This is a genomic window from Aeromonas sp. SG16 (genome assembly GCF_024436135.1).
Lineage (GTDB): Bacteria > Pseudomonadota > Gammaproteobacteria > Enterobacterales > Aeromonadaceae > Aeromonas > Aeromonas jandaei.
Map to the genome: position 1 here is coordinate 185,407 of NZ_JANFNW010000006.1, position 53,898 is coordinate 239,304.

Genomic DNA, 53,898 nt, shown 5'->3' on the forward strand with positions numbered 1-53,898 from the left:
TGGTGGCTATGACGGGATTCGAACCTGTGACCCCCGCATTATGAGTGCGATGCTCTAACCAACTGAGCTACATAGCCAACCTTGCTTCCGGTGAGTCGTTACCTCGTCACCGTGCGGGCCGAATTATGCGTATCTGGCTCTGGGGCGTCAACCATTTTTTTGCCAGAAAAACTCAATTTGAGTGCGTTTGGCCAGTTATTGGTCTCTGTTGCGCAAAAGCCCAACAATCTGCATTTTTTTACGTCATCTCCTGCTTTGGTGTAACGGCAAAAGATAAAAAGGGAGGCTCGTGAGGGTTGCCTTGTCATAGGGGAGAGAGGAGAGGGAAGGGGGCTGCCACTGGGAGAGAAGAGTGTTTGGCTCCTTTCTATGTCGTCCAGTTGCTACTTTTTAAATCAATATCTTATTCGATGGTCACTCACGGCAGCGTTGTCTTGTGGGGATTTGCTGCTACAAACGGGTCAACATGGAGATTTTTGACATACCACTGACATTTCAAAGGCGCTTTTTGCGGTTTTGAGTGCTGCCAGCGTAGCCGCGCTCCCCGATTACAATATGGGTTGTTGTCATTTGAGTTCCATATAAGGAGGTTCTGGCCGACAAGCCGGGAGTGAGCGTCATTTTTGCGAGCCGTCTCACCCCTCTTTCCCCTGACGCAACCCGGTCAAGTCGGTAAGCTTGGCAGAGTCACCAAAGGCAAGGACGCCCGATGAACTTCACTTTTCGCCAGATCCGCTATTTCGTGGCCGTTGCCGACAGTCTGTCGGTCAGCCGTGCAGCCCAGGAGCTGCACATCTCCCAGTCCGCCGTCACCGGCGCCATTCGCGAGCTGGAAGAGGGGGTGGGTGCCACTCTGTTCGAGCGTGGCCCGCGCGGGGTGACGCTCACCCCTCAGGGTCACCAGTTTCTGCTCCATGCCCGGCGCATCCTTGGCGCCATGAGCGATGCGGCCCACTCTCTCAAAGGAACCGCACGGGAAGAGGAGGGGAGTCTCACCATTGGTGTCACCAGTCTGGTGGCGGGTTACTACCTCTCCGATGCCCTCGGCCGCTTTCGCCGCCTCTTTCCGGCTGTGCATATAGAAGTGAAAGAGGATGAGCAGGCGTTTCTCGAGCACCAGCTGGTCAATGGCGAGATCGATGTGGGGCTCTTGATGACCAATCGCACCATCCGCCATGAGGCTTTTGATACCGAGCTGCTGACCCGCTCACCGCTGCGGCTCTGGCTGCCGGTCAATCACCCCCTCTGCGCCCAGCCCTCCATCTCGTTGACCGAACTGGCCAACGAGCCGCTCATCGCCCTCACTGCCGACCAGATGGAGCAGGTGATTCAGGCTGGACTGCGTCGTTATGGCCTGCGGCCGCGCATCGTGCTGCGCACCGGTTCGGTGGAGGCGGTGCGCAGTCTGGTGACCAGCCATCTCGGTCTGGCCCTGCTGCCGGATTTTGCCTATCGCCCCTGGTCGCTGGAGCAGGAGCGGGTGGAGGCGCGGGAGATCAAGGAGCCGATCCCCGCCATCGATATCGGGCTGGTGTGGCGACGCGGCTCGCGTCTGCCGTGGGCGGCGCGCGAGTTTATTGAAATAGCCAAGGAGCAGGGGCGGCTGCGCGCCCGGCTTGGGCCGGCCAGATAGGGTTCATACGACATCGGTATCACTTTTACTGATAGCTTGGCCCCTGAAAATTGAAATTCTCATTGCTCTTTCCTTCCCCTACGCTCACTCAAGCGTTAACAGGATGTTAATTTACTACTGGAGAAGGAGATCACCATGAGACTGACCGCACTCTGTCTCGGATTGCTGGCGTCGTCCCTGCCGCTGCACGCAGCGCAGAAAGGGGAGGGACAGGTCGACATCGTCGCCTGGGCCGGCTACGTGGAGCGGGGCGAAACCGACAAGAACTACGACTGGGTTACCGGTTTCGAGCAGGCTACCGGCTGCAAGGTGACGGTCAAGACCGCCGCTACATCGGACGAGATGGTCGCCCTGATGAATGAAGGGGGCTTCGATCTGGTGACCGCCTCGGGAGATGCCAGTCTGCGTCTCATCGCCGGTGGCAAGGTACAACCCCTCGATCTGTCGCGCATCCCCAGCTGGAGCAAGGTTGATCCCCGTCTGCAAAATGCCCCCTGGCACACGGTAAACGGCAAGCACTACGGCGTGCCCTACCAGTGGGGCTCCAACGTCCTGATGTACAACACCAAGGTATTCCCCAAGGCGCCCGACTCCTGGTCCGTGGTGTTCGAAGCTCAGACCCTGCCCGATGGCAAGCCCAACAAGGGGCGCATTCAGGCCTTTGATGGCCCCATCTATATCGCCGATGCCGCTCTCTATCTGATGACTCACAAGCCGGAGCTGGGGATCAAGGATCCCTATGAGCTGAACGAGGATCAGTACAAGGCAGCGCTGGAGCTGCTACGCCAGCAACGGCAGCTGGTCGGTCGCTATTGGCACGATGCCTTCGTGCAGATCGACGACTTCAAGAATGAAGGGGTGGTGGCGTCGAGTTCCTGGCCGTTCCAGGCCAATACCCTGGCCGCGGACAAGCAGCCGGTCGCCACCGTGGTGCCCAAAGAGGGGGTCACCGGCTGGGCCGATACCACCATGCTGCACGCCGAAGCCAAACACCCGGTTTGTGCCTATCAGTGGCTCGAACACTCCCTCGACAACAAGCTGCAGGGAGATCTCGCCTCCTGGTTTGGTTCCGTGCCTGTGGTTCCTGCGGCTTGTCAGGGTAATGCCCTGCTTGGCGCCGAAGGGTGCAAGACCAACGGGGCTGACAACTTCGCCCGGGTGCACTTCTGGCGTACCCCGGTCAGCCAGTGCAAGAGCCAGGGTACCTGCGTCCCTTATTACCGCTGGGTCTCCGATTACATCGCCATTCTTGGCGGCCGCTGACACGTCCGGGCCGGCTTGCCGGCCCCTCACTCTGGAGTCAATTCATGCACGCAGTTCAGTTTGAACGGGTGAGCCGTCACTATGGCGCCGTCAAGGCGGTGGACGAGGTGTCGCTGGCCATCGCGCCGGGGGAGTTCTTCTCCCTGCTGGGGCCGAGCGGTTCCGGCAAGACCACCTGTCTGCGGATGCTGGCAGGGTTCGAGTACCCGACCGGTGGCACCATCCGCCTCTTTGGCGAGGAGTGCTCGACGCGTCCACCCTACGAGCGCCCACTCAATACCGTCTTTCAGGATTACGCCCTCTTTCCCAACATGAATGTGCGGGACAACATCGCCTACGGGCTGATGATCAAGGGGATCGACAAGGCCACCCGCCACCGCCGCGCCGACGAGATGCTCGAACTGGTGCGCCTGCCCGGGGTGGGGGATCGCCGCCCGGGTCAGCTCTCCGGTGGTCAGCGCCAGCGCATCGCCATCGCGCGGGCCCTCATCAATCAGCCACGGGTGCTGCTGCTGGATGAACCGCTCGGCGCCCTCGATCTCAAGCTGCGCGAGCAGATGCAGCTCGAACTCAAGGCGCTGCAGCGCCAGCTCGGCATCACCTTTATCTTCGTGACCCACGATCAGCAGGAGGCGCTCTCCATGAGCGACCGCATCTGCATCTTCAATCAGGGTCGCATCGAGCAGGTCGCCTCTCCCGAGACCATCTACGACACGCCAGCCACCCCCTTCGTGGCCCGCTTTGTCGGCAGCGTCAACCTGTTCGAAGGGGAGGCCGCCCGCCGTCTTACCGGGCAGAGTGGTCAGGTGATGGTGCGCCCGGAGCGGATCCGGCTCGCCACGGCCGGTGTGCCCGGCTGGTCCGGCGAGGTGCGCGAGGTGGAGTATCTCGGCCCCTATGTGCGCTACCGGGTACGTATCGACAGTGACATCGAACTCATCGTCAACCACCCCAACGAGGGACAGGCACGCCTGCCGCTCGGAGAGCGGGTCTCGCTGAGCTGGGCGGCACCTGCCGTGCATGCTCTGGGTGCAACCCCATGAACAGTGCGAGTCTGACCATGCCAACCGTGCTTCCCCCTGCACCGCTGCGTCGGCGCCTCTCGAACCTGCTTTATGGCCGCTCCGGTCTGCTGCTGGGGATCTTGCTTGGGCCGCCGCTCATCTGGCTTGGCCTCATCTATGCCGGCTCCCTGCTGATGCTGCTCTCCAACTCCTTTTTCGGGCTCGACGAGTTCAGCGGCCAGATCCGCCACGAGTTCACCTGGCAGAACTTTATCGATCTGGCGCGCCCCGAAAACCGGGATGTGATCCTGCGTACCGTTGCCATGTCTCTGCTGGTGACGCTGGCCTGCGCCCTGATCGCCTTTCCGATCGCCTATTACATGGCGCGCTACACCAGAGGGCGGCAGCGAGCTTTTTTCTATATCGCCATCATGCTGCCGCTCTGGTCGAGCTATCTGGTGCGGGTCTACGCCTGGAAGCTGATCCTCGCCAAGGAGGGGGCGGTGAACTGGCTGGCGGGTCAGCTGGGGCTGGACGGGGTGTTGCAGGCACTGCTCAGTCTGCCGGAGATTGGCGGCCCCTCGCTGTCATTCTCACGGATCGGCACCTTTATCGTCTTCGTCTATGTCTGGCTCCCCTTCATGATCCTGCCCATTCAGGCGGCCGTGGAGCGGATCCCTCTCTCCCTCATCGAGGCGAGCGCCGATCTCGGGGCCACTCCGGGGCAGACCTTCCGTACCCTGCTGCTGCCGCTGGCGCTGCCGGGTGTAGTGGCCGGTTCCATCTTCACCTTCTCGCTGACCCTTGGCGACTACATCATCCCGGGCATTATCGGCAACTCTACCCTCTACATCGGTCAGGTGGTCTACATGCAGCAGGGGACGGCGGGCAACCTGCCTTTCGCCGCGGCTTTCTCGCTGGTGCCCATCCTCATCATCGCCGTCTATCTGATGGTTGCAAAACGTCTGGGGGCTTTCGATGCGCTTTGATCAACCGGGTCGTACCCTGCGGGTAGCCGCTTACGGCGGGCTCGCCTTCCTGCACTTTCCGATCCTCTTTATCTTTCTCTATGCCTTCACCACCGAGAGCAAGAGTTACCAGTTCCCGCCGCCGGGCTTTACCCTCCACTGGGTTGCGGTGACCTTCGAACGGCCCGATGTCTGGCGCGCCATCCAGCTCTCGCTGGAGGTGGCGAGCCTTGCCACTCTGGTTGCCCTGCTGTTGGGGACGCTGGCCGCTGCCGCCATCGCCCGTAGCCGCTTCTTCGGTCAGGAGATGGTCTCGCTGATGCTGATCCTGCCTATCGCCCTGCCGGGGATAGTGACCGGTCTGGCGCTGCGTTCGGCCTACGGTGCGCTGGAGATCCCCTTCAGCTTCTGGACCATCGTCATCGGCCACGCCACCTTCTGCGTGGTGGTGGTCTACAACAATGCGCTGGCCCGTTTTCGCCGTACCAACCGCTCGCTTATCGAGGCATCGATGGATCTCGGGGCCGACGGTTTCCAGACCGTGCGTTACGTCATCCTGCCCAACATCGCCACTGCGCTGCTGGCGGGGGGCATGCTGGCCTTTGCCCTCAGCTTTGACGAGGTGATCGTCACCACCTTTACCGCCGGCCAGCAGACCACGCTGCCCATCTGGATGTATCAGGAGCTGATCCGGCCGCGAGATCGCCCGGTCACCAACGTGGTTGCCCTTATCATCGTCGCCGTCACCACGGTGCCGATCCTGCTCGCCTATTACCTGACCCGCGATGGCAACGACGCCGTGCGCTAATTACCAAGGAAGGTTATTCATGAACATTTCGACCCAGCAACTTATCGACGGCCAGTTTGTAACAGGAGAGGGCCCGAGCGAACCGGTACTCAACCCCGCGACCGGTGAGCTGATTGTCCAGCTGCCGGAGGCCTCCTTCGAGCAGGTGAGCCGCGCCGTCAACGCCGCCCAGCGAGCCTTTGGCACCTGGCGTCATACCACGCCGGCGACCCGCAGCAACCTGCTGCTGCGCCTTGCCGCCGCCATCGAGGAACGGGCCGAGGCCTTCGCCGCCATCGAGTCCCTCAACTGCGGCAAGCCTTATACAGCCGTGTTGGGTGACGAGTTGCCGGCGGTAGTGGACTGCTTCCGCTTCTTTGCCGGAGCGGCCCGCTGTCTGCACGGGCCGCTGGCGGGCGAGTACCTCGACGGCCACACCAGCATGATTCGCCGTGACCCTATCGGGGTGGTGGGCAGCATCGCCCCCTGGAACTACCCGCTGATGATGGCCGCCTGGAAGATTGCCCCCGTGCTGGCGGCCGGCAATACGGTGGTGCTCAAGCCATCGGAGCAGACTCCGCTGAGCGCTCTGCTGCTGGCGGAGATTGCCAGCGAGATCTTCCCGCACGGGGTGATCAACATCATCTGCGGCCGTGGCGAGAGTGTGGGGGCGCCAATGGTGGAGCATCCGCTGGTGCGGATGGTGTCGCTCACCGGCGATATCGCCACCGGTCAGAAGATCCTGCAGAGCGCGGCGCGCACCATGAAGCGCACCCACCTCGAACTGGGTGGCAAGGCCCCGGTCATCATCTTTGACGATGCGGATCTCGATGCGGTGGTGGCTGGCATTCGCACCTTCGGTTTCTACAATGCCGGGCAGGATTGCACCGCCGCCTGCCGCATCTATGTGCAGAACAAGTTGCACGACCGCTTTGTTGCCGCCCTGACCGATGCCGTCTCCTCCATCAAGGTGGGCACCCAGCACGAAGAGGGGGTCGAGATGGGGCCGCTTATCTCCGACCGCCAGCGCCATCGGGTAGCGAGCTTTGTCGAACGGGCCGTCACCAGCGGCCATATGGAGGTGACTACCGGCGGGCGGATGCGCCCCGGCAGCGGCTTCTTCTACGAGCCGACCCTGATCGTGGGGGCCCGTCAGGAGGACGAGATCGTGCGCCGCGAAGTGTTCGGCCCCGTGGTGTCGGTGACCCGTTTCAGCGATGCCGAGCAGGTGGTGCAGTGGGCCAATGACTCCGATTATGGTCTCGCCTCCTCGGTCTGGACCCGCGATCTGGGGCTGGCCCACAAGGTGGCGGCGGGGCTTCAGTATGGCTGCACCTGGATTAATACCCACTTCATGCTGGCCACCGAGATGCCCCACGGCGGGATGAAGATGTCCGGTTACGGCAAGGATCTCTCCCTCTATGCGCTGGAGGATTACACGGTACCGCGTCACATCATGGTCAAGCTCTAGCAATCAGCGCTGAGCCACGGCCTGGTGAAAGTGGCAAGGCCGCGTTGCTATGCGCAAAAGAAAAAGCCCATCCGTTGCCGGATGGGCTTTTTGTCGTCCCGGGCCGCAAACTGCGGCCAGCGCAGGATTAGACGTTGAACAGGAAGTTCATGATATCGCCATCTTTGACGATGTAGTCCTTGCCTTCGGCGCGCATCTTGCCCGCTTCTTTGGCGCCCTGCTCACCCTTGTAGGTGATGAAGTCTTCAAAGGCGATGGTCTGGGCACGGATAAAGCCCTTCTCGAAGTCGGTGTGGATCTTACCAGCCGCTTGCGGGGCAGTGGCGCCGACCGGAATAGTCCATGCACGCACCTCTTTCACGCCGGCGGTGAAGTAGGTCTGCAGGTTCAGCAGCTGGTAGCCGGAGCGGATAACACGGTTCAGACCCGGCTCTTCGATGCCAAGGTCTGCCATGAACTCGGCGCGATCTTCGTCGTCCAGCTCGGCGATGTCAGCTTCGATGGCGCAGCAGACGACCACGACAACTGCGTTCTCGGCAGCAGCGATCTCGCGCACCTTGTCCAGATAGGGGTTGTTCTCGAAACCATCTTCCGCCACGTTGGCGATGTACATGGTGGGTTTGAGGGTCAGGAAGTTGAGGTGGCTGACCGCGGCCAGCTCTTCCTTGTCCAGCTTCATGCCACGGATCATCTGGCCGTTTTCCAGCGCGACCTTGATCTTCTCCAGGGTTTCGACTTCCAGCTTGGCATCCTTGTCGCCGCCCTTGGCGCGCTTGGACTGGCGGTGAATGGCGCGCTCACAGGCGTCCAGATCCGACAGGGCCAGCTCGGTGTTGATCACTTCGATATCGTCAGCCGGGGAGACCTTGCCGGCAACGTGAATGATGTTTTCGTCGTCGAAGCAGCGCACTACGTGGCCGATCGCTTCGGTTTCACGGATGTTGGCCAGGAACTGGTTGCCCAGACCTTCACCTTTGGAGGCACCTGCTACCAGACCGGCGATGTCGACGAATTCCATGGTGGTAGGCACAACGCGCTGCGGATTGATGATGGCAGCCAGCTGATCGAGGCGCGGATCCGGCATCGGTACTACACCGGTGTTCGGTTCGATGGTGCAGAACGGGAAGTTGGCGGCTTCGATACCGGCCTTGGTCAGCGCGTTGAACAGGGTGGATTTGCCTACATTGGGCAGGCCCACGATACCGCATTTAAAACCCATGGATTGTTACCTTACTTGATGGATGCTGTGAGGCTCGCCCGCAGGCGGCCCGTGTCATGCTTTATTCGGCCTTGAAGCTGTGCAGCCGGTTCATTGCCTTGGTCATATCTTGTTTGAACAGGATGTCGGTGGCACGCAGGGACTCGTCCAGTGCGGCATCGATCAGGTTCTGTTCACTGCTGGGCGCCTTGGTCAGTACGAAGCCGGCGACCAGCTCCTTGGCTCCGGGATGGCCGATCCCGAGGCGCAGCCGGAAGAAGTTATTGTTGTTGCCCATCTTGGCGATGATGTCCTTGAGGCCGTTATGGCCACCGTGACCACCACCCTGCTTGAACTTGGCGATGCCCGGGGGCAGATCCAGTTCATCATGGGCCACCAGAATCGCTTCCGGCTCAATCTGATAAAAACGCGCCAGAGCGGCGACCGCCTTGCCGGAGAGGTTCATGTAGGTGTTCGGGATGAGCAGTCGCACATCCTGCCCATCAACCAGAATGCGGGCCGTGTGGCCGAAGAACTTGGGCTCTTCGCGCAGGCTGACATTGTGCCAGCGGGCCAGTTGCTCCACATACCAGGCGCCCGCATTGTGGCGGGTTTTGGCATATTCCGGGCCGGGATTGCCCAGTCCGACGATCAGTTTGATTTGGCTTGTCACGCTTGATGTCTTCACTCGCAGCTGCCGTGGGCACACTACCCAGGGCAATAGGACGCAATATTCTAGCCGCCGAGTGGCGATCACTCAACCAATGTGCATGTTATGGCGGGATTTGAGCGATTTTGGCGGCCAATGGATGACAAACGGGCCTCTTGCGAGAGGCCCGTTCTCTGTCGATTTGCTGATGACCCGGTTATTTGGCGCGCAGCAGGGTGACAGTTTCCTCATCCAGCGCGGTCAGGGTGGGGCGGGCATCGCGCACATACTCGACGAAGGAGGCTGCATCGGTACCGCAATCGACCCCGGCGGCCTTGCAGTCGAGGGATTTGCCCGGGGCATAGACGGCGCCGAGCAACTCGCCGTTTTGTGCAACTCTCAGCACCGGGAAGGCGGTCAGCTTGCCGTTGACGCTGGCGATGTCGACCCGCTCGCTCTTCTGACGCTGGGCATTGGCCAGTGCCTGCCAGCCGTCGTTGCCGTTGGCGCTGTAGGCGTTCATCACCACGCGATAGCGCTGACTATCCACCAGATCCTGCCACTCGCCGCTCGCCGTCTTGTGCTGCAATTGGGTCAGTGTGCCCGCTTTGCCTGCGCTGGTCTCCTGGAAGGTGTAGCGCAGGTGGCCACCATAGGGGAACTTGCCGGCATGGGCGCTGGCGGGCAAGGTGGCGGTGATGGTCTCGGTCAGCAGGGCACGCACCTCGGCGCCGGTCAGGGTCAGCACCGCGAGCTGGTTCTTGAACGGCAGCAGGGTGAGGGCGCTGTCCCCCTCGCGCCACTCGCCGGCCGGCAGCTCGGCGCGCACGCCACCCACCGCCACCAGAGCGAAGTCGACCGGACCACCGGTCAGGGCCTGAACAGCCGGGGTATTGGCCCAGTAGAACTCCCCTTCGGCAACCAGCGGTGCCACGTCGGAGCCGTGGTTGTCGCTGCCGTTGTCGCCGGGGCGACGGGCATTTTGCAACTGCTCGGGAATAGTGCCGATCACCGGGCCATAGGCCTTCTCCAGCGCCGGTTTGTAGTGGCTGTCGATGATGCCGCGCAGGCGGGGATCTTCATCCACGGTAACCAGATTGGGCTGGTTGTCGACGAACTGGCTCGCCTCCTTGCTGCGGTTCTCGTCGAGGGGCTGCTTGCGCGCCGCATCGGCGAAAAAGTCGCGGCTGGCCAGCAGGCTGTTGTGGCCCTGGCAGTCGGTCACATGACCCTGACCATCAAAGCTCACCTGCGCCAGACCAATGGCCTGGGCGTAGGAGCCAGCCTGCACCACGCAGGTCTTGCCGATGCCGTCCGGGTTGGTCACCAGCTTGGCGTATTCGCCGGTGTTGCCCCAGCCGATATTGCGAAAATCGCCGAGCAGGCTGTGGGAGTGACCGCCGACGATGGCATCAATGCCGTTCACCTTGGCGGCCAGCGCCAGATCCCGCTCGTTGCCGATGTGGGTGAGCGCCACGATCTGGTGGATCCCCTTGGCTTGCAGCATATCCACCGTGGCCTGGGCAGATTCAACCTCTTTGGCAAAGCGCAGCTTGCCGACGTTGGGCGCAATGTTGCCCATATCTTCCAGCACCAGACCGATGACTGCGACCAGCTGTTTGCCTTGCGGCAGGTTGTTGATGTCGGTGACCGGGCTCTTCTGGTTGCCGTCAAAGGCGTAGACAGTGAAAGGCTTGAGATTGGCCACCTTGCTGAGAGCGGGATCGGCCTTGGTATCGAGGTTGGCGGCCAGAACCGGGAAGTTGACCCCCTTGATGAAGCGGGCCAGCTTCTGGTTGTCGAGATCGAATTCGTGGTTGCCAAGGGCCATGGCATCGAGGCCGAACTGGTTGAGCAGCTCGGCGTTGGCCATCCCCTCGTTGAGCTTGAAGTAGCCGCTGCCCTGCCAGGCATCGCCGCCGTGCAGCAGCAGCATGGCGTGGTTCTGGGCCAGCGCATCGGCCTGATAGGCCTTGGCCATGGTCAGCAGCCGCGGGTAGCCGCCAAAACGGGTGTAGAGGGTATCGGTCTCTCCCTCCTTTGCAAAGATATGCCCCTTCAGCTCGGCGTTGACCGAGTCAAACTGGGAGTGGGTATCGTTCATGTGAGCCAGCGTCAGCACGAAGGGCTGATTTTCTTTGGCAGGCTGACAGGCGAAGAGGGCGGAGGTCAGGGTCGCAAGCAGGAGGGGGCGCAAGCCATTCATGGGTAAATCCTTAACACCTGCCACAGGCAGGGTCGTACATATAGCCGGGGTCTAGAAAGACGAAAACCGCCTGATGGCGGTTTTCGTTATTGCTGAATCTATCAATGCTCAAACATGGCAGAGATGGACTCTTCGTTGCTGATGCGACGAATGGCTTCGGCCAGAACAGTCGAGAGGGTCAGCTGTTTGACTTTGCCAACTGCCTTCATCTCCGCGGTGAGCGGGATGGAGTCAGTGATGATCAGTTCGTCGATCACGGAGTTCTTGATGTTCTCGACGGCAGAACCGGAGAAGACCGGGTGGGTAGCGTAGGCGAATACACGCTTGGCACCGCGCTCTTTCAGGGCTTCTGCAGCTTTGCACAGCGTGCCGCCGGTATCGATCATGTCGTCAACGATGATGCAGTCGCGGCCGGCAACGTCACCGATCAGGTGCATGACCTGGGAGACGTTCGGACGGGGACGACGCTTGTCGATGATGGCGATGTCGGTATCGTCCAGCAGCTTGGCGATGGCGCGGGCGCGCACTACGCCGCCGATGTCCGGCGATACAACGACAGGGGACTCGAGGTTCTTGGACTTCATGTCTTCGAGCAGCACCGGGCTACCGAATACGTTGTCTACCGGAACGTCGAAGAAGCCCTGGATTTGCTCGGCATGCAGGTCAACGGTCAGCACGCGATCCACACCCACGCTGGAGAGGAAGTCAGCGACAACCTTGGCGGTGATGGGCACACGGGCGGAGCGGACGCGACGGTCCTGACGGGCATAACCAAAATAGGGGATTACGGCAGTGATACGGCCAGCTGAAGCACGACGCAGTGCATCCACCATGACGATCAATTCCATCAAATTGTCGTTGGTCGGGGCACAGGTGGATTGAATGATGAAGATATCGCCACCACGTACATTCTCGTTGATCTGTACGCTGATCTCGCCGTCGCTAAAGCGACCTACGGCAGCATTGCCGAGTTTGATAAACAGGCGATCTGCGATCTTCTGGGCTAGTTCCGGCGTTGCGTTACCAGCAAACAGCTTCATGTCAGGCACGGTTTGAAACCTCGGGGTTGCATCCAGTATGTGGGGGAGTCTGAAATCAGACCCTTATCGTTTTGGGGCAAACGATTTAGCCAGACAACGAGCAAGGGATTAGCCGCATCGGGATGGCAGAAAGGGGGGTGAGCCCTGCGACGTGGGCGAGCACGACATCGCCCGCGTCACTGCCATCAGATCAAATTGGCTGGGGTACTAGGATTCGAACCTAGGGATGGCGAGATCAAAACCCGCTGCCTTACCGCTTGGCGATACCCCAATCATTTGAATTGTTGCAAAGTGGCGAGGAGTGGTGATATGTTCTCGCTCTTGGCGACAAACCCATCCAGCCCCTTCGGCACTCTGGCCAACACTTCCCGAGCAGTCACTTCGTCTTCAAACTGAGCAAAGACGCAGGCTCCTGTGCCCGTCATTCTTGACGGCGCGTATTCTAGCAACCAGCCGAGCGCATTGGCAACCTCGGGGTGGCGCTTTTTCACGAGTGCTTCGCAATCGTTTTTCCACTCCCCCTCCATCAGGTTGTGCAAAGCCATCTTCGGAGTGGCTCTGGGCAGGTCCGGATCCTGGAACACGACAGCGGTTGCCACATGGCAATCCGGCTTGAGCACCAGATACCATGACTCGGGCAATTCAACCGGTTGCAGCCGCTCGCCAACCCCTTCGGCAAAGGCCGCCCGGCCACGGACAAAGACCGGCACATCGGCGCCCAGCTGCACGCCAAGCGCTGCCAGTTCATCTTCGCTCAAACCCGCTTGCCAGAGGTGGTTAAGTGCCACCAGCGTAGTCGCTGCATCGGACGAACCGCCGCCAATGCCGCCGCCCATGGGTAGCACCTTCTCCAGCCGGATATGGGCACCTTGCGGGCTCGGCAGCTTTGCCTGCAGCAGGCGGGCAGCACGGATGATGAGGTTCTGTTCATCAGGTACGCCCGGAATGGCCGGGCTCAGGGTGAGGGTGTTGCTATCTGGAATCACCTCGAATTCGAGCCAGTCACCGTGGTTGAGGAAGATGAACAGGGTTTGCAGCTCGTGGTAGCCGTCCGGACGACGGCCATTGACGTGCAGGAACAGGTTGAGTTTGGCCGGTGCCGGCCAGCGTGTGGAAGCCATTAGCGTGCAAGAGTCCATTGGTTGATCTGAAGCTTGAGGCGGCTGCCCTGACCGGTCATGGTCAGCTGGTGGGGCAGGCGGTAGCCATCCTGATCCCGATAGTCGCCATAGACGATCTGCCACTGGCCATCACGGACGCGGGCCAGACTGCTGTCGGGGTTGAGCTCGAAGTCGGCTTCGCCCGGCAGCCCCTTGATCCACTCCGGCAGTCCGGCGACCGGAATGTTCCAGCCGGTGAGCTGATAGATAAGCCCTTCGGCATCCTGGCTCTGGTGGCGCTTGCCCTCGCTGTCGATCAGGGTGATTTCGCCCTTGCTGCGAGATAGCTCGAGAATGCTGGTGCCGATCAGGCTGGTGAGGTTGAGCCGATAATCATCGCCATCCTGCTGCCAGTTGAGGCGGGCGCTGCCCTTTTGCTGGGGGGTGATGATGGCCATCTTGCCGGAAAGCTCCCAATGGGTGAGCTGTTCGAGGCGGGTTCGCTCCTGATCCCAGTTGACCTGGGCCCGCTGGGGCTGGGTGGTGGCACAACCACCAAGGATCAGCAGGCAGGCGAGGGTAAAAATACGTAGCAGCAAGAGAAGGCTCCAGAGAGAGGAATTTGCCACAGTATACGGGGCGGCCGTATTGCTTTTAAAGACTTACCCTTTCTCGTACAATTGGCAGCCTTTGCACCCAGCGTATGAAATGATCGTCGCCCACTCATGAGTTTGCTTGCCCTCGGAATCAACCACAACACCGCCAGTGTCGCCTTGCGGGAGCGGGTCGCCTTTGGCCCGGACTGCATCGATCGCGCCTTGCGTGAGCTGGTGAACCAACCCGGCATCAACGAGGCGGTGATCGTCTCCACCTGCAACCGGACCGAGCTCTACTGCAATCTGGCCGGTGAACAGCAGAGCGAGGTGCTGCGCTGGCTGCAGCAGTTCCACGGGCTGGATGCGGCGGAACTGGTCAGCGCCATCTACCAGCACCATGACGAAGAGGCGGTGCGCCACCTGATGCGGGTGGCGTGCGGGCTCGACTCGCTGGTGCTGGGAGAGCCGCAGATCCTCGGCCAGATCAAGCAATCCTACGCCCATGCCCAGCAGGCGGAGTCGGTGAAGGGGGCGCTGGAGCGGCTGTTCCAGAAATCCTTCTCGGTGGCCAAACGGGTGCGTACCGATACCGAGATTGGCGCGAGCGCCGTGTCGGTGGCTTTTGCGGCCGTCAGCCTTGGCCGCCGCATCTTTGCCGACCTCTCCCAGACCAAGGTGCTCTTGGTCGGTGCCGGCGAAACCATCGAGCTGGTGGCCCGCCATCTGCGTGAACAGAACGTGACCCAGATGATGGTGGCCAACCGGACTCTGCAACGGGCCCAGACCCTGGCTGCCGAATTTGGCGCCCAGGTGATGACGCTCGAAGAGATCCCCGATTATCTGCATGAGGCGGATATCGTCATCAGCTCGACCGCGAGCCCGCTGCCCATCATCGGCAAGGGGATGGTGGAGCGTGCCCTCAAGGCCCGCCGCTTCAAGCCGATGTTTCTGGTCGATATCGCCGTACCGCGCGACATCGAGGCGGAAGTGGATGAGCTCTCCGACGCCTACCTCTACACGGTGGATGACCTGCAAGGGATCATCGAGCAGAACCTGGAGACCCGCAAACGGGCCGCGGCACAAGCCGAGGTGATCGTGCAGGAGGAGCGCGACGAGTTCATGGGCTGGTATCGCGGCCAGAGCTCGGTTGATCTCATTCGCGACTACCGTCAGCAGTCCCAGCAGGTCGCTGACGAAGAGTTGCAACGCGCCCTGCTGGCACTGGCCCAGGGCGAGAGTGCCGAACAGGCGCTCAAGGCGATGGCCCATCGCCTCACCAACAAGTTGATCCATGCGCCGACCCAGGCCCTGCGCCAGGCGGCCTCCCAGGGCGACGAGAGTGCGCTGTCCCGTCTGCGGCAGGCACTGGGGTTGTCACAAGAGTAATTTTTCGGGGCTACCATGCTGGTGGTCCCGTCCTCCATTTGAGATTGCAAGAGTTATGAATCCGTCACTGATCAGAAAGCTGGAAGGCCTCATCGAGCGCCACGAAGAAGTTCAGGCCATGCTCGGCGAGCCCGACGTGGTTTCGGATCAGGAGCGCTATCGCGCCCTGACCCGTGAATATGCCCAGCTGGAAGATATCGTTCACGCCTTCCAGCGTTTCCGTCAGGCGCAGGATGATCTGGAGACGACCCAGATGATGCTGGAAGAGGATGATGCCGACCTGCGCGAGATGGCGCAGGAGGAGCTGCCGCTCGCCAAGGCCAATCTGGAGGCGCTGGAGCAGGAGCTGCAAGTGATGCTGCTGCCCAAGGATCCCAAGGATGACAACAACTGCTATCTGGAGATCCGGGCCGGGGCCGGCGGTGACGAAGCGGCCATCTTCGCGGGCGATCTGTTCCGCATGTACTCCCGCTTTGCCGAGCGTCAGGGCTGGCGCGTCTCCATCGTCAGCTGCAACGACGGGGAATATGGCGGTTACAAGGAGGTCATCGCCAAGATTGACGGCGAGCGTGTCTATGGCCGTCTCAAGTTTGAATCCGGTGGTCACCGGGTACAGCGGGTGCCGGAGACCGAATCTCAGGGGCGGGTGCACACCTCCGCCTGTACCGTCGCGGTACTGCCGGAAGTGCCGGAAGCCGAGCAGATCGAGATCAACCCCTCCGATCTGAAGATCGACACCTTCCGCGCCTCCGGTGCCGGTGGTCAGCACGTCAACAAGACTGACTCGGCCATCCGCATCACCCACCTGCCGACCGGTCTGGTGGTGGAGTGTCAGGACGAGCGCTCCCAGCACAAGAACCGCGCCAAGGCGATGTCGGTGCTCTCCGCCCGCCTGCAAGCGGCCGAGGATGAGCGTCACCGCGCTGCCGAGCAGAGCACCCGCCGCAATCTGGTGGGTTCCGGTGATCGCTCCGAGCGCATCCGGACCTACAACTATCCGCAGGGCCGTCTCTCCGAGCACCGTATCAACCTGACCCTGTACCGTCTCTCCGAAATTTTGGAAGGGGATCTGGACTGCGTTATCACCCCGCTGGTGCAGGAGTATCAGGCCGACCAGCTCGCCTCGCTGGCCGAGAGCAATTGATGCAAATGCAGAACCGGCAAGCTCGTATTCAGAACTGCCTGATTAAGGTGGGACGGCACTGATGCAGATCCAGCAGGCTCGTGCCCATATCATGACCGTACTGGCTGAGGGGGAGTCCCCTCGCGCCGATGCCGATGTGCTGCTCTGTCATTTGCTTGACTGCCGGCGCAGCTATCTGATGACCTGGCCAGAGCGTGAGCTGGATGCCGCCCAGCAGGCCACTCTGCAGACGTGGCTGGCCCGTCGTCTCAACGGCGAGCCCATTGCTCATCTCGTTGGCGAGCGGGAGTTCTGGTCGCTGCCGTTGAAAGTGAGCCCGGCGACCCTGATCCCGCGCCCCGATACCGAGGTGCTGGTGGAGCAGGCGCTGATGAAGATCCCGCAAGGGCCCTGCGCCGTGCTGGATCTCGGTACCGGCACCGGCGCCATCGCGCTGGCCATCAAGTCCGAGCGACCCGAGCTCGATGTATGGGCGGTGGATAGGATGGCGGACGCTGCCGCACTGGCGCGTGAGAACAGCGCGGCGCTGGGGTTGCCCATCGAGGTGCGTGACGGCAGCTGGTTTGCTCCGCTCGATGGGCAGGCCCCCCGTTTTGCGGTGATTGTCTCCAATCCCCCCTATATTGATGGCGCCGATCCCCATCTCGAGCAGGGTGATGTACGCTTTGAACCGCGCTCGGCGCTGGTGGCGGACGAAGCGGGACTGGCGGATATCCGCCACATTGCGACCCATGCCCCGGCCCATCTGCACAGCGAAGGGTGGCTGCTGCTGGAACATGGCTGGGATCAGGGGATGGCGGTGCGCCAGCTGTTGCTGGATCTCGGCTATCGCAGCGTAACCACGGTGCGCGATTACGGGGAGAACGAGCGGGTCACTCTGGGCATGTGCCCGGCCTGCTGAATCTCTTAACTACCGGTTTGACGGGCAGGGGCGCGGCCTCTGCATCGAGGATTGATATTGAATAGCTATCTTGTGCTCAAGCATCTGCATCTCACCCTGATTGGCGGTGCCGTGCTGATGTTTATGCTGCGTTTTTACTGGGTTCAGGCCGGTTCTGGCCGGGCATTCAGCGCACCCGTGCTGAAAAGCAGCGGTCTGCTCAACGGACTGGTGGTGCTCTCCGGCATACTGCTTTGCGTGGTGCTGGGTCTCAACCCGCTCAATAACGGCATTCCCTGGCTCAGCGAGAAGCTGACGGGGATCCTGGTATTGGTCTTTCTGGCGGCGATGGCGCTGCGGCTGGCCAAAAGCAATCTGGTGCGCTGGTGCTCTTTTCTGGGGGCGCTCGGCTGGATCTACTTTATTGCCAAGTTGGCAGTGCTCAAACAGGCGAGTTTGTTCGGTTAAGGCATGAAGAGCATGTTACGTATAGACGAATGGACCGATTTTGAAGCCCATGAGCTAACCGAGCTGGCCCTGGCGGTCAGCGACGAAATCTATGGCTCGGTCGAGCAGGGGATCCGCGAGCTGCAGCTGCTGGACGAGTGGCTGGACGAGCAGATCGAAGAGGGCACCTGCGACGAGGTGCGCCAGCAACTGCTGCGTGGGTTCTATCAGAGCCTCGGGTTTTACGGCGACTGGCAGGATTACTTCTCGGCCGACAATTGCGACATCAATCAGGTGTTGCTGCAGCGCAAGGGGATCCCGGTCAGTCTCGGTATCCTCATCATCCAGCTGGGACGCAAGCTCGGGCTCGATGTAGAGGGGATCTGCTTCCCGGGCCACTTCCTGGTGAGCTTTGCCGGCGGCGAGGGGGAGGTTTATGTCGATCCCTTCACCGGCGATGAGCTGAGCCTGGCCCGTATCGAACTGCTGCTGCGCGGTGCGCTCGGCGATCTGGCCACCCTGACCCCGGATTACCTGCAGCCCTCTGGCCAGTGGGAGATCATCGAGCGGCTGCTCAATGTCAGCAAGGGCGCCCTGCTGCGGGAAGACCGCATGTCCGAGGCGCTACGCTGCAGCGAGTTATTGCTGCGGATGAAGCCGGGCGATCCGCTGGAGACGCGGGATCGCGGCTTTATCTACGAGCAGCTCGATTGTCCCCGTCAGGCTGCCGACGACTTTGAATACTTTATTGAACAATGCCCGGACGATCCGGTAGCCGACGTGCTGAAAGTGCAGCTGGCTGCGCTGGATTTGACCCCCAAGCCCCTCCATTAAGGATGTCTTAGATGGAACAGAAGAATATCAAGATCAACGAGATCAACGTTGCCAATGACAAACCGTTCGTGCTGTTTGGCGGCATGAATGTGCTGGAGTCTCGCGACATGGCGATGGCGGTGTGCGAGAAGTACGTGGAAGTGACCAGCAAGCTGGGCATCCCGTTTGTCTTCAAGGCGAGTTGGGACAAGGCGAACCGCTCCTCCATCCACTCCTATCGTGGACCGGGTCTGGAAGAGGGGATGAAGATTTTCCAGGAGCTGAAAGCGACTTTCGGCATGCCGGTGATCTCCGATCTGCACGAGCCCCATCAGGCCAAGCCGGTCGCCGAGGTGGTTGACGTTATCCAGCTGCCCGCCTTCCTGGCGCGCCAGACCGATCTGGTAGAGGCGATGGCCCGTACCGGCAACGTTATCAACATCAAGAAGCCGCAGTTCCTCAGCCCAAGCCAGATGAAGAACATCACCGACAAGTTCGAGGAGTGCGGCAACGATCGCCTGATCCTGTGCGAGCGCGGCGTCAACTTCGGTTATGACAACCTGGTGGTAGACATGCTGGGTCTGGGCGTCATGAAGAAGAGCACTGGTGGCTATCCGGTTATCTTCGACGTGACTCACTCCCTGCAGTGCCGCGACCCGCTGGGTGCTGCGTCCGGCGGTCGCCGCGAGCAGGTCACCGAGCTGGCGCGTGCCGGTATGGCGGTTGGTCTGGCCGGTCTCTTTATCGAGTCCCACCCGGATCCGAAAATTGCCCGCTGCGATGGCCCGAGCGCGCTGCCGCTCGACAAGCTGGAAGGCTTCCTCAAGCAGATGAAAGCGATCGACGATCTGGTCAAGGGCTTCGAGCCGCTCGATACCTCTGTCTGATTGGCTCCATAACGCTGGTTAAGACTGACAAGGCCCCGCATGCGGGGCCTTGTCATTGGTTCAATCCCCGCTGTTTTTCCCTCATGTCAGACTGCTTCCCCCTCATTGCGTGCCACCCATCAATTAATAATCAGTGAATAAATATTTATAAATGGTTACTAATGTTGCGTGATCGGTGTCGCTTAACTCCATTTTTTAACATGAGATGATGGCGCTACAGTCACCAGTGCGCGGCATCAGCCGATCCAGGATTCGTTACGTCTCCTGCGGGTTGCTTTTGCCTGATGCATCGGGGCTGCATACCAATAAAACAGAACAACACACCGACAACGGAAGGGATGAAGCAGCATGAGTAAAAAGATTATGGGCAGCCTCTATTTTCAGGTACTGCTCGCCATAACCCTCGGGGTATGTCTTGGCCACCTCTATCCCCAATTGGGGGCCGACATGAAACCCCTTGGCGATGGTTTCGTCAAACTGATCAAGATGATTATCGCCCCCGTCATCTTCTGTACCGTGGTGACAGGGATTGCCGGTATGGAGAGCATGAAGGCCGTTGGCAAGACCGGTGCCATCGCCCTCGTCTATTTCGAGGTGGTCAGCACCATTGCCCTTATCATCGGCTTGTGCGTGGTGAATCTGCTGCAGCCGGGTGCAGGCATGAACGTTGATCCTGCCGCACTGGATGCCAGCGCCATCGCCGTCTATGCCGAGCAGGCCAAGTCACAGGGGATCATTCCATTCCTGCTCGACATCATTCCGGGTAGCGTGATCGGTGCCTTTGCCAGCGGCAACATCCTGCAGGTGCTGCTCTTTGCCGTGCTGTTTGGCTTCTCCCTGCACCATATCGGCGAGAAGGGGAAAATAATTTTCGGGGTCATCGAGAGCTTCTCCACCGTCATCTTCGGCATCATCAACATGATCATGAAGCTGGCGCCGGTAGGGGCATTCGGTGCCATGGCGTTTACCATCGGCAAATACGGGGTGGGTTCTCTGGTGCAACTGGGCCAGCTTATCGCCTGCTTCTATCTCACTTGCCTCTTCTTCATCTTTATCGTGCTGGGCAGCATCGCCAAAGCCTCCGGTTTCAGCATCCTGCGCTTCATCTCTTACATCCGCGAGGAGCTGCTGATCGTGCTGGGTACTTCCTCCTCCGAGTCAGCTCTGCCGCGCATGCTGGACAAGATGGAGAAGCTGGGTTGCCAGAAATCGGTAGTCGGGCTGGTCATTCCGACCGGTTACTCCTTCAACCTGGATGGCACCTCCATCTATCTGACCATGGCAGCCATCTTCATCGCCCAGGCGACCAACACCCCGCTCGATCTGTTCCATCAGATCACGCTGCTGGTGGTGCTGCTTATCTCCTCGAAAGGGGCGGCCGGGGTCACCGGGAGCGGCTTCATTGTGCTGGCTGCGACCATCTCCGCAGTTGGCCACCTGCCGCTGGCCGGTCTGGCGCTGATCCTGGGGATAGACCGTTTCATGTCGGAAGCGCGGGCGCTGACCAACCTGATTGGCAACGGGGTTGCGACCGTGGTGGTGGCAAAATATTGCAAGCAGCTGGATGTGAAGAAAATGGAGGGCGTGCTGGGCCGCAAGGGCGGGGTTCTGGAAACCGAAAAGGTGTAACGGAGCCTGTCAGGCTGAACGCAACGCAATAAAAAAACGGCCCTCGGGCCGTTTTTTAGTGATATCCATGGATGCCATCACTTCATGACAGAGAGTGAATTACAGGCTCTGGGTGAAGGTACGGGTAACAACGTCACGCTGCTGTTCCGGGGTCAGGGCGTTGAAGCGCACTGCGTAGCCGGAAACGCGGATGGTCAGCTGCGGGTACTTCTCCGGGTTGGCGATTGCATCTTCCAGAGTTTCGCGACGCAGTACGTTGACGTTCAGGTGCTGGCCACCTTCAACGGCAGGTTCAGCTTGAACAGGCAGCTCGCGGTATTCGAACTGACCCAGATCAGCCAGTTGAACTTCCTGATCGGCAGCAAAGGCGTCGCCTTTGACACAGATGCAGCGAGCCTGTTGCTTTTCTTCGTCCAGCAGCCAGAAAGAGTTCAGCAGAGCGGTGTTGGCGGCCTGGGTGATTTGAATGCCTTTGATCATGGTATGACTCCTCAATGGGAACGCGAATCCAACTGTAAGGAAATTACCCTGATGTATTTAAGCTACCGAGGATATCGACGACTTAAAGGGCCCTTGCCTTACACCTTTACTTTGTTGGGGTCATATATACCACGGTGGTAATATTACCAAAATTGATCTAGATCAATAAAAATCGACAAATCGCCATTTCAATGGGATTAAATTCTTGAGTTGAATCAAAAATAGGTCATTTTTCTGATTTTGTAAGATATCCGGATTATGCATCTTTTATCTTTTAAATCTAGTAATTTAACTACACCTTATGGTGTTTGTGGTGCGTATCAGAGAAGGGTGACTCGAGAGAACTACACTTGATGGAAAATAAAGAGGAGAGTCGCGGGTGAAGAGTGGGTGGCAAAAATGGCGCTGGCTGATAGTGGCCTGCTGCCTGGTTGTGGCTGGAATGGGGCGGGCCGAAACAGTCCGGATCGCCGTGGGCGAGTGGCCGCCCTATATCAGCGAGTCTCTGCCCGAGCAGGGGTTCCTCTGTCAGGTGGTGCGCGAAGCCTTTGCCGCCGAGGGGCTTGATGTCAGCTTTCACTTTTACCCCTGGGCTGAAGCTTACAAGCTCACTCTTGCCGGGGATTATGTTGTGACTATGCCCTGGTTTCGTTCTCGCGAACGTGAACAGAGCTTCTATCTCTCCGCATCGCTCGGCCAGTTCACGACCCGTCTTTTTACCTTGTCCGGTTCGCCGGTCGTCAATCTCGCGGGGATCAACCACGAGCCGGTGGGGGTGACCCGCGGCTATTTTTACGGGGATGGTTTTGCCGCCCGTCAATCCGAACTGGCTCTTGAGTGGTCTGATTCTGATCAGGAGAGCCTTGAGAAGCTCGTCGCCGGGCGTATTCGCTATCTGGTGATGGATGAGCAGGTGGCCAAGGCCCTCTTCCAGCAGATGCAATCCCGCCATCCCGGGGCGCTGTCGTTGACCAGCGCGCCCGATCCTATCTGGTCTCAACCCGGTTATCTGCTGATGCGCAAGGCGGATCCCGATGCGCGTCGTCTGATGCTGCTGTTCAATGCGGGTCTGCACAAACTGGAGCGCTCCGGGCGGCTCGCCAGGCTCTGGAAAGTGTGAGTCACGGTTGCGTCTTGCGGGCGGCGCCCCTATCCTGACTCCTTCGCCGTATCAAGTGAGGAGTTCGGGGTGCTGACCTGGAGTGATGTGATTGGCTCTGAAAAAGAGCAGGACTATTTCAAGAGTACGCTGGCGACTGTCAGGGCAGAGCGGGAAGCGGGCAAGGTAATCTATCCCCCTGCGGCCGATGTGTTCAATGCCTTCAAGCTGACCGAGCTGGATCAGATCAAGGTCGTCATCCTGGGACAGGATCCCTACCACGGCCCCAACCAGGCGCATGGTCTCTGCTTCTCCGTCCTGCCCGGCGTGCGTACGCCCCCCTCTCTGGTCAACATCTATAAAGAGATGCAGCGCGACCTGCCAGGTTTCGTCACACCCAACCACGGTTTCCTCGAATCCTGGGCCAAGCAGGGGGTATTGTTGCTCAATACCGTGCTGACGGTGCAGGCCGGTCAGGCTCACTCTCATGCCCATCTGGGTTGGGAGACCTTTACCGACAGGGTTATCGAGCAGATCAATGCCAGCTGCAACGGGGTGGTGTTCCTGTTGTGGGGTTCCCATGCCCAGAAGAAGGGGCGTTTTATCGACCGGCAGCGCCATCATGTGCTGACGGCCCCCCATCCCAGCCCCCTCTCCGCCCATCGCGGTTTCATCGGTTGCGGCCATTTTTCGCAAACCAACCAGCTGCTGGAGCAGCAGGGCAAGAGTCCCATTGAGTGGCAATCTGTCTGCCGCCCACTTGATTGAGTGCAAAGTTCGGGCGACAAATGACCGTATACTCAGGAAAATAACATCTTATTTCAGCGCCAAGGAGTGCCCATGTTATCGAGTCTGCACAAGGATCACCTCAACATCGCCCGACTGCTGGAGCTGCTCAAGCAGAAGCTGGCAGCCATTCATGCCGAGCAGCCCATCAGCTATTTTCTGGTGCGCGACGTCATCGACTATCTGCGGGAGGTTTCAGACAAGTACCACCATCCCAAGGAAGACCTTATCTATGACTACTACCTGAAATACCGGGTGGTAGAGGGGGAGGTTGCCAACCGGTTGCAGGAGGAGCACGTCAAGCTGCTGGAGGCAGGTGGCGAGCTCAAGGAGATGGTGGAGATGATCCTGATGGATGCAGTGATCCCGCTCGACCAGTTCACCGCCAAGCTGGAGCGTTTTGTTGAGCTGCAGGAGGCGCACATGAATTACGAGGAGGGAATCATCTTCCCCCATCTGCGCGATTCTCTGACCGAGGATGACTGGCGTCATCTGGAGCAAAACTGGCAAAACCGTGCCATCGGTGACCCCCTGTTCGGGGCCGAAGTGAGCCAGAACTTCCAGGCTCTGGCCAAGCGGCTCTCTCTGCCGCTCGCCACTTACTGACAGAGGCTCTGCGGCCAGCAATGCCGCCTGTCAGCCAAGCATAAGAAAGGCCTCCCTATGGAGGCCTTTTGCATATGCGCAGCTTTACTCCTGCGGCTTGAGAAAGTTGCGATAGAGCATATAGAGGTGGGCCGAGCTCCAGCTGAAGTTGCTGGCTCCCTGCATAGCACCGCTCTCCGGGTTGTAGTTCTCGCGGATGGGGCCGCTGCCAGCCAGCCCTTCGGCGTTGGCAAACAGCTTGTTGACCAGCATCTGGGCATCGCTGCGATAACCGTAGTTCTCCAGCCCCTTCACCCCGAAGTAGAACTGATCCAGCCATACCCGGCCGCGCCAGTAGATGTTGGGATCATAAGCCGGGTTGGTCAGCGCCGCCGTGCCGAGCGGTACCTTGGTGTTGAATTCCTGAGAATTAAGCATCACTTCGCGTACTCGTGCTGCTTTTTCCCGGTCGGCGACTTCGGCCCAGAGCGGGCTCCACCCCTCGGGGCCGCGGCCGCGGGCGGTCAACAGCTTGCCGACACAGCCGTTGCTGTCGGCTACATCACCAGCAGCGATCTGTCGGTCGTAATAGAAGCCGGAGGCGTCATCAAACATGCAACTGTTAATGTAGCCGGCAAGCTTGGTCGCGCCATCACGGTAGCGGCTGGCCTCATCCGCTTTGCCGAGCAGGTCGGCCATGTCGGCCAGAATGCGTTTCTCCTTGGCGAGGAAGGCGTTTAGCTCTACCGACTCCTGGTCGATGGAGAAGCCGATAAGATCGCCACTGTCCTGATGGTTTTCAAAGAAGAAGACGTTCCAGTCCTTGCGTGCCTTGGCGATATCGCCGCCATAGGTCTTGTCGGCATAGCGTTGCAACTGACCCGGTTCGATAAAACCGAAGCGGGCAGCGTTGTCCATACCTGACTCCCAACCGGCGCCGTGTTGGGCACCGATATCCATATCGCTGTAGCCGCCAACACTCAATACCTGCTGGTAGAGCACCATGCCGGTGCAGCCATACCAGTTATCTCCCTCGTTACTGCAACCTGAGAGTGAGATGCCCCCTGGCACGCCGTTGGCATACTGCACCTTGAAGGTGATATTGCCGTACTCGTCGTTATGTTCGACGTGCTTGGTAGCACCATATTCGATGATGCCGTTGCGGTTGTTGTCACGTGCGCGGTACCACCAGTCGTGATAGGCCTGCAGTTTGGGATACATCTCGGCAATGAATGCCTTGTCCTTGGTGGCGCTGTAGATCTCCCAGATGGCCCAGGCTGAGAGGGGCGGTTTGGTGTCGCGCTCGTTCCAGTTGCCGCCATCGCCACCGCGATCCGATTGCTTGTTGTAGAAGACGGCGTCTATCACCATGCCGGCATCCTGCGGACGAACCGGGTCATTGGCCTGGATCTGGTAGTCATACATGGCGCGTACGTTGTTTTTGGCCACTTCCGGGTTGAAGTGAGCCATGGCGTAGGCGTGCTTCCAGCTGTCCCAAGCCCAGACGCCGTCGAACCAGCGAGCGGTATTGGAAGGGGTCACCCCGTCGTGCAGGATGGCGCCAGCCGGCGAGCGCCAGTTGCCGTTGAGGGTCTCCATCGCCTTGACCGCGATGCGTCGTTCCGATTCCGGGATCCCCTGATTGGAGAGGCCCCTGGCAAGATAGCCTTCCCAGCGGCGGATGGAGTCGGCGAAGTAGGTCGCCGGGTCGGCCAGCAAGGCCTGACGGCTCTGCTGGTGGCGGTTGGCATCCTCAGCGGAGTGGAGGTAACTCTGCAGGGTATAGATATCCTCACTCCCCTTGGCCGCCAGTTGGATGGTGGCTTCGCTCACATAACCCAGCGCCTTTTCGTCGATGGTGGTGCGGCTTGGCAGGGTACGTTCGATGCGGTAGCGAGCACTGCCGCTCTGCATGATGTTCCAGGTACTGCGCAGCTTGCCGAACTGGAACTCGACCCCCTGCTCGTTCTGGCTGATGGTGCGGGTCCAGCCAGGATACTGCTCGGCGATCGTCTTCTTGGCATCCCACTGGTTGAGTAGCTCCCCCTGCCAGTTGAGGTTGAGGGTGAGTGGGGCATCGGTGTGGTTTTGCAGGCGAGTGCGGGTCAGTGCGGTGCGGGCATCGCCGTAGCGCAGCTCCAGCTCCAGTGTGAAGGGCTCGAACTCGAAGCGTTGCACCAACGCACCTGGAATGGCGTACACCTCTTGCTTGCTGGCGCTGGTGAGCGGGAAAGCCCGACCGCTCGCATCGCTCAGGGTGAGCTTGTCCAGCTCGCTTGCGAAGAAGAGGCTGTACTCCTCCGAGATGACCATGGGGCCGGTGAATCCCCCCCACTCCTTGTCGCTGGCTGGCAGCAGGAAGCCGTGCCAGGCGCCCAGATCGAGCAGCGGGTTGTATTTGAGGTTGGAGTAGCTGTCAAAGTCGCGGAATTGGGTCGGTGTTCCCCGGCGGTCGATCACGTCCTTGTACTGGATGGCCTGCTCCGGTTTGGCGACGGTGCTGCTCTCTGTCTGGTTATCGTTGCAGGCAGTCAGTCCGAACAGGGCGGTGCCGAGGGCTACCGAGAGTAAAGTTTTACGAAACATTTCTCGCTCCAATTCCGTTTATGTAGGTTAAGAGGAAGGTTTTTTACGCTTATTTTTAGTGAAAAGGTTTTGGGTAGCCATTGTATGGCAAGGGAAATGGGAGCGTTGGCGCGAGATCACATTCTGAAGAGGTGGCAATGTGAGCATGATCACCTGGTTACATCAGGTTACATAATGGATTTATTTAGTAATGTTTTACTTTGTGTTACCGAGTCGTACGGCAGGGCAGGTTTGCAGGTATTGGTAAGGGGTCAGGCCGAACTCCTGTTTGAAGCGGGCTGCAAAGCGGCTGAGGGAGTCATAACCGCAGGCGATGGCTACCTCTTGCAGGGAGAGTGATTGTTGCAACAGAGTGAGTGCATGGCTCATCCGTACCTGAGCCAGCAGGTGACGGAAGGTGCGCCCTTCGGCTGTCAGTTTGCGAACCAGCGAGGCGCGGCTCATCGAGAAGTGAGGGGCAACAGTTTCCAGCGTGTGATCTGCACCGGGCTCAACACCAAGGTAACGGGCCAGCCGCTCGCCGAGGGTCATGGTGCTGGCGGGAAAGAGCAGATGAAGAGCGCCAGCAGCCCTCAACTCCGCATAGAAGGCCCGCAGCAGCTCGGTCTGGGTCGCCTCACTCAGCCCCCGCTCAGTCATGGTACAGACCATCTCGAAGCAGTAGGCGAGGCTTGTCGTCACCTTTATCGCGGGATTTGCCATCGCCTGAGTGGCGGAGGGCGTATCGGGCAGCCACTCGGCGGGTGGCGGCGTCAGCAGGGTAAGGACATGGGAGCGAAACTTCTCCTGCTCCGGCTGGTTGACGAAGGTGAGCTGGTGACCCGCCGGGATCAGCAGCCAGCTCTCCTTGCCAAACGAGAGACGTCGCTCCTGCCACCAGAGCAGCTTCCTGCCCTGTTTGACCCAGATGATGGTCGGCGCATAGATGAGTACACGGTGCAGCGGCTGCTGGTGGATCCCGAGATAGTGGTGCTGTTGCAGCAGAGGCGTGCTCATCCGGTTGCTCCTAGGGGGTGACGAAAGTGGCGGTCAGGGTGGCTTTGCCGAGGGCCATGCTGTTGAGCATGTAGCCTACCATGGCTGGCGGGGTGTCTGCTTTTACCTCCAGATTCTGGGGCAGGGCCCAGGCGGTGAACTGATAGCGATGCATGCCGTGGCCAGCGGGCGGGCAGGGGCCGCCGTAGCCCTGGCTGCCGAAGTCGGTCTTAAGCTCCAGTCCCTGCTTGAGCTTGCCGGAGGCATCGCTGGCGAGCTCGCTCTGGGTAGCCGGCAGGTTCACCACCAGCCAGTGCCACCAGCCGCTGCCGGTGGGGGCATCGGGGTCATAGGCTGTGATGGCAACGCTTTTGGTGCCGGCCGGCAGATCCTGCCAGCTCAGTTGGGGTGAACGGTTGTCGCCGCTGCAGCCAAAGCCGTTGAAGCTGAAGGCTTTGTCCATCAGCTGGCCTTCGTGGATATCGCTGCTCTTCAGGGTCATGGCAAAGGCTGGCATGGCCGTCAGGCAGAGTAGTGGCAGCAGGGCGCTGTGTTTGAACAATTTCATCGGGTGACTCCTCGTGTGGTAACGGGTTCACTTTAGCGAGGGTGGCGCAGGATGTTGTTGCAGAACGACTCAATGTGCTGTCGATTGCAGAGTTAATTGAGCCTTTTGGTTGTTTTTATGGCGAGAGGGTAAATCGCAGCCATAAAAAAACCGGCATCATGGATGCCGGTTCTTCACTGTGCTGACAGTTGAGCGCGCGGATTAACGCAGGATCATCTCGTCACGGCCCGGGCCGACGGAGACCATCGGAACCGGTACGCCCAGCAGCTCTTCGATACGCAGTACGTACTGCTGGGCTGCTTTGGGCAGCTCTTCGAAGGTGCGGCAGCCGGTGATGTCTTCGCTCCAGCTTTCCATCTGCTCGTAAACCGGCTTCAGGGCAGCGGTTTGCGGCCAAATCGGGTTCTCAGTGTGGGCACCTTCGTAGGCCACGCAGATCTTCAGATCCGGCAGACCGGTCAGGCAGTCCAGCTTGGTCAGGGCGACTTCGGTCGCAGCCTGCAGCTCGACACCGTTCTTGGTGGCAACGGCATCGAAGTAGCCGACGTCACGGGGACGGCCGGTGGTGGCGCCGAATTCGTTGGCGATCTTGCGGAACTCGTCCTGGTTCTCCATGGCGGTCAGCAGGGTGCCGGTGCCGACGGAGGTGCTGAATGCCTTGGCAACAGCGATGACGCGCTCGGGACGCAGGCCCGGCAGACCGCCACCGATGCCGGCATAGGCGCCGGATACGTGGGAGGAGGTCACCCAGGGGTATTCGCCGTAGATCAGGTCACGGCCGGCGCCCAGCTGAGCTTCGAACAGCAGGGTCTTGCCTTCGGCCTGAAGCTCTTTGAGCGGCATGCTGACGTTGCAGACGGAGTCGAGCCAGGGAGCGGACACTTCCAGCAGCCAGTCAGCCATCTCCTGGGCAGTCTGGTTGAATTCGAAGGTCGGATAGAGCGCTTTAAGTTGCGGCAGTTTCCAGTCGAGGAAGAATTGAATGCGCTCGACCAGTACTTCCGGCTGCTTCAGCCAGCCAACCAGGATCGCTTTCTTCATGACGCGATCGCCGTAGGCCGGCGCAATGCCCTGACGGGTGGAACCGTAGGCACCGTCACCCAGACGCTGCTCTTCCAGGGTATCTTCCATGGCGTGCAGCGGCAGGCAGAGGGTAGCGCGGTCAGAGATGGCCAGCTTGGGAACGACACCGGAGGCTTTCACTTCGTCTAGTTCGACGGTGAGCTTCTCGGGGCTGATCACCATGCCCGGGCCCAGCACGACCAGGCAGTTCGGGTTGAAGACACCGCTCGGAACCTGGTGCAGCTTGAAGGTGCCAAGGTCGTTGACGACGGTATGGCCGGCGTTGTTGCCGCCCTGGAAGCGAATGCTGGCGCCAGCTTGGCCTGCCAGATAATCCACGATGCGGCCTTTGCCTTCATCACCCCAGTTGGCACCTACGACTACGATAGACGACATGACTCTTTCTCCTAAGACGTTAGGCGTTCATCCTAGGAGCCTGCTGCGGATTAGAAAAATTAATTATCTTTATAGTTCCGATAATAAAACCATATAATGATGGCCAATTTATCGGCATGTGGCCGCAAGATCGCCGCGCAGAGCCCAATGAACAGTGAGTTGAGGGAGTCTTATGCTGGACATCCACTGGCTGCAAACCTTCGTCACCCTGGCCCGGTTGCAGCACTTTGGCCAGACCGCCACCGAACTGCACATGACCCAGCCCAACGTGAGTCTGCATATCAAGCGGTTGGAACAGGCGACCCGGGTGCGGCTTATCGAGCGCAGCCCTTTTCGTCTGACTCAGGCTGGCGAGCGGCTGTTGCAAAGCGCCGAGCGGGCCATCGCCGAACTCCAGCTTTGCCAATCCGATCTCAATGCCCTCAACCAGTTGAGTCAGGGGACGCTGGCCATCGCCGCCAGCGACATCATCTCGCGCCTGTTGCTCATTCAGCCGTTTCAGCGCTTCAAGCGGGAGTTTCCCGGCATCGACCTCACCCTCTTCAACACCACCTCGGATCAGGCGGCGGAGCTGGTCAAAAGCGGCAAGGCGGATCTGGGGTTTGTGATGGCGCAAAAGCGCAGTGAACCGCTCTTCTACACCGAACTGCAGCAGGTGACATGGTGCGCGCTGGGCCACGGTCTCGCCCGTTGGCAGGCGCGGGCCAGAGCGGGGGAGAGCGATCCCCTCGATGAGCCGACCCTGATCCTGCTTGGTCATGACACCCGTACCAGGGCCCTTATTGATCCCTCCTTACCGCTGCTGGCGCTGCCACCATGCCGCATCATGGAGGTGGGTAGCGTGGATGCCCAGCTGGACTGGGCCGAAGCCGGGTTTGGCGTCGCCATCGTGCCCGACTTCTCCTTGCATCCTCGCCTCAACCTGACCGCACCGGTTGCCAGCCTGACCGATTTCCCGGGTACCAGCCTGGGTTATGTGGTGCGCCAGAATCAGGTGCTGTCGCGCGCCATCAAGCAACTGCTTGTCTGGGTGGAGGAGGAGATCCACAAACCCAACCCCTATCTGGCTGGGACAGATAAACAACCCGAGCTGAGATAGGGAAGAAACCGAGATAAGCAAAAAGAGCAGCCAAGGCTGCTCTTTTTGCTTGATATACCCGCCCGGCGTCGCTTTATTGCGTCGCGGCAGCGCTGCTGGTGGCAACGGCGCTGCTGCTGGTCGCTACAGGCTCGGTTGCTGGTGTGGTCTCTACTGCCGCACTGGCGGCAGGTTGGGTCGCTTCACTGGCTTGAATGGCTGGTGCCGCCACTTCCTCGCTTGTCGGTACCGCGTCAGAGGGGGCAGCCGCAGGTGCCGCTGCGGAAGTGGCAGGTTCGAGCTGGGTCGGTTGTGGCTCGGAGGCTGGCTGCGTCACGACCGCCGCGCTGCTGGTGGTCGGTTCAGCGCTGGAGACAGCACCGGAAGCCACGTCAGAGGCGACCCCTGTCGAGATGGCTGCACTGGTGGCTGCAGAGGGCGCTTCCCCCTCTGTCAGCTGCTCGGGGGCGAGCGGCAGCGGTTCGGGCACGTCATCCGACATGCCCGGGTGCAGCGGCAGCTCGGTCTGCGCCTGCAGCTGTTCCGGCGTCACGGTACTCAGGGCCGGGTGGAGGCGGCTGAACTGCCTGACCCGCGCCAGCAGGGTGTCGCGCACAGTGCGAACGATGGGATCCGGCAGGCTGGCCAGCGCCACCAGCTCGGCGCTCATCCCGATATTGTTGATGGCAGTGAGCTGTCCCGGATAGAGGTTGGCGGCGATCTGGCTGCGCTGGTAGTAGGGATGCTGCTTAAGCAGTTTGTCGATCTGGTCCCCTTCGATAGGGATGAGGCGTACCTGGCAGCGGCTAATCAGATCGCCGATCGCCTGGCTCGGGTGGCCCACCACCACGAAGGCTGCGTCCAGAGTGCCGTCACAGAGTCCCTCCAGCGGGGTTTGCGGTGATTTGAGCTTGTAGGCGGCAAACTGCTTGGGATGCCACCCCATGGCGCCCATCAGGGCCTGACTGGTCACCATGTCGCCGGCCCCGGCATTGCCCGGGTAGACCCGCTTGCCCTCGATATCGGCCAAGGTGGTGATATTGCTGTTGGCACTGGCCAGCAGGGTCAGCGACTCCTGATAGAGGCGAAACAGGCTGCGCAGCTTGTGATTGGCTCCCTGTCCGCTGAAGGGGCCGGTGCCATGGAGTGCATGGTGGAGCACGTCGGACTGCACCAGTGCCAGCTGCACTTCTCCCTTGTTCAGCGCCTTGAGATTGGCCAGAGAGCCGCGGGTGCTCTGCACCGTACAGCTGTCGCCATGCAGGGCGTGATCGACATTGAGCACCCGGCAGATGGCGCCTCCCGTGGGGTAGTAGACGCCATTGAGGGGGCCCGTGCCGATGGTCAGCGCCTGACTGCCGAAGGGGAGCAGGATGCCGAGTAAGAGCAGGATGTGATGCAAAATCCGTGGGTACATAGTTAACCGCTGGCTGGTGGTGCAGGAAAAGGGGACGGGCACTGCCCGTCCTGTCAGTTGTTACTGTTTGCCGTGGCTCAGGATAGCCTGTTCCATCCGCGCCAGAGCCTCGACCAGACGCGCTTTGGTGCAGCCGAAGTTGAGGCGCACGAACTGGCCATTGCCAAACTGGGCACCCGGCGAGAGACCGACCCCTGCCTGTTCAAAGAAGGCGACGGGATCGTCCAGCCCGAGCGCGCTCACATCGAGCCAGGCCAGATACGTCGCCTGATGGCTGGCCAGCTCGACACCGGGCCAGCGGGCGACGGCCTGCTGGATCAGGGCCAGATTGGCCGCCAGATAGTCGAGTTGTTCGCAGAGCCACTGCTCGCCGCCCTCATAGGCCGCTTCAGCCGCCACAAAGCCAAGCAGGTTGACGTCGGCGCTGATGCCGCGCATCGCCTGTTGCAAACGGAAGCGCAGACGGGCATTGGGTACCACGGCAAAGGAGCAGCAGAGGCCGGCGATGTTGAAGGTTTTGCTCGGGGCCATCATCACGGCGCAGCGCTCGGCAGCCTCCTGGCTGATGGCGCCGTAGGGGATGTGGCGGGCCGACTTGTCCAGCAGCAGGTCGCAGTGGATCTCGTCTGAGCAGATCACCAGATTGTGGCGCTCGGCGATGGCGTCGATGGCCAGCAGCTCCTCGCGGGTAAAGACGGTGCCGCCCGGGTTGTGGGGGTTGCAGAGCAGCAGCAGGTCGGCCGAGGGGGCTTGGCGCTCCAGTTCCACAAGATCCAGCACCCAGCGACCGGCCTCTTCCACCATGGGGACGGTGAGCAGGGGACGGTCGTTGAAGCCCGGCGCCTGCAGGAAGGGGTAGTAGACCGGCTTGGGGGTGATGATGCCGCGGCCATGCTGGCTCCACGCCTTGCAGGCAAGGTTGAGCCCCGGTACCACGCCGGGCAGGAAGACCAGCCACTCCGGCTGGATGGCCCAGCCATAGCGGGTGGCCAGCCGTTCGATGATGAGTTCGATCAGGCGGGGGGAGGGGCGAGAGTAGCCGAAAATGCCGTGGGCAACCCGTTGGGTGAGCGCCTCGATCACGGATGGCGGAGAGACAAAGTCGGTGTCGGCAACCCACATGGGCAGCACATCCTGACCCTTGTACTTGTCCCACTTCAGACTCATGGTGCCACTGCGGTCAACTTCCCGATCAAAATCAAACATGCGAACTCCTTGTGCTGGCCAGATGGGCTTTCACTCTACGGGGTCGCGGCCCGCCCCGCAAGCGACAACCCCGGGGTGAGCAGCCTTGAGCCGGCTCTTGATAATGACATAAGATAAGTGCGGTTTTTTCATGCGGTTGCTGCGCTGACCTTCCGTATTTTCTGCTTCGCGACGAATGGTAATCCTATGGCCTTGCTGACGGCGGTAACAAGACGCCCCGATCCCGTATCCCTCTCCTTTCTTGCTGTCACCTTCATGACCGGTGTGGCGGTAGCGCTTCAGGTGCCAACCTTGAGCCTCTTTCTTGCTCAAGAGGTTCAGGTGCGCCCCTTTCTGGTGGGCTTCTTTTACACCATCAATGCCGTGGTCGGTATTCTGATCAGCCAGTGGCTGGGCCATCGCTCCGACAACCGAGGGGATCGCAAGCGCCTGATCCTGCGCTGCTGTTTTGCCGGCATCGCCCTCTCCCTGCTGTTTGCCTGGAACCGCAACTACTGGCTGCTGGTGAGTCTGGGGGTATTGCTGGCCAGTCTGGCGGCCACGGCCAGCCCCCAGCTGTTTGCACTGGCGCGGGAGTACTCCGACAGCCGCAACAAACGGGCTGACATGTTCAGCTCGGTGATGCGCGCCCAGTTCTCGCTGGCCTGGGTCATCGGTCCGCCCATCGCCTTTGCGCTGGCCATCGGCTACGGCTTCGAGGTGATGTATCTCGCCTCTGCGGTTGCCTATCTGCTCTGTACCCTGGTGGTCTGGCGCTGGCTCCCCTCTCTGCCGTTGCCCAAGATGGCCGAAGAGAGCGAGCGGGTCAGCAGCTGGCGGGATCCTTCGGTGCGGGCGCTGTTTATCGCGTCCACCCTGATGTGGACCTGCAATAGCATGTACCTCATCAATATGCCGCTCTACATCACTCGCGAGTTGGGAATGGACGAGAAGCTGGCCGGGGTGCTGATGGGGACGGCTGCGGCCCTCGAGATCCCCTTCATGCTGCTGGCGGGTTACTACACGGCGCGGTTTGGCAAGCGGCCCATGATGCTGCTGGCGGTGCTGGCCGGCGTCATCTTCTATGGCGGGCTGGTGAGCTTCACCAGCCACTATGCGCTGATCGCGCTGCAGCTCTTCAACGCCATCTTCATCGGTATCGTTGCGGGGATCGGCATGTCCTATTTTCAGGATCTGATGCCGGGTCGGGCAGGGGTTGCCACCACGCTCTTCTCGAACAGCATCCGCACCGGCTCGATCATGGCGGGGGCCATTGCCGGCATAGTGGCGGAGGTGTGGAGCTTTCACGGTGTCTTTATGGTGGCACTGGTGCTGGCCATGGTGGCGCTGGCCGCCTGCTGGCGGGTGCCCAACGTCTAGGAGAAAAGGGTAGCGGCTTATTTACCCTGTGCGGAGAGGCTCTGCTCGCCCTGATACTCGTTGCGCAGGCAGCGCAGCAGCAGCTCGGTGGCGGGGCCAAGTGATTCGGGAGAGAGAGTAAGCAGGTAGGTGTAGAGGTGGCGTTCGTTGCCGCTCTCCAGATCGAGCTGCACCAGCGCGCCGGAGGCCAGCTCTGCTTCCACCAGATGGCGTGGCAACCAGGCGTAGCCAAGCCCCTGCAGGATCATGCTGATCACCTCGTGATAGTGCGTCGCCTTCCAGCCGGTATCATCCGCGTCGTTCCAGTCCACCGAGCGGTGAATGGGGGGATGAAGGCTGATCTGGTTGTGGCTGGTGAGGTCATCGAGGCTGATGGGCCCCTCCAGCTGGGCCAGCGGGTGGCTGGCGGCGCAGAGTGGACGCAGGCACACCTCGTCCAGCACCAACCCGGTGCGATCCCCCGGCAGATGTTCCGAGAGCATCAGATCCCCTGGCTGCAACGCGTTGAAATGGCAGTGAATTCGCTCGTGCAGATTGACCCGGCAGCCACGGCTGCGGGGGTAGAAGTGGGCCAGCGCACGGTAGAGGCGCTCCCTCGGCTGTAGCGCCGAGACATAGAGGTTGATCTGCGGCTCCCACTGCCGTTCCAGGTTATTGGCCAGATTCTCCAGCTCCTCCACTTGCTGGCTCAACTGGCGTGCCCGCTTGAGGAAGATCTCCCCCGCCGGGGTCAGCACCGCCTTGCGGCCACGCACCTCCAGCAGGGGTACCCCCAGACTCTGCTGCAACTTCGCAACCGCATGGTTGAGGGAGGACTGGCTCTTGTTCAGCGCCTCGGCCGCCTGGGCGTAGCCGCCACAGTCGACCACTGCCTGAAAGATCCGCCATTGCTCAAACGTGCTTTTGGGACGAAACATAGTTCAACCTGATTGGAGAGGGTGGAGTCAGGGAGATGCAGGGAGCCGAGGCTCCCTATTCAATTTAACCCCTGTCTCGCAATAACCCGGTTATTTTGTTGATTTATTTGGGCTGCGCCGCTTTCCTGGCTTATTTGGGCTGCGCCACAAAGGTCTGGCCGGTTTTGCCCCGGCTGTCGCTTCCCATCAGATAGAGGTAGAGCGGCATCAGGTCGGCCGGAGTCTTGAGGTGCATCGGATCTTCCGCCGGGAAGGCGCTGGCCCGCATCTTGGTCCGGGTGCCACCCGGGTTGAGGGTATTGACCCGCACGCCGGTGTTTTCCAGCTCGTCCGCCAGCACTTCCATCATCCCCTCGATGGCAAATTTGGAGATGGCGTAAGTGCCCCAGTAAGCCCGTCCTTTGCGGCCCACACTGGAGGAGGTGTAGACGATGGAGGCATCGCCGTGCTCTTTGGCGCTCTGGCGAACCAGCGGCAGCAGCGCCTGGGTCAGCAGAAATTCCGATTTGACGTTGACCTGCATCACCTCGTCCCACTCCTTCTCCTGAATGTGCTCGAAGGGGGAGAGGGTGCCGAGCAGTCCGGCATTGAACAGAATGCCGTCGAGGCGGCCAAACTGGCGGGTGAAGGTGGTGGCCAGCCCACGATAATCGGCGGCGGTTGCGGTTTTCAGATCGAGCGGGACGATGGCGGGCAGCGGGTGACCGGCAGCCTCAATCTGGTCATAGACGGCTTCAAGTTTGGCGCTGGTGCGGCCGAGCAGGATCACGGTAGCGCCGTGGGCGGCATAGGTGAGGGCGGCTTCGCGGCCGATCCCGTCTCCGGCACCGGTGACCAGAATGACCTTCTCCCTGAGCAGATCGCGGGGGGCCTGATAATCGAGCATGGCAACTCCTGTTAACAAATTCCGGCCATAAGTGCATGGCAATCGAGGCCAAGTGTACTGATCCGCGCCTCGGTTTGACCAGCTCATCGCCGAAAAAATGTGAAGAAAATAGAGGGGTTGTGAGTATCAGGTTGGATTTTTAACGGCTTGATGCAGAGTTTTTGCGCGCGTCCGGCAAACTCCCTAGAATGTGACAAAACCGATCCTCTCTGGAGTCCACCGTGACATTTTTGACCGAATATGGCCTGTTTCTGGCCAAAACCGTGACCTTTTTGCTGGCCATCGGCGCCATCGTCCTGATGGTGGTCAGCAGTCGTCAACCCAAGGCGCGCAAGGGCGAGCTGGTGGTGACCGATCTTTCTAACGAGCTGGAGCAGGGGCAGTTTGCACTCAAGAGCGCACTGGCCAGCAAGGCCGAGCGCAAAGTGCTGGAGAAGCAGCAGAAAGAGGAGCAGAAAAAGCGCGCCAAGGCGGGTGACGAGCGCAGCAGGCTGTTCGTCATCGATTTCAATGGCAGCATGGATGCCAAAGAGGTTGCATCACTGCGCGAAGAGGTGAGCGCGGTGATCGGCGTAGCTCAGCCGGGCGACGAGGTGCTGCTGCGCCTTGAGTCCGGTGGCGGTGTGGTGCATGGCTACGGTCTTGCTGCCTCCCAGCTGCAGCGGTTGCGTGACAAGGGGATCAAGCTTACCGTGGCCATCGACAAGGTGGCAGCGAGCGGCGGCTACATGATGGCCTGCGTGGCGGATCAGATCTTGGCTGCGCCGTTTGCCATCGTGGGCTCCATCGGGGTGATCGCCCAGATGCCGAACTTCAACAAGCTGCTGAAAAAGCACGACATCGAGTTCGAGATGCACACCGCAGGTCAGTACAAGCGCACCATCACCATGTTTGGCGAGAACGACGATCTGGGGCGCGAGAAGTTTCGCGAGGAGCTGGCCGCCATCCACGAGCGCTTCAAGCAGTTTGTTGCCGAGCACCGGCCGCAGCTCGATATCGATCTGGTCACCACCGGCGAGCACTGGCTAGCGAGTCAGGCCAAGGGGTTGGGGCTGGTGGATAGCCTTTGTACCAGTGATGACTACCTGCTGGCACAGGCCAGCCAGCACAAGGTGGTGGGCATTCGCTACAGCCGGCCCAAGAGCCTGACCCAGAAATTGGGGCAGCAGGGCGCACATGCGCTGGAGGCCGGGTTTGGCCGCTTGTGGCAGCAGAGCCCCTGGCGCTGAGTAGCGACCCGCAACGGGCGTGACAAGTGGTGAGCGAGGCCAGTCGGGGCAATCCGGCTGGCCTCGTTTTTTGGCCACGTTGCAGGCCGTATTACCGATGAGGCAACGCTGTGGCGAGGAAGGTTGTCTCCATTCAACTCCTCTGTTAAAACTGAAGGCTTTCCCCTTTCATTGCAGGCCCTACGGGCCATGGAGCAGGCCAATGCCATGGAGCACCTTCAGGCAATTTACCCCGCTGGTCTGGATCGTCATTCTGGGCACCTTCATGGTGCGCACCAGCTACTACATGGTGTGGCCCTTTCTCTCCATCCTGCTCTATCGGGAGTATGACCTCTCGGCAACCCTCATCGGCCTGCTGCTGGGGGGCTCGGCAGCGCTCTCGACGCTGGTGAGTTTCTACGGCGGCTGGCTTTCAGACCGCTTCGGGCGGCACAGCATTTTGCTCGGCGGTTGTCTGGTGGCGATGCTCTGTTTTGGTTTGCTCGGCTTTTCCCACTCCGTGCTCTGGCTTGGCGTCGGAGTGATGGGGAGCGGGCTTGCCTCCGGGCTTATCGATGCGCCCGGCAAGGCGCTGATGGCTGACAGTCTGGCGTCGGCCAAGGCGCGGGAGCTGGCTCTGCACCTGCGCTATTTCCTGCTCAACCTCGGTGCCGCGCTGGGGCCACTGCTCGGGGTGACGCTCGGGATCAATGCCCAGCAGGAGACCTTCCTCTTTCTGGCCACGAGCTATCTGCTGCTGGGGGTCGCCTTTGGCTGGGGCTTTCGTCGGGCGGGTTCCTCTCACCGTCATGGCGCTGCCGGTCCCGGCTTGCGCGATGCCATTCAGGTGTTGCTGGCGGATCGCGCTTTCCTGCTGCTGGTGATGGCCAATCTGCTGATGGTGCTGGTCTACTCCCAATTTCACTCGCCACTGGTTCAGTACCTGACCCGCGCCGGCATGCCGCAGGTAGCCGAGCTGGTTGCCTTGCTGGTGGCGACCAATGCCCTGACGGTGGTGTTGCTGCAGTTCCCGCTGCTGCGGCTGCTCTCGCGCTGGCCGGTGCGGGTACGGCTGCATATCGGCATGGCTCTGTTTCTGGCGGCCCAGCTGCTGTTTGCTGCAGGGGATCCGCTGGTGCGTAGCCACTGGTTTGCCGCTGTGCTGCTGCTCAGCATCGGCGAGACCATCCTCTTCCCCCTGCTCAACGTGCTGATCGACCAGATGGCGCCCGGCCATCTCAAGGGGAGCTATTTTGGTGCCAGTGCGCTGGCAGGCTTGGGCAGCGCCGTCGGGGCTCTGCTGGGGGGCTGGATCCTGGAGCAGTGGAGTGGGCAGCTGCTATTCCTGCTGATGGCGCTGCTCTGCGTGGCCATCTTCTGGCTCTATGAACGGGGAGCCCGCGTGCGGCACCCTGCGGCAGCCGTGTCGAAGCCCGGCAGCAACTGAGTGCTCAATGGCGCTCTTTGGGGGAAACCGTCTTGAGGGCTCGTTTGGCGGCATACATCCGCTCGTCTGCCAGCCGGATCAGGTTTAGTCCCTCGTCGTAGTGTTCGGGGCCGGTCTGGACTATGCCGATACTGAGGGTGATCCCGGCCAGTTGATCCTTTATCGCCTGGGTCAGTCGCTTGAGATAGATATCTCGCGCCTGCGCCTCGTTGCAGTTGGGCAGGATCAGGCAGAACTCATCCCCGCCATAGCGAAAGCAGCTGTCCTCGGTGCGAAAGACCTGACGGATGCAGGTACCGACGGTGCGCAGGATCTCGTCCCCGCGCTGGTGCCCCTCGCTGTCGTTGATCTGCTTGAAGTTGTCGATATCGAGGTAGGCGATGGCCACCGGTTCGGCCCGTCGCTGGCAGGAGCGCAGCGTCAGCTGCAGCTGATCGTTAAGGTGGCGAACGTTGAGCAATCCCGTCAGCGCATCGGTGCGGTTGAGCTCCTCCAGCTGATGGGTGCGCTCGCGAACTTTCTGTTCGAGGCTTTTCGCATAGTTCTCCGATTTCTCTCTGGACGACTCGATCTCTGACACCAGGCTGCGGATATAGGTTTCGAAGACCAGTGTGATGTCGAACAGGATCAGCTTGTCCAGCGCCGCCAGCATGGCGATCCGCTCGCTCTCGTTGCCGATTTGGTCAAAGATGTTTTCGATCAGCAGCGCCTTGAGGGTGTTGATAGCGGCCAGATAGAGCTTGGGTTCGACGCCGATCCGCTTGTGCACCAGCCCGATCCGCAGCCGGTTGTTGACGTACTCCAGATCGTAGAGACCGCTGAACAGATCGAGAATGTAACGCCGCTGGGCGGCTCGCAGCCGGTTGAGGGTATCGGCATCGCCTATCAGCAGGGCAATCTCGGTGATGGCGGTCTGCTGTTGGTAAAACTTGTCGACCAGCTCATCGATATGGGGCTCGATCTTGCCGCTGTAACTTGCCAGCAGAGCGACATCCTGTTCGTTCAGCAAAAGCAGCTCTTTGCGATGGGCAATTTCAAATTCGGTGATCCGCATCTGCTCCAGCAGGGTCTGTTCCGTGGGTTTCATCGCCGCTCTCTATCAAGGGGGCCGGCAGGACTCCGTGTCGCTGCCGTAGCCTTATTGGAAATAATTTGCAATTGATAGTGTAGACACTTGTGGGGTGGAGACTGAAATGGCTCTTGTCGACAGAGCCATTTCATCGGACTGGATAGTAAGGCGAGCGGTATTAGAAGGTCAGTACCTTGTCGGCGGCGAGGGTCCACTGGGCCAACATCGGCAGGGTGCCGATCTCGATGCCCTCGATCAGCGGCAGGGCAGTAATGCCACGGGCATCGGTACAGGTTTTGCACAGGCGAATGGTCACCCCCTGTGCCAGCAGGATCTCCAGCATCTGGCGCAGGTTGTACCCTTCGGCAGGCGCCTGACCGGCCAGCGCCGCGCTCACCGCATCGGACATCAGGAACAGCTTGAGGCTGGCACCGCCCTGTTCGTTGAGGGCAATGGCCAGACGCAAGGCATTGAACAGGGATTCGCTGCCATAGGGGGCACCGTTGGCAATCACCACAATTTGTTGATTCATAAGAGACTCCCGATTGGAAAGAGCGCCATTGTAGAACCAATAAGGTGGCAATTGCGTGATATGACACAACTTCTGTCGCACCTTTTTCCCGCTTGCTTGACCCTGCTGCCGATCGAGGTTTTTATGGTCAGCTCGCAAACAAGACCGGATGAATCGAGATGTGGAAAGTATTGGGAGCCGGCTTGCTGCTGTTGGCAGGTTCGGCCTGTGCCAGTCAGCCTGTCGGTTGCAAGGCCCGCCTGCAGGCGGTCAACGAGCAGCTGGTGTTTGCCAAAGCACACAACAATGCCGGGCAGATTGCCGGGCTGGAGCAGGCCGCGCGCAATATCAAGGCCTACTGTACCGACGAAGGACTCCTCAAGGAGCAGAAACAACGGGTAAGCAAGCTGCGGGGAGAGGTCAATGAGCGCCTGCTTGAACTGCAGGAGGCCAGAGTGTCCGGCAAACCGGGCAAGGTGGCCGACAAGCAGAACAAGCTGGAGCAGGCTCAGACCGACTTGCTGGAGGCGCAGCGGGAGCTGGGTGAGCTGAACCGGTTGGTCAACAAAAAGTAGTGCCCATTCGATGAGCGGGGATCAAAAAGGCCGGGATAACCCGGCCTTTTGCATTTATTGCCTGTGCATCCGCACAAACTTCTCCATCAGCTGATCTTCGGTCTCCACATGGGCGGGATCCCAGATGATGCAGTCGATGGGGCAGACACTGATACAGGTCGGCTTCTCGTAGTGACCGACGCACTCGGTGCAGCGACCGGGATCGATCTCGTAGATCTCCTCCCCTAAGCTGATTGCCTGGTTCGGGCACTCGGGATCGCACATGTCACAGTTGATGCACTTGTCGGTGATGAGCAGCGCCATCTCAAGCCGCCGTATGGGGGTTGCGCGTGTCTTCGCGATCCCCGAGGTTGCGCAGCAGGATGCCGAAGTTCACATCCAGATCTTTGGGAACCGGCACATAGACCACGTGACCGTTGCCCGGCGCGGTGTCGATGAGCTCGCCCTTGCGGTTCTCCATCTGTTCCAGATTGAAGCGGACGTTGCCCTGCGGGGTCATCAGTTCCAGGCTGTTGCCCACCAGGAACTTGTTCTTCACTTCCACTTCCACCATGTCGCCACGGCGACCGGTGATCTCGCCGACAAACTGCTGGGTGTCGGAGACAGAGTAGCCGTAGTCGTAGTTCTGGTATTCGCTGTGGTTGTGACGGCGCAGGAAGCCCTCGGTATAGCCGCGGTGAGCCAGATTCTCGAGGGTGCCCATCAGGCTGCGATCGAACGGACGGCCGGCAACCGCATCATCGATGGCCTTGCGATAGACCTGAGCGGTACGCGCGCAGTAGTAGAAGGACTTGGTGCGGCCTTCGATTTTCAGCGAATGAACGCCCATTTTGGTCAGGCGCTCAACGTGCTCGATGGCCCGCAGATCCTTGGAGTTCATGATGTAGGTGCCGTGCTCGTCCTCGAACGCACTCATGTACTCGCCCGGACGGTTGGACTCCTCCAGCAGCACCAGTGCATCGCTCGGCTTGCCGAGGCCCAGCGTCGGGTCAACTTTCTGCACGGCGATAGGCTCCTGACGATGGACGATCTGGCCCACTTCGTCTTCCTTGCCCTCGTGCACCTTGTACTCCCAGCGGCAGGAGTTGGTGCAGGTGCCCTGGTTGGGGTCGCGCTTGTTGATGTAGCCGGAGAGCAGGCAACGGCCGGAGTAGGCCATGCACAGCGCCCCGTGAACGAACACTTCCAGCTCCATCTCCGGCACCTGCATGCGGATCTCCTCGATCTCGTCCAGCGACAGCTCGCGGGAGAGGATGACCCGGGTCAGGCCCATCTGATGCCAGAACTTCACCGTGGCCCAGTTGACCGCGTTGGCCTGCACTGACAGGTGAATGGGCATATCAGGGAAAGCTTCGCGCATCATCATGATGAGACCGGGATCGGACATGATCAGCGCATCCGGCTTCATCTCCACCACCGGACGCATGTCGCGGATAAAGGTCTTGAGCTTGGAGTTGTGGGGCTGGATGTTGGCCACCACGTAGAACTGCTTGCCGAGGGCATGGGCTTCGTTGATGCCGAGCTGCAGATTCTCGTGATCGAATTCGTTGTTACGCACCCGCAGGCTGTAACGGGGCTGGCCGGCATAGACGGCATCGGCGCCATAGGCGTAGGCGTAACGCATGTTCTTGAGGGAACCGGCGGGGGAGAGCAATTCTGGTTTAAACATGTCGGACTCTTCGTATCTGATTGCAAATCAGGACGGCGCCACCTGATGGCGCCGTATGGATTGAGCAGCAGTGCAAGCCATCACATGGTGCTCTGCCACCCGATAACGGCATATCCAGCCTGCACGCTTATAACATATGCGCCAGATATTCGGGGTGCGAGATTGTACTCGCCCCCACGCCATCATGCAATTTGGCAGGGATAAAGAGGGACGGGGTGTATCGCTGTCAGGCCCAACGAGACAGGGGGGCGGGTATGGCGTGGGCATAGCCCTGCTGATAGTCGCAACCTAGCTGGTTGGCGATCTCGATGTGAGTCAGGGTCTCGACCCCTTCGCACACCACCTTCATGCCGAAGCGCTGCAGATACTCCACCAGACCGCTCAGCATCCGCAAGGCATGGCTACTCTTGCTCGCCTGCAGCAGCAGGGAGCGATCCAGCTTGATGATCTCGTAGGGGAGTGCCATCACCCGCTGAAAATTGCACTCCTGGGTGCCGAAATCATCGCAGGCGATATGAGCGCCGTGGCTGCGCAGCACTTCGATCAGCTCCCGATGTTTGCGATAGAGCGGCGCGTGTTCCAGCACCTCGAACCAGATCGCTATCCCCAGCTTGCGAGCCTGCAAGATCACCAGCAACAGCAGGTTCTGGTATGTCGAGCTCTCAAGTGCAGGGTTCAAGTTGATGGAGAGGGAGCAGGGCGCATGGCGTGCCAGTGTGGGCAGGTCACGCCAAATCGCTCTCAGTATCACTATATCGATGTCCAGAGCTTCACCCTGGCTCAGCGTCAGGAAGTCGATGCCCTGGTAGCCCTGCCGGGCGGGATCCCAGCGTCTGGCCAGCGCTTCAAAGCCGATGATCTGGCGATCCCGGTCAACGATTGGCTGATAAAAGGGTACGGCAATGTCCGCTGTCGTCAGGGATGCCACGCCACTGACCGGAAACTCTTCTTTGAACGCAAACATGGCACTCACCTGTTGACGGATATAGCTGCGAATAATACGAGAGGCAACAGAAGTCTGGCTGTAGGAATTGTCCGATTATTGAAAGGGAGATAGAGAGGAGAATAGTTTGGCAATATCAGATTATTCCGATTAAGTTTGGTGCGAGCATTATCTAGACTGGCCTTAATGATGAACAACCAAACAAAATATAATTATTGAATTGTTTGCAAGTAAACATTTATTAGAGCTCTAATATGACAGAGTCTCTTTCTATTTTAGTAGTGTGACAACACCCATGAATAAATTTTCTGTTTTGTTGCTGTTTATATTGAGCAGTAACGCATTGGCATCGCCGGATATCAGCGTTGGTACTTTATATGACTATATGCCGGCAGAGAAAAGCACCCTGCTAAAGCGGGTTAGAAATATTGGTGATGAGACGGCCTTTGTCAAAATAACGTTGGCCGAGATTGTATATGGTGCTGATGGCGTGCCACAGGAGCGGGAGTTACCGGAGGAGGGCATTCGTCAGTTGGTGACCAGCCCATCAAGGTTAATTATTCCCGCAAACAGCATGCAGGCCACCCGTTTTATATATATGGGAGAACGGGAGCAGGAACGTTATTTTCGGGTGCGTTTTGTTCCGGTCAAACCACAGGATGATGAAATAACCGAATTGCCACCACAACAGAAAATAAGTGCCGGTGTCAGCATAATGACCGGTTTTGGCACCATTCTGTTTGTGGCACCCAAAGAGACCCGTTATGACACCCGGATTGAACATGAAACCGGTGCCCTTTATGTGGAGAACCGGGGTAATGCCACCGTTATTCTCGATTATCTGGAGCTGTGTGACACAAAAGAGAGCTCATGTAGTCAACCGGAGAAGATGCATCTGCTGCCTGGCGTTAAAAAGCGGGTCAGTGAAGAGGCAACCCGAATAGTTCGTTTTGAACTGATCGAAGGGAAAAAGTCGGTATTCAAGGAGTTCAAGCTCTGAATCCCGATATATCACAAGACAGGTAATCACACCTGAAGGAGTAGTTATGAAGAAGTTATCGATCATCCCGGCCTTGCTATTGGCGAGCAATACGCTGATGGCGGCCGAGCGAGTAGAGCATACGGTGACGGTAACGGCGCAGATCCCGACCGAAAACTTTTATGTGCAGCCCGTGGGTGACTGGATGAGTACCCCGCAGAAACTGACGTTTAACCCCTTTAACCAGCAGCTGGAGCCATTAGCCAAGCAGTTGGAGATGAAGAGCACTCTTGGCCCCATCAAGGGCTATCTGGTCTATCCCGCCACCATGGCCAGCGGCAAGGAGAGCATTGGTTTGACGGTCAAGGTCGGAGGTGTCGCGCTGACCACCACATCCGCCGAGTTGTTGACCCAGGCGGATGCCAATACCGGCAAACAGGTCGGACTGGAGATCATCCCGGCCGTGGCACCAAGCGGTGGCTACAAGCCCGGCAACTATCAGGGGATTGTCAGCATGATGTTTGAGTCCGAGGCTCCGCCTGCTCAAGGTGGCTGACTTGGGTATGTGGGGGCCATCAGGCCCCCCTTTAATTGAGATTCCAGGCATTCAGGTTGCACTTCATGGTTCGTTCTCTTCTTCTCTTGTTCGGGTTGTTGCTCTCTGCCCCTCTGGCGGCAGATCCGGCACTGCTGCTGCAACAGGCGCGGCAGTTGCCCGAGGGGTTTGAAGAGCACTTTTTTGGCGTTCCGCTGATGGTGCGAGTCACCGTTGACGGTCGTCTGCTGGGGGATGGGGAAGTGCTGCTCGGACGGGATAACTCGGTACAACTGCTCTCACTGGTGGATGTACAGGAGAGCGAATTTGATGAAGGGGCACGTGAACGCTGGTTGAGCAAGCTGGGAAGCCATCTGCCGCTCGGCGAGTGTAGCCGAGCCTGCCCTGAAGGCATCGTGGGGTTGCAATACAGCCTGGAGGAGTCCCAGCTCTCGGTACTGACCGGTCAGGTGGAGCAGGGGGCGCGGGATCAGCGTTTTATGGCGTTGCCCCAAGAGAGCAAGGGCTTGCTCGTCCAGAACCAGTTGAACCTGGTGCAGGGGAGCCAGCGCAATGGACACTACAACCTGCAGCTGGAGGGCAGCTGGGGACAGTGGACCCCTTTTATGGAGGGGGATGCCACCTGGCAAGAGGGTGGGCCAACTGATCTGGGGATGGCTCAGGTCTATGGAGAACGGCTCCATGAGGCCAATTTTTATCGTCTCGGCTTCTTCTTTCCCTCGGCGCAGGGGTTGGTGCGTCAGCCCAACTACTACAGTGGTGCGACGCCCACAGTGCTTGGCGTGATGTGGGGCAGCTCGGATCTGCTGCGCCGGGAACGCGGGGTGCCCAGTCTGGCCCCGATCCAGGTGGCACCGGCACGACCGGGCATGGTGGAGATCTATCGGGACGGTAACCTCATCCAGTCCCAGCCGGTCGTATCCGGTCTGCAGGCGCTCGATACCCGCTCGCTACCTGGCGGTATCTACGAGGTGGAGCTGCGATTGCTGGAGGATGGTCAGGAGACCCGTCGTTGGCGCGAGATGATCTACAAACCTTCCAACTGGCAGACACCGGAGGAGCCGTGGCGTTTCAACCTGTTTGCCGGGCGTCAGACCCGGTGGCTGGTGCGGCAGGGAGACAGCGATCTGGAGGGGGCCAGTGGTGGCATTGCCGTTAACCATCTGCTGCTCCCCTCGCTGGTGGTGGGAGCGGGTAGCCAGTATGTGGACAAGCGTGCCCAGCACTCCCTCTCGCTCGATTGGGAGGCGACCAGCCAGCTCCACGGTTTTGCCTCCCTCAACCAGAGTGTTGGCATGGGGTGGGGTTACGACTTGCAGGGGATCTACTGGCATGGCAATAGCAGTCTGGTTGCCAGCCATTCGCGCAATCTGCGCACGCAAGGGGAAGTGAGTGCGGTCTCCAGCCTGTCGCTGCAGCAATCGCTGGAAAAGTGGGGCTCCCTCGGCGTCTATCTCTCTCACCAGTCTGGTCGTGGCAACGGCGGCGATCTGGGGTGGCACTACAGTGACCGGCTCTGGGGGCGTTGGGTGACCTGGGGGGTGACCCTGTTCGATCGTCCCGGCAGCGAGAGCACGGCGCAGCAGCGAGATCGCGGCAGCACGCTGAGTCTCACTATCAACTTGGGGGGAGATGATCGCCAGTTGTCGCTGGGGCTGGGCAGCAATACTTCTCGCTCGGGCGGAGCCCAGCGCAGCGCCTATCTCAACTACCAGCAGGAGGTGGATTGGGGGCCGCTGCGTCAGGTCAGTGTGGGCAGCACCCACGACAGCTATGGTACCGGTCTATCCGGCTATGGCCGCTTCGCGGCGCCCTGGTTGGGCGGTGACCTGTTTGCCCAGCACTCCTCCTATAACGCAGAGGTGACCGGAGGCGTCAACCTGGAGAGTGTGCTGGCGCTGGGGCATGAAGGGGATCTGGCGCTCGGTTCCCGCGATATGGGCGGCATGGGCAATGAGGCGGCGATGATCCTCGATATTGCGGCCGATGATGAGGCGGCGCGGATCCGGGTCAGCGACGATCTGGGCAGCGTACAGACCCTTGGGCCCGGTCGCCATCTGGTCTCGGTGCCAGCCTTGCAGAGCGGTGCCTTGCAACTGGAGATGGCCGACCACGAGGGGATGCCACTCACCATCAAGCCGACCGTGCTCCCCTACCACCTTAATCGCGGCGGGGTGGGTTATGGCCAAGTGAATGCTGTGAGCACCGTTACTGTGATTGGTCGCCTGCTGGACGAGCAAAACAAGCCGCTGCGTGGTGCCATGGTCAGCAACCCCATAGGGCGGGCATTTACCGAAAATGATGGCTTCTTTGCGCTGGAGGCGAGTCGACGACAGCCAGAATTTAGCGTGGAACATAATGGCACTCTTAATTGCAACAGTGCACCAAGGGGACAGAAACAAATTGTTAATTCTGATGTGATTCAGTTGGGGGAGTTAATATGCTCACCCAGAGTTATCGTACAAAAATAAGAGTAACTAAATTGTTGTAACGCTTGGTTAACTTTATGGTGAACTATAAATAAGCTTATGGTGAACTCAATGACATGCTGTTAATCAATGCAATGTTGTACATTGTTTTATTAGTGCTGGCGATCAGTTTTTATCCATATTGTTATAGGGTGTCAAAGTGCTAAGAGTTTTGTTTTTTTTGTGTATATCGACCTATGGTTCTTTTTCCTATGGAATAACAGTGTATGTTAATGCCGAGTATGCGCAATTGAACTCTGGCGTGGGTGGAGATTTTAGGATAACAGATCCATGCGTGACATTGCCTATCTCATTTGTATGTGAAAATAGATTGTCAAGGATCGTTGCAATCGATGCGAATATTGATAGGGCTCTATCATCTAATGTGTATGTCTGGCATAGACTTTTTCATCACCACTTCACTGGGGAGAAAAATGTTGTTATGTCTGATGGAAAGGGGAATAGCCGTGACATGAAGTTTTCTTTTACTCATACGGGATTTATTATGACCAAGAGAGCATTGTCAGCTGATAATAATATTGCTCAGGCCGACCCGGTTGCTAATTGCAAGCTAGTTGATGCTCATCTTTCATCTACAGACACGCTTCTTTATGAGATCAACCCAGCTGAGCAAAAAACAGGTGGTCGCTGCTATAGTCGTGCTTTTACATCAGGTGGAGGTCAAAGTGTTGCGAATGTAAATAAAATTCTCTTTGGTTATAAGTTGATACCGATTGGAATTGAAACCTTACCGAATGGACTTTATCAAGGAAGATTACGGTTACTTGTTGGTTCCAATAAGGATTTTGACTATGGTGACCTTCCCAATCCGTCACCACAGTCCATAGATTTAGAATTCAGGTTGGTTGTTAGGAATCAGATTAAGGTAATTTTTCCTGTCGGTGGTAACAGATTAGTTTTGCAGCCTGATGGAATAGGATGGCACTCCAGTAGAGTGCCGACACTCAGCGGATTGCTACCAATGCAAGTTATTAGCTCGGTACCTGTAGCAATGACGTTGAAGTGTGAATTTATAGGTTTGAAGAATTGCCTTTTAAAAAACAATAGTAATAAAAAATCAATGGCGCTTGATGTTTATAGAAGAAATAAAGGTCAAGATACGTTACTTAGCCCAATAACAAGCACAAGATTTAATATGAGTGGGTCTACCATACGTGACTATCTACTATTCAAGATAAATAGTAAAAATGTTGAGGGTGTTCTTGATTCCCCTGGCACTTACAAGGGGAATGTGACGATAGTTATTGATGCAGTTATTGACCCTGTCACGCAATAAATCGTTAATATAGACCATTCTCCCGTGCATACAGAAATAGAGCGCTATCACTTTGCAAGCCGAGTCGTACCATGGCGCTTTTTTTCTGGGTGCTGATGGTTTTGACGCTGCGATGAAGGTAGTCGGCAACCTGAGTAACCGACATGCCGCTGGCCAGCAAGCGCACTACTTCACTCTCCTTGGGCGTCAGCGGGTTGTTGTTGCCTTGCCCGGAGATACCGGCACTGGCCAGCAGCATTTGTACTGTTGGGCCAATATAGCGATGGCCGAGCAGTATCTGGCGAATGGCATCGGCAAGTTCATTAATAACCGATTTTTTTAGTATCAGTCCTTTTACCCCAGCCTGAATAAGGGATTGCAAGATGGCACTGTTCTGGATTTGGGTCAGCACAATAATGGGAAGATTGGGATAATCCCGGCGCAACTGCTGGATCATGACCAGCCCATCGCTACGGGTATCTCCTGGCATGCTGAAATCGGTGATCAACAGATCACAATGATGTTGCTGCAATAAATTCAGCAAGTCAGATACCTGATATGCCTCGGCAATCACTTCACAATGGGGGGTTATCTGGTCAATCAGGCTGCGGATCCCGGTCAGAATCAAGGGGTGGTCATCGGCAAGAATAATCTTGAAGGACATGGATGAGCCTCTTATGAAACGGTGAATAATATTCAGGCTATCAAAGCTAACATTTCTATACTACCGTGCGCACCCCATTTTTTCAGGTGCATATATCTTTTGATAAATATATTTGAATCGTTATGTCTATATATTGTTCGCTTATGTCATTAATCAAACGATTCATAATTATTGTCTCTGTTTTTTTCTTGACGCCTGCCGTATTGGCGAAATCGGGTCCCTCTGTCCCAACGATTGAAGTCGGAATATTGGCCGGAGGATGGGGCCCTTTTCAGCAGTGGGACGGCAGGGCCGCAGCCGGATTCAGCGTTGAATTGATGGAACAATTGGCCAAAAAGCTGGACTACAAGATTGCTTGGCAGGTTTACCCCGACTGGGAGGCTATGTATAGCGATGCCTGCCGTGGCAATCTCGATATCCTGCTTGATGCCTTTAACTCTGAAGTGCGCCAGTGCGTCACCTATAGCCTGCCTTACTACACCTCGCCGACTGTGGTGGTGGTGCGCCAGGACAGCCCCCTGTTTCGGGATGTGAGCCGGTTGCAGTCAGCGAGCATTGCCATCGAAAAAGGCTTTCTGACCGAGAAACTGGTGAAGCTGCATTATCCCAATGTCACACCTCTGCTCTTTGTTGATACACGCCGTGCATTGCAGGCGGTTGAACAAGGTCGGGCAGATGCCTATATCGGCAATCTCCATGTGGCCAATCTGTTTATCGAGCGTCACCCGGCGTTGGCAGTGGTCGCCCAGTCACCCTTGTTGATGGAGACCCTTCACCTTGGTATTGCCAGCCGGAAACACACTCTTGCTATCCGGCTTGATACGGCGATTCAGGCGCTGACGGTCGAGGCGCGCAGTGAACTGGAGAAACGCTGGTTGGGGGAGAGTCTGGAACCCAATTTTATGGGGCACAGCAATTTCTTGCTACGTCCTGATGAGCGTGGCTGGCTCTCGACGCTGCCGCCGCTAAAGCTGGGTTTGATCCCCGGCTGGGTGCCCTTCTCTTATCACGATGAGGATGGCAATTCGGTCGGCTTGATAGCGGATTATCTGAACGTGTTGCAAGAGAAGCTGGGGCTGGCATACAGCAGCATCCCTATACAGAGCTGGCCCGAACTGCAACAACTGCTGCTGCATCACGATCTGGATCTGGCAGTACTGCCCACACGGATCATCGAGCGGTTGGTGGGTTGGCATGCCAGCGAGCCCTTCGCATCATTCCCGTTGGTGCTGGTGACGGCACGCGGTAGCCTCCCTATCGGGGATCTCTCCGATCTGGCCGGCAAACAGTTGCTGCTGACCGATGGCATGTTGATCCCCGAGCTCAGGGCGCTGGTGCCCGACCTTAAACTGACCACGACCCGAGATGCCAGCGATGGGCTCGCCCGTCTCGCCGCGGGGCAGGGGGATGCCTACATTGGCAATCTGGTGGTGGTCTCCCGTCTTGTCGCCGAGCAGTTTGATGACCGGCTCCATATCGCCGCGCCAACCCCCTTCAAGGATGAACTGGCTGTGGCGGTACGTGAGCCATACGCCCCCTTGTTGCCTTTGGTGAACCGGGTGCTGGCCAGCATGAGCGACAAGGAGCAGCGCCAGATCCGCAACAGCTGGTTGGCGCTCAATTACAGCGAAGGGATCCCCAGGGCGAAACTGGTGCGCACCCTGCTGCCGGTCGGGCTGGCCGTCAGCTTGTTTATCCTGACGCTGCTGGTCGCTTACTGGCGCTTGCGGCAGGAGATCATCCGCCGGCATCAGGTCGAGCTGGCACTGGCCAGCGCCAAGGTGCGAGCCGAGTCTGCTGCCACCATAAAGGGGGAATTTCTGGCCACCATGAGCCACGAGATCCGTACCCCGATGAACGGCATCGTCGGTATGGCGGAGCAGCTCTCGCTGACCGGGTTGAGTGAAGATCAGCGCCAGATGGTGGAGATCATCAACCGGGGATCACAGGGGCTGCATGCGCTGATCGACAACGTGCTCGACTACGCCAAGCTGGAGGCGGGCAAGATGGTGCTCGACGAAGTGCCGTTCTTGATGCGGGAGCTTATCGACAGCGTGCTGACCATGACCGTCAGCGAGGTACAGCGCAAGGGGCTGCGAGTCTATCTCTTGGCGGATCAGGAGGTGGCGGCTCGCTTGCATGGCGATGTGCTAAGACTGCGCCAGATCCTCTTCAACTTTGTCAGCAATGCCATCAAGTTTACCGAGCGCGGTTTTATCGAGCTTTCCCTCGCGGTACTGCAGGAGGCAGAGGGCAGGCAGCGGCTGCAGTTCGGGGTACGAGATAGCGGGATTGGCATGAGTGACGAGGCACAAAGCCGGATCTTCAACGCTTTTGAACAGGCGGAGAGCTCGACTACCCGCAGTTACGGCGGCAGCGGGCTGGGGCTCAGCATCTGTCACACCCTTGCCGGATTGATGCAGGGAGAGATTGGACTGCAGAGCTCGCCGGGCCTTGGCACCTTTATCACGCTGACTGTGACTCTGCCGGTTGTGGCCCACTCCGAGCCAGACCCGCACCTTGCCGGGATGCGCGCTGTCATCGAGCTGCGCGATGAGAAATTGCGTCACACCCTGTTGCTGCACCTCGGTGCGCTGGGGGTGAGCTGCACCGGGCAAGCGGGTGGGGCGGATCTGCACTTTAGCGACAGTGAACAGGCTCACGGTGATGCCATCGGATTGGTAGAGCTGGATTCACCCATGGGTTATCGGCGCGAAGCGGGGCGTTATCTGCTCAACAGCAATCCCCTGACCTGGCATGCGGTACGCGAGGTGTGCTATCGCCAGCTGGGATTGGCCGATGCTTTGTTGCCGGCTCCGCTGCGCGAACAGGCTGAAGCCGGCGAGCTGCTGCCCTACCGGATCCTGCTGGTGGAGGATAACCCGCTAAACCAGTCGTTGGTGATGCGCCAGCTTGGCCAGCTTGGCTTGCATTGTGATCTGGCCGGGCAGGGGGAGCAGGCGCTGGAGATGGTGGCGCGCACTCCTTACGATCTGGTGCTGTGCGATTGCCAGATGCCGGTGATGGACGGCTACGAGTTTACCCGCAAGATGCGCGAGCAGGAGGATCAGGATGAGCGGTTGCTGATCATCGCCATGACCGCCAACGTGTTGCCGGAACAGCGCGAACGCTGCTTTGCCGCCGGGATGGACGATCTGCTCGGCAAGCCGGTACTGCTGGCTGGATTGCGCCAGATGTTGCAGAAGTGGCATATCCTCCCCTCCGAGCGGCTACTCGACCTCGCTGTGGTGAGCTCGCTATTTGGCGCAGGTGAGCCGTTGCGACAGGCGTTGCAGCAGTGTCGTGACGAACTGGAGCGTGGACTTGGCATGCGTCCGCAAGAAGATATCGCCTTGGCCGAGTGGGTGCACCGTCAGGCGGGTACGCTCGCCATGATGATCCCGGAGGTTGCTGAGCAGGGCTGGCGGCTGGAGGAGCGGATCCGTCAACAAGGTGCCGCAGCGTGTGGCGATGAACTGGCGCGGTTTTGTGCGCTGTTGCAGCAGCTGGTCGATGAGCTGGCGGTGTGAGTCAGTAATCTAGTGGATGGCTGCAAGCGCCATCTCGAAGCGTTGTTCACGAATGGTGCGGGGCATGGCGCCATTGGTGGCGCCAGCCAGCCACTCCCAGTCAAGTCTGGGGCTGCCCGCTTTGAAGCGCTGGTAGGGAATACCCTGCCTCACTGTCACGAAGAGCGTCGTGGGCAGGCCAAGCTTGTTGCTGTAGCGAACCATCAGGTCGCCCTGATAGCCTTCCATGCGCTTTTTCAGGGCTTGCAGCGTGAGCCCGGTGGCATGGCCATGTTCGTCCCAGATCTCAAACATGATGTGAATACTCTGACGATGATGGTGACAAAGTGAACAAAACAGGTTGCAAACGCAACTGTCAGATCTGACAAGATGGTTAGGTAGCATGGGCTGGAAAAGCGAAAACCCGGCGCTAGGCCGGGTTTTCTTGAATGATGGTGGAGGGAGAAGGATTCGAACCTTCGAAGGCAGAGCCGTCAGATTTACAGTCTGATCCCTTTGGCCG

General features: G+C 59.2%; 47 protein-coding genes, 2 tRNA genes and 1 pseudogene. 26 read left to right on the plus strand and 24 right to left on the minus strand.

The features are described 5' to 3' along the window. A tRNA-Met gene (locus NOM67_RS15340) sits at positions 1 to 77 on the minus strand. 632 nt (positions 78 to 709) lie between these two features. On the opposite strand from NOM67_RS15340, the gene NOM67_RS15345 reads away from it, so the two are divergent. The 6 genes from NOM67_RS15345 (at position 710) to NOM67_RS15370 (ending at position 7,126) form a co-directional block, all read left to right on the plus strand. Beyond that, complete coding sequence (locus tag NOM67_RS15345) at positions 710 to 1,633, plus strand: LysR family transcriptional regulator (RefSeq protein ID WP_033115308.1); 924 nt, start codon at positions 710 to 712, stop codon at positions 1,631 to 1,633. Positions 1,634 to 1,768: 135 nt separating this feature from the next. Further along, positions 1,769 to 2,896 carry an ABC transporter substrate-binding protein gene (locus tag NOM67_RS15350; RefSeq protein ID WP_033115309.1) on the plus strand — a complete coding sequence of 376 codons (1,128 nt, stop codon included), beginning with the start codon at positions 1,769 to 1,771 and terminating at the stop codon, positions 2,894 to 2,896. A gap of 44 nt (positions 2,897 to 2,940) precedes the next feature. Further along, the gene (locus NOM67_RS15355; protein WP_041210697.1) at positions 2,941 to 3,939 is read left to right on the plus strand and encodes an ABC transporter ATP-binding protein; all 999 of its coding nucleotides are present in this window, start codon (positions 2,941 to 2,943) and stop codon (positions 3,937 to 3,939) included. After that, positions 3,936 to 4,889, plus strand: coding sequence for an ABC transporter permease (locus tag NOM67_RS15360; protein WP_104014120.1), 954 nt, complete (start codon positions 3,936 to 3,938; stop codon positions 4,887 to 4,889). The genes NOM67_RS15355 and NOM67_RS15360 overlap by 4 nt, the downstream gene beginning before the upstream one ends. After that, a complete protein-coding gene (locus NOM67_RS15365; protein WP_033115312.1) occupies positions 4,879 to 5,676 on the plus strand; it encodes an ABC transporter permease in 798 nt (265 codons plus the stop codon). The genes NOM67_RS15360 and NOM67_RS15365 overlap by 11 nt, the downstream gene beginning before the upstream one ends. Before the next feature lie 19 nt (positions 5,677 to 5,695). Continuing rightward, the gene (locus tag NOM67_RS15370) at positions 5,696 to 7,126 is read left to right on the plus strand and encodes a gamma-aminobutyraldehyde dehydrogenase (protein WP_255938435.1); all 1,431 of its coding nucleotides are present in this window, start codon (positions 5,696 to 5,698) and stop codon (positions 7,124 to 7,126) included. A 127-nt stretch (positions 7,127 to 7,253) separates the two neighbouring features. Here NOM67_RS15370 and ychF read toward each other — a convergent pair whose 3' ends face one another. The 7 genes and pseudogenes from ychF to lolB all read right to left on the minus strand — a co-directional run bounded on the left by ychF (position 7,254) and on the right by lolB (position 13,918). Beyond that, positions 7,254 to 8,345: a redox-regulated ATPase YchF gene (ychF, locus tag NOM67_RS15375; protein ID WP_033115314.1), complete on the minus strand. Its 1,092-nt coding sequence runs from the start codon at positions 8,343 to 8,345 to the stop codon at positions 7,254 to 7,256. Positions 8,346 to 8,406: 61 nt separating this feature from the next. Continuing rightward, positions 8,407 to 8,997, minus strand: a complete 591-nt coding sequence (gene pth, locus NOM67_RS15380; protein WP_033115315.1) for an aminoacyl-tRNA hydrolase — start codon at positions 8,995 to 8,997, stop codon at positions 8,407 to 8,409. A gap of 193 nt (positions 8,998 to 9,190) precedes the next feature. After that, complete coding sequence (locus tag NOM67_RS15385; RefSeq protein WP_255938436.1) at positions 9,191 to 11,179, minus strand: bifunctional UDP-sugar hydrolase/5'-nucleotidase; 1,989 nt, start codon at positions 11,177 to 11,179, stop codon at positions 9,191 to 9,193. A 101-nt stretch (positions 11,180 to 11,280) separates the two neighbouring features. Further along, positions 11,281 to 12,228 carry a ribose-phosphate pyrophosphokinase gene (locus NOM67_RS15390; RefSeq protein ID WP_005343846.1) on the minus strand — a complete coding sequence of 316 codons (948 nt, stop codon included), beginning with the start codon at positions 12,226 to 12,228 and terminating at the stop codon, positions 11,281 to 11,283. A gap of 187 nt (positions 12,229 to 12,415) precedes the next feature. After that, positions 12,416 to 12,490 (minus strand) — tRNA-Gln (locus tag NOM67_RS15395). Continuing rightward, positions 12,470 to 13,340 (minus strand): annotated as a pseudogene (gene ispE / locus NOM67_RS15400) (4-(cytidine 5'-diphospho)-2-C-methyl-D-erythritol kinase). Before ispE ends, NOM67_RS15395 begins: the two are co-directional and overlap by 21 nt. Next, positions 13,340 to 13,918 carry a lipoprotein insertase outer membrane protein LolB gene (lolB, locus tag NOM67_RS15405; RefSeq protein ID WP_033115318.1) on the minus strand — a complete coding sequence of 193 codons (579 nt, stop codon included), beginning with the start codon at positions 13,916 to 13,918 and terminating at the stop codon, positions 13,340 to 13,342. Before lolB ends, ispE begins: the two are co-directional and overlap by 1 nt. A 126-nt stretch (positions 13,919 to 14,044) precedes the next feature. Between lolB and hemA the strand changes: the two genes are divergently transcribed. From hemA to NOM67_RS15440, 7 genes are all read left to right on the plus strand, one after another. After that, positions 14,045 to 15,301 carry a glutamyl-tRNA reductase gene (gene hemA, locus NOM67_RS15410; protein WP_255938443.1) on the plus strand — a complete coding sequence of 419 codons (1,257 nt, stop codon included), beginning with the start codon at positions 14,045 to 14,047 and terminating at the stop codon, positions 15,299 to 15,301. A gap of 55 nt (positions 15,302 to 15,356) precedes the next feature. After that, complete coding sequence (prfA, locus tag NOM67_RS15415; protein ID WP_033115320.1) at positions 15,357 to 16,445, plus strand: peptide chain release factor 1; 1,089 nt, start codon at positions 15,357 to 15,359, stop codon at positions 16,443 to 16,445. 61 nt (positions 16,446 to 16,506) lie between these two features. Continuing rightward, complete coding sequence (prmC, locus tag NOM67_RS15420) at positions 16,507 to 17,346, plus strand: peptide chain release factor N(5)-glutamine methyltransferase (RefSeq protein ID WP_255938446.1); 840 nt, start codon at positions 16,507 to 16,509, stop codon at positions 17,344 to 17,346. A gap of 57 nt (positions 17,347 to 17,403) precedes the next feature. After that, a complete protein-coding gene (locus tag NOM67_RS15425; RefSeq protein ID WP_071913149.1) occupies positions 17,404 to 17,793 on the plus strand; it encodes a SirB2 family protein in 390 nt (129 codons plus the stop codon). Between the two features lie 12 nt (positions 17,794 to 17,805). Further along, positions 17,806 to 18,606: a SirB1 family protein gene (locus tag NOM67_RS15430; RefSeq protein WP_255938447.1), complete on the plus strand. Its 801-nt coding sequence runs from the start codon at positions 17,806 to 17,808 to the stop codon at positions 18,604 to 18,606. Positions 18,607 to 18,617: 11 nt separating this feature from the next. Next, positions 18,618 to 19,472: a 3-deoxy-8-phosphooctulonate synthase gene (gene kdsA, locus NOM67_RS15435; RefSeq protein ID WP_041210704.1), complete on the plus strand. Its 855-nt coding sequence runs from the start codon at positions 18,618 to 18,620 to the stop codon at positions 19,470 to 19,472. A 348-nt stretch (positions 19,473 to 19,820) separates the two neighbouring features. After that, positions 19,821 to 21,101 carry a dicarboxylate/amino acid:cation symporter gene (locus tag NOM67_RS15440; protein WP_139394168.1) on the plus strand — a complete coding sequence of 427 codons (1,281 nt, stop codon included), beginning with the start codon at positions 19,821 to 19,823 and terminating at the stop codon, positions 21,099 to 21,101. Between the two features lie 99 nt (positions 21,102 to 21,200). On the opposite strand, the gene grcA is transcribed toward NOM67_RS15440, so the two are convergent. Next, positions 21,201 to 21,581 carry an autonomous glycyl radical cofactor GrcA gene (gene grcA / locus NOM67_RS15445; protein ID WP_033115325.1) on the minus strand — a complete coding sequence of 127 codons (381 nt, stop codon included), beginning with the start codon at positions 21,579 to 21,581 and terminating at the stop codon, positions 21,201 to 21,203. Positions 21,582 to 21,960: 379 nt separating this feature from the next. Between grcA and NOM67_RS15450 the strand changes: the two genes are divergently transcribed. The 3 genes from NOM67_RS15450 (at position 21,961) to NOM67_RS15460 (ending at position 24,072) form a co-directional block, all read left to right on the plus strand. Next, positions 21,961 to 22,701, plus strand: coding sequence for a transporter substrate-binding domain-containing protein (locus NOM67_RS15450; RefSeq protein WP_255938452.1), 741 nt, complete (start codon positions 21,961 to 21,963; stop codon positions 22,699 to 22,701). 69 nt (positions 22,702 to 22,770) lie between these two features. Next, the gene (gene ung / locus NOM67_RS15455) at positions 22,771 to 23,448 is read left to right on the plus strand and encodes a uracil-DNA glycosylase (RefSeq protein ID WP_041210707.1); all 678 of its coding nucleotides are present in this window, start codon (positions 22,771 to 22,773) and stop codon (positions 23,446 to 23,448) included. Between the two features lie 72 nt (positions 23,449 to 23,520). Beyond that, the gene (locus NOM67_RS15460; RefSeq protein ID WP_255938453.1) at positions 23,521 to 24,072 is read left to right on the plus strand and encodes a hemerythrin domain-containing protein; all 552 of its coding nucleotides are present in this window, start codon (positions 23,521 to 23,523) and stop codon (positions 24,070 to 24,072) included. 84 nt (positions 24,073 to 24,156) lie between these two features. Here the strand turns inward: NOM67_RS15460 and ygjK are convergent, their stop codons facing one another. The 4 genes from ygjK to NOM67_RS15480 all read right to left on the minus strand — a co-directional run bounded on the left by ygjK (position 24,157) and on the right by NOM67_RS15480 (position 29,638). Continuing rightward, the gene (ygjK, locus tag NOM67_RS15465; protein WP_255938454.1) at positions 24,157 to 26,637 is read right to left on the minus strand and encodes an alpha-glucosidase; all 2,481 of its coding nucleotides are present in this window, start codon (positions 26,635 to 26,637) and stop codon (positions 24,157 to 24,159) included. A 195-nt stretch (positions 26,638 to 26,832) separates the two neighbouring features. Continuing rightward, the gene (locus tag NOM67_RS15470) at positions 26,833 to 27,633 is read right to left on the minus strand and encodes an AraC family transcriptional regulator (protein ID WP_255938455.1); all 801 of its coding nucleotides are present in this window, start codon (positions 27,631 to 27,633) and stop codon (positions 26,833 to 26,835) included. Between the two features lie 10 nt (positions 27,634 to 27,643). Continuing rightward, complete coding sequence (locus NOM67_RS15475; RefSeq protein ID WP_043852173.1) at positions 27,644 to 28,180, minus strand: YbhB/YbcL family Raf kinase inhibitor-like protein; 537 nt, start codon at positions 28,178 to 28,180, stop codon at positions 27,644 to 27,646. Between the two features lie 201 nt (positions 28,181 to 28,381). Further along, a complete protein-coding gene (locus NOM67_RS15480) occupies positions 28,382 to 29,638 on the minus strand; it encodes an adenylosuccinate synthetase (RefSeq protein WP_255938459.1) in 1,257 nt (418 codons plus the stop codon). Positions 29,639 to 29,810: 172 nt separating this feature from the next. Between NOM67_RS15480 and NOM67_RS15485 the strand changes: the two genes are divergently transcribed. Continuing rightward, positions 29,811 to 30,737, plus strand: coding sequence for a LysR family transcriptional regulator (locus NOM67_RS15485; RefSeq protein WP_255938461.1), 927 nt, complete (start codon positions 29,811 to 29,813; stop codon positions 30,735 to 30,737). A gap of 73 nt (positions 30,738 to 30,810) precedes the next feature. Here the strand turns inward: NOM67_RS15485 and NOM67_RS15490 are convergent, their stop codons facing one another. Both NOM67_RS15490 and NOM67_RS15495 read right to left on the minus strand, forming a co-directional pair. Then, the gene (locus tag NOM67_RS15490) at positions 30,811 to 32,133 is read right to left on the minus strand and encodes a TAXI family TRAP transporter solute-binding subunit (protein ID WP_255938463.1); all 1,323 of its coding nucleotides are present in this window, start codon (positions 32,131 to 32,133) and stop codon (positions 30,811 to 30,813) included. Between the two features lie 60 nt (positions 32,134 to 32,193). Then, positions 32,194 to 33,339, minus strand: coding sequence for a MalY/PatB family protein (locus NOM67_RS15495; protein WP_255938465.1), 1,146 nt, complete (start codon positions 33,337 to 33,339; stop codon positions 32,194 to 32,196). A 186-nt stretch (positions 33,340 to 33,525) separates the two neighbouring features. Here NOM67_RS15495 and NOM67_RS15500 point away from each other — a divergent pair, with 186 nt between their 5' ends. Continuing rightward, positions 33,526 to 34,698 carry an MFS transporter gene (locus NOM67_RS15500; RefSeq protein ID WP_042030068.1) on the plus strand — a complete coding sequence of 391 codons (1,173 nt, stop codon included), beginning with the start codon at positions 33,526 to 33,528 and terminating at the stop codon, positions 34,696 to 34,698. A gap of 17 nt (positions 34,699 to 34,715) precedes the next feature. Here NOM67_RS15500 and NOM67_RS15505 read toward each other — a convergent pair whose 3' ends face one another. Continuing rightward, positions 34,716 to 35,615, minus strand: coding sequence for a LysR family transcriptional regulator (locus tag NOM67_RS15505; protein ID WP_104014138.1), 900 nt, complete (start codon positions 35,613 to 35,615; stop codon positions 34,716 to 34,718). A 130-nt stretch (positions 35,616 to 35,745) separates the two neighbouring features. Further along, a complete protein-coding gene (locus tag NOM67_RS15510) occupies positions 35,746 to 36,501 on the minus strand; it encodes a YciK family oxidoreductase (RefSeq protein ID WP_156853185.1) in 756 nt (251 codons plus the stop codon). Positions 36,502 to 36,722: 221 nt separating this feature from the next. On the opposite strand from NOM67_RS15510, the gene sohB reads away from it, so the two are divergent. Together sohB and NOM67_RS15520 are read left to right on the plus strand one after the other, a co-directional pair. Next, complete coding sequence (gene sohB, locus NOM67_RS15515; protein ID WP_255938470.1) at positions 36,723 to 37,730, plus strand: protease SohB; 1,008 nt, start codon at positions 36,723 to 36,725, stop codon at positions 37,728 to 37,730. Positions 37,731 to 37,932: 202 nt separating this feature from the next. Beyond that, positions 37,933 to 39,156 (plus strand): MFS transporter, encoded by a 1,224-nt coding sequence (locus NOM67_RS15520; protein ID WP_156853188.1) that lies wholly within the window; start codon positions 37,933 to 37,935, stop codon positions 39,154 to 39,156. A 4-nt stretch (positions 39,157 to 39,160) separates the two neighbouring features. Here NOM67_RS15520 and NOM67_RS15525 read toward each other — a convergent pair whose 3' ends face one another. Continuing rightward, the gene (locus NOM67_RS15525; RefSeq protein ID WP_104014142.1) at positions 39,161 to 40,243 is read right to left on the minus strand and encodes a protoglobin domain-containing protein; all 1,083 of its coding nucleotides are present in this window, start codon (positions 40,241 to 40,243) and stop codon (positions 39,161 to 39,163) included. Positions 40,244 to 40,403: 160 nt separating this feature from the next. Then, positions 40,404 to 40,757, minus strand: coding sequence for a DsrE/DsrF/TusD sulfur relay family protein (locus NOM67_RS15530; protein ID WP_041210722.1), 354 nt, complete (start codon positions 40,755 to 40,757; stop codon positions 40,404 to 40,406). Between the two features lie 158 nt (positions 40,758 to 40,915). Here NOM67_RS15530 and NOM67_RS15535 point away from each other — a divergent pair, with 158 nt between their 5' ends. Further along, complete coding sequence (locus NOM67_RS15535) at positions 40,916 to 41,311, plus strand: DUF1090 domain-containing protein (RefSeq protein WP_042030074.1); 396 nt, start codon at positions 40,916 to 40,918, stop codon at positions 41,309 to 41,311. A gap of 54 nt (positions 41,312 to 41,365) precedes the next feature. Here the strand turns inward: NOM67_RS15535 and NOM67_RS15540 are convergent, their stop codons facing one another. The 3 genes from NOM67_RS15540 to NOM67_RS15550 all read right to left on the minus strand — a co-directional run bounded on the left by NOM67_RS15540 (position 41,366) and on the right by NOM67_RS15550 (position 43,944). Next, on the minus strand, positions 41,366 to 41,614 hold the full coding sequence (locus tag NOM67_RS15540; RefSeq protein ID WP_041210724.1) for a YfhL family 4Fe-4S dicluster ferredoxin: 249 nt from the start codon (positions 41,612 to 41,614) through the stop codon (positions 41,366 to 41,368). A 1-nt stretch (position 41,615) separates the two neighbouring features. After that, the gene (yegQ, locus tag NOM67_RS15545; RefSeq protein WP_215805328.1) at positions 41,616 to 42,980 is read right to left on the minus strand and encodes a tRNA 5-hydroxyuridine modification protein YegQ; all 1,365 of its coding nucleotides are present in this window, start codon (positions 42,978 to 42,980) and stop codon (positions 41,616 to 41,618) included. A 226-nt stretch (positions 42,981 to 43,206) separates the two neighbouring features. Further along, positions 43,207 to 43,944 carry an EAL domain-containing protein gene (locus tag NOM67_RS15550; RefSeq protein WP_255938482.1) on the minus strand — a complete coding sequence of 246 codons (738 nt, stop codon included), beginning with the start codon at positions 43,942 to 43,944 and terminating at the stop codon, positions 43,207 to 43,209. 274 nt (positions 43,945 to 44,218) lie between these two features. Here NOM67_RS15550 and NOM67_RS15555 point away from each other — a divergent pair, with 274 nt between their 5' ends. From NOM67_RS15555 to NOM67_RS15570, 4 genes are all read left to right on the plus strand, one after another. Beyond that, complete coding sequence (locus NOM67_RS15555) at positions 44,219 to 44,923, plus strand: hypothetical protein (RefSeq protein WP_255938483.1); 705 nt, start codon at positions 44,219 to 44,221, stop codon at positions 44,921 to 44,923. 46 nt (positions 44,924 to 44,969) lie between these two features. Continuing rightward, positions 44,970 to 45,458, plus strand: coding sequence for a CS1 type fimbrial major subunit (locus NOM67_RS15560; RefSeq protein WP_041210728.1), 489 nt, complete (start codon positions 44,970 to 44,972; stop codon positions 45,456 to 45,458). 65 nt (positions 45,459 to 45,523) lie between these two features. Further along, entirely contained in the window at positions 45,524 to 47,929 is a 2,406-nt protein-coding gene (locus NOM67_RS15565; protein ID WP_255938484.1) for a TcfC E-set like domain-containing protein, read from the plus strand. 439 nt (positions 47,930 to 48,368) lie between these two features. After that, positions 48,369 to 49,223: a hypothetical protein gene (locus tag NOM67_RS15570; protein ID WP_255938486.1), complete on the plus strand. Its 855-nt coding sequence runs from the start codon at positions 48,369 to 48,371 to the stop codon at positions 49,221 to 49,223. A 4-nt stretch (positions 49,224 to 49,227) separates the two neighbouring features. On the opposite strand, the gene NOM67_RS15575 is transcribed toward NOM67_RS15570, so the two are convergent. After that, entirely contained in the window at positions 49,228 to 49,866 is a 639-nt protein-coding gene (locus NOM67_RS15575; protein WP_041210730.1) for a response regulator, read from the minus strand. A gap of 122 nt (positions 49,867 to 49,988) precedes the next feature. On the opposite strand from NOM67_RS15575, the gene NOM67_RS15580 reads away from it, so the two are divergent. Further along, positions 49,989 to 53,396: a transporter substrate-binding domain-containing protein gene (locus NOM67_RS15580; RefSeq protein WP_255938489.1), complete on the plus strand. Its 3,408-nt coding sequence runs from the start codon at positions 49,989 to 49,991 to the stop codon at positions 53,394 to 53,396. A 9-nt stretch (positions 53,397 to 53,405) separates the two neighbouring features. Here NOM67_RS15580 and NOM67_RS15585 read toward each other — a convergent pair whose 3' ends face one another. Continuing rightward, on the minus strand, positions 53,406 to 53,690 hold the full coding sequence (locus NOM67_RS15585; RefSeq protein ID WP_255938491.1) for a hypothetical protein: 285 nt from the start codon (positions 53,688 to 53,690) through the stop codon (positions 53,406 to 53,408). Positions 53,691 to 53,898: the final 208 nt, after the last annotated feature.

Excerpts from the sequence above, each read along its gene's own strand:
- NOM67_RS15345 (WP_033115308.1), top strand. The coding sequence starts at position 710 with ATGAACTTCACTTTTCGCCAGATCCGCTATTTCGTGGCCGTTGCCGAC.
- NOM67_RS15350 (WP_033115309.1), top strand. The coding sequence starts at position 1,769 with ATGAGACTGACCGCACTCTGTCTCGGATTGCTGGCGTCGTCCCTGCCG.
- NOM67_RS15355 (WP_041210697.1), top strand. The coding sequence starts at position 2,941 with ATGCACGCAGTTCAGTTTGAACGGGTGAGCCGTCACTATGGCGCCGTC.
- NOM67_RS15360 (WP_104014120.1), top strand. The coding sequence starts at position 3,936 with ATGAACAGTGCGAGTCTGACCATGCCAACCGTGCTTCCCCCTGCACCG.
- NOM67_RS15365 (WP_033115312.1), top strand. The coding sequence starts at position 4,879 with ATGCGCTTTGATCAACCGGGTCGTACCCTGCGGGTAGCCGCTTACGGC.
- NOM67_RS15370 (WP_255938435.1), top strand. The coding sequence starts at position 5,696 with ATGAACATTTCGACCCAGCAACTTATCGACGGCCAGTTTGTAACAGGA.
- ychF (WP_033115314.1), bottom strand. The coding sequence starts at position 8,345 with ATGGGTTTTAAATGCGGTATCGTGGGCCTGCCCAATGTAGGCAAATCC.
- NOM67_RS15385 (WP_255938436.1), bottom strand. The coding sequence starts at position 11,179 with ATGAATGGCTTGCGCCCCCTCCTGCTTGCGACCCTGACCTCCGCCCTC.
- hemA (WP_255938443.1), top strand. The coding sequence starts at position 14,045 with ATGAGTTTGCTTGCCCTCGGAATCAACCACAACACCGCCAGTGTCGCC.
- prfA (WP_033115320.1), top strand. The coding sequence starts at position 15,357 with ATGAATCCGTCACTGATCAGAAAGCTGGAAGGCCTCATCGAGCGCCAC.
- prmC (WP_255938446.1), top strand. The coding sequence starts at position 16,507 with ATGCAGATCCAGCAGGCTCGTGCCCATATCATGACCGTACTGGCTGAG.
- NOM67_RS15430 (WP_255938447.1), top strand. The coding sequence starts at position 17,806 with ATGTTACGTATAGACGAATGGACCGATTTTGAAGCCCATGAGCTAACC.
- kdsA (WP_041210704.1), top strand. The coding sequence starts at position 18,618 with ATGGAACAGAAGAATATCAAGATCAACGAGATCAACGTTGCCAATGAC.
- NOM67_RS15440 (WP_139394168.1), top strand. The coding sequence starts at position 19,821 with ATGAGTAAAAAGATTATGGGCAGCCTCTATTTTCAGGTACTGCTCGCC.
- grcA (WP_033115325.1), bottom strand. The coding sequence starts at position 21,581 with ATGATCAAAGGCATTCAAATCACCCAGGCCGCCAACACCGCTCTGCTG.
- NOM67_RS15460 (WP_255938453.1), top strand. The coding sequence starts at position 23,521 with ATGTTATCGAGTCTGCACAAGGATCACCTCAACATCGCCCGACTGCTG.
- ygjK (WP_255938454.1), bottom strand. The coding sequence starts at position 26,637 with ATGTTTCGTAAAACTTTACTCTCGGTAGCCCTCGGCACCGCCCTGTTC.
- NOM67_RS15470 (WP_255938455.1), bottom strand. The coding sequence starts at position 27,633 with ATGAGCACGCCTCTGCTGCAACAGCACCACTATCTCGGGATCCACCAG.
- NOM67_RS15475 (WP_043852173.1), bottom strand. The coding sequence starts at position 28,180 with ATGAAATTGTTCAAACACAGCGCCCTGCTGCCACTACTCTGCCTGACG.
- NOM67_RS15480 (WP_255938459.1), bottom strand. The coding sequence starts at position 29,638 with ATGTCGTCTATCGTAGTCGTAGGTGCCAACTGGGGTGATGAAGGCAAA.
- NOM67_RS15485 (WP_255938461.1), top strand. The coding sequence starts at position 29,811 with ATGCTGGACATCCACTGGCTGCAAACCTTCGTCACCCTGGCCCGGTTG.
- NOM67_RS15490 (WP_255938463.1), bottom strand. The coding sequence starts at position 32,133 with ATGTACCCACGGATTTTGCATCACATCCTGCTCTTACTCGGCATCCTG.
- NOM67_RS15495 (WP_255938465.1), bottom strand. The coding sequence starts at position 33,339 with ATGTTTGATTTTGATCGGGAAGTTGACCGCAGTGGCACCATGAGTCTG.
- NOM67_RS15500 (WP_042030068.1), top strand. The coding sequence starts at position 33,526 with ATGGCCTTGCTGACGGCGGTAACAAGACGCCCCGATCCCGTATCCCTC.
- NOM67_RS15505 (WP_104014138.1), bottom strand. The coding sequence starts at position 35,615 with ATGTTTCGTCCCAAAAGCACGTTTGAGCAATGGCGGATCTTTCAGGCA.
- NOM67_RS15510 (WP_156853185.1), bottom strand. The coding sequence starts at position 36,501 with ATGCTCGATTATCAGGCCCCCCGCGATCTGCTCAGGGAGAAGGTCATT.
- NOM67_RS15520 (WP_156853188.1), top strand. The coding sequence starts at position 37,933 with ATGCCATGGAGCACCTTCAGGCAATTTACCCCGCTGGTCTGGATCGTC.
- NOM67_RS15525 (WP_104014142.1), bottom strand. The coding sequence starts at position 40,243 with ATGAAACCCACGGAACAGACCCTGCTGGAGCAGATGCGGATCACCGAA.
- NOM67_RS15530 (WP_041210722.1), bottom strand. The coding sequence starts at position 40,757 with ATGAATCAACAAATTGTGGTGATTGCCAACGGTGCCCCCTATGGCAGC.
- NOM67_RS15535 (WP_042030074.1), top strand. The coding sequence starts at position 40,916 with ATGTGGAAAGTATTGGGAGCCGGCTTGCTGCTGTTGGCAGGTTCGGCC.
- NOM67_RS15540 (WP_041210724.1), bottom strand. The coding sequence starts at position 41,614 with ATGGCGCTGCTCATCACCGACAAGTGCATCAACTGTGACATGTGCGAT.
- yegQ (WP_215805328.1), bottom strand. The coding sequence starts at position 42,980 with ATGTTTAAACCAGAATTGCTCTCCCCCGCCGGTTCCCTCAAGAACATG.
- NOM67_RS15550 (WP_255938482.1), bottom strand. The coding sequence starts at position 43,944 with ATGTTTGCGTTCAAAGAAGAGTTTCCGGTCAGTGGCGTGGCATCCCTG.
- NOM67_RS15555 (WP_255938483.1), top strand. The coding sequence starts at position 44,219 with ATGAATAAATTTTCTGTTTTGTTGCTGTTTATATTGAGCAGTAACGCA.
- NOM67_RS15560 (WP_041210728.1), top strand. The coding sequence starts at position 44,970 with ATGAAGAAGTTATCGATCATCCCGGCCTTGCTATTGGCGAGCAATACG.
- NOM67_RS15565 (WP_255938484.1), top strand. The coding sequence starts at position 45,524 with ATGGTTCGTTCTCTTCTTCTCTTGTTCGGGTTGTTGCTCTCTGCCCCT.
- NOM67_RS15570 (WP_255938486.1), top strand. The coding sequence starts at position 48,369 with ATGTCTGATGGAAAGGGGAATAGCCGTGACATGAAGTTTTCTTTTACT.
- NOM67_RS15575 (WP_041210730.1), bottom strand. The coding sequence starts at position 49,866 with ATGTCCTTCAAGATTATTCTTGCCGATGACCACCCCTTGATTCTGACC.
- NOM67_RS15580 (WP_255938489.1), top strand. The coding sequence starts at position 49,989 with ATGTCTATATATTGTTCGCTTATGTCATTAATCAAACGATTCATAATT.
- NOM67_RS15585 (WP_255938491.1), bottom strand. The coding sequence starts at position 53,690 with ATGTTTGAGATCTGGGACGAACATGGCCATGCCACCGGGCTCACGCTG.